The organism is Sorangium sp. So ce321, from assembly GCF_051530195.1.
Lineage (GTDB): Bacteria > Myxococcota_A > Polyangia > Polyangiales > Polyangiaceae > Sorangium.
Genome location: NZ_CP150329.1, coordinates 6,023,069 through 6,080,739, shown reverse-complemented (window position 1 = coordinate 6,080,739; position 57,671 = coordinate 6,023,069). Strand labels below are relative to the sequence as shown.

Below are 57,671 nucleotides of genomic sequence, written 5' to 3'. Positions count from 1 at the left end.
TGCAATCTGGACAGATGCGGATCTTCGTGCAAACTCTGCATGAAGAACATGTCGGTCACGTGTCGCAGTCATGTTCGCGTCTTTTCCGCTGGCGAGGTCCACTGGCAGGAGTGGTGCCCTCCCCGGAATGGCGGCGCGGACAGGCGCCCCGTGGTCCTGGTTCACGGCCTGTCCGATAGCTGTAGGACCTGGAACCGGCTCGCGCCCGCGCTCGCGGCCGGAGGGCGCCGGGTCGTCGCGCTCGACCTGCCCGGGCACGGCCACTCGGCGCGGCCCGACGCGCCCTACACGGTCGCATGGTACGCGAACGTGGCCGCGGAATGGATCCGCTCCCTCGGGTTCAGCGATTTCGATCTGGTCGGGCACTCGTTCGGCGGCAGCATTGCGATGTGCGTGGCGATCGAGAGGCCGGGGCGGGTGCACCGCCTCGGGATGGTCGCCGCCGGCGGCTTCGGGAGCGAGGTGGCGCTGCCGCTGCGCTTCGCCGCGGTGAGCGGGCTGCTGGAGCTGGCCGCGCCGGTGCTGATGGGCGTCGGCACCCACGCGGGGATGCTGGTGCTCGGCGGCAACTTCAACGCGGAAGAGCGCAAGCACCTCGCGCGGGTGAACGCCCGGCCCGGCACGGCGCGCGCCCTGTCGCGCACGCTCCGCCACGCCGTCGACCTGCGCGGGCAGCGCGAGCACCTCCTGGACATCGCGCACCGGCTCCCGGAGATCCCGCCGCTCGCCGTCTACTGGGGCGACCGCGACCCCGTGATCCCGGCGCGCCACGCGGCGGACGTCGACCTCTACCTCGAGGGCGTGACCGTGCGGCGCTACGCCAAGGCAGGGCACTACCCGCACCGGGAAGCGGTGGCCGACCTCGCCCCCGATCTGCTGCGCTTCCTCGACGAGCCGTGCCCCTCGCCGCGCCTTCGCCCCGGGGCGCGCGCGCCGCGCGCGGCGGCCGTGCCGGTCGCGCGGCAGGCGAGCCCCCGGTGGCAGCCCTGGCCGGACGCCCCGATCAGGCAGTGGGCGCAGCGCTCCCTCTCCCCGCTGCTCCGGCCGACACCGCAGCACGCCGGCGACGACTCCGCATCTCCCACCGACCTCGGCAGCCGCCCGCCGCCCGTCCCCTGCTGACGCCGCGCCGCCGCGGTCGCTGACGCCGCCGCCCCGTTCCCTGTTGACGCCGCGCCCCCCGGTGCGGTTCCCTCGGGCGCCGGTGCAACTCGAGTGTGAGACCTGCGGCGCCTCGCTGCGCGTCGAAGCGGACCAGCGGACCGCTGTGTGCCCCTATTGCGCCTCGCCGTCGGTGGTGGAGCGGCCGCCCTCGAACGACCGCCCGGACCCGCACTTCGTCCTCGGCTTCACCACGACCAGGGAGAGCGCGCAGGGCGCGGTCAAGGCGTGGCTCGGGAAGCGGAGCCTCTTCGTGCAGTCCAGCGTCAAGAAGGGGACCATCGACGCGATCCGCGGCGTCTACACGCCCGCTTACCTCTACTCGGCGATGGCGCAGACGGGCTACGCCGCCCAGATCGGCGAGGACTACCAGGAGACCGAGACCTACACGACGACCGACGAGAAGGGGAACTCCGTCACCCGCACGCGCACCGTCACCAGGACGGAGCACCGGCACCTCGAGGGCCAGCACGCCACCTACGTCATGGATGTGCTCGTCGTGGCGTCCCGCGCCGTCCCGAACGCCGAGCTCGAGGCCGTGGAGCCGTTCGACCTCCGCACGATGCGGCGCTACACGCCCGCGGTGCTCAGCGGCTGGATCGCCGAGGAGCCGACCATGACCCTGGACGAGTGCTACACCCTCGCGCGGCGGGAGGCGCTGGAGAAGATCGGCCGCGACCTCGCGGGCTTCATGCCCGGCGACAGCCACCACGGCCTCACCCACGAGACGCGCCTCGACCGCGAGACGCTCGAGCTGCTCTACGTGCCCCTCTGGGTGCTCGCGATCCGGCACGACCCGCGCAAGCCGCCGATCCGGGTCCTCATCAACGGCCAGACCGGGGCGATCCACGGCAAGGCCCCCCTCTCCTGGGTCAAGATCGCCCTCGCCGTGCTGCTCGTGCTCCTCCTCATCGCGGCGCCGTTCGTCGTGACCGCGGCGCGCGACAGCGGTCACGACGAACGGCGCGGCGTCGCGCGGCCGTCAGTCTCCGCTGCCGCGCCCGTCCGCCCCGGCGGGAGCAGGCCTGCGCCGACCGGAGGGGCGCGATGAGCCTCGGCATGGGGACGTCCACGGCCGTGGCGCGCTGCTGCGCCCGCTGCCAGGGCCCGCTCGAGCCGGGCGACCTGCGGTGCGCCGTCTGCGGCCTCGCCGCGCCTGTCGACCGCGCCCCGGCGCCGCAGCGGGTGCAGGTGCTGCGGTGCACCGAGTGCGGCGCCGCGGTCTCGTACTCGGCCGAGGCGCAGGCGCCGAAGTGTCGCTTCTGCGGGGCGGTCACGCGGCTGGAGCAGCCGGTGGATCCGGTCGACCAGGCCGACTGGCTGCTCCCCTTCGGGGTGACGCCCGAGCAGGCCGGCCAGGCGCTGCGGCAGTGGATGTCGACGCTCGGCTTCTTCCGGCCGTCGGACCTCGCGCACGCGGCCACGGTGGAAGGGCTGCGCCCGATCTGGTGGGCGGGCTGGCTGGTCAACGTGGACGCCCTGGTGAGCTGGACGGCGGACTCCAACGCGGGCGCCCGGCTGAGCGCCTGGGCGCCGCACGCCGGACAGGCCCAGCTGCCGTTCCGCGGCCTGCTCGTGTCGGCGTCGCGCGGGCTCTCGCTCGACGAGTCCCGGGAGCTCGCGCCCTCCTTCCGGCTCGACCGGATGGTGCCGGCCGCGCACCGCGCCGAGCAGCAGCTCGGACCGCCGGACGCGGTGCTGGAGCAGTTCGACGCCCAGCGCTCGGCGGCGCGGAAGGTCCTCAGCGAGGGGATCGCCGCGACGGCGGAGGACGCGCTGAAGCAGGGCGTGATCCCCGGGTCCACCTTCCGCAACGTGCACGTGGCGGTGCTCCTGCGCGCGCTGGAGACGCGGCGGGTGGCGCTGCCGTCGTATGTGCTCGCGTACCGCTACAAGGGGCGGAGCTACCGCGCCGTCGTGCACGGCCAGGACGCGGGCCGCGTCACGGGCGCCGCGCCGGTCGCGTGGGGCAAGGTGGCGCTGGTGATCGCCGGCGCGATCGCGCTCGTCGTGATCGTCGTCGCGGCGCTCGCGCTCTCCCGCGCCAGATAGGCGTCGCGCCGCGCGCATACCCGTCGCTAAGGGCGATCCGCCGGCGCGACCGCTGCATCGATGTGGCGGAATGCCTCGAATGCGCGCCCGGTGCGGCGCAGAAAGGTCGTGAGAAGGGCCCTGAGTCTCCCCTTCCCTCGCGTGGACATGCGCTGGTCCAGATCTCGCAACTGGCGGCGGAACACGAAGGAGGAGAACATGGAAAACGGATCGCGAGAGAAGCTGCTGGAGATCCTCAAGAAGTTCCGCAACGCGATGCTCGTCACGCAGGCCAGCCACGGGACGCTGCGCGCGCGTCCGATGGCCCTCGTGAAGGTGGACGACGGGACCGGAGACATCTGGTTCATGACGAGCATCGACTCGGGCAAGATCGACGAGATCGAGTCGAACCCGGAGGTGAACGTGACCCTCCAGGAGCAGCGCCGCTATCTCTCGCTCTCGGGCCGCGCCTCGATCGTGCGGAGCCGGGCGAAGATCGACGAGCTGTGGTCCGAGGAGGCGAAGGTCTACTTCCCGAAGGGCAAGGACGACCCCCACATCGCGCTCATCCACGTGAGCCCGCGCGAGGGCGAGTACTGGGACAACGAGGGCACGGCCGGCCTGAGGTTCCTTGTCGAGGCGGTCAAGGCCTACGTCAGCGGGACGACCCCGAAGACCGACGCCAGCCAGCACGCCACGGTGCCGCTCAACGGCGGGGCGCCGAGCGACAGGATGACGTCTGCGCGGTAGCGACGCCCCGCCGGCGCGCTGCGCCGGCCCGCCGCGACGCCCTGAACAGAGCGCGGCGCTGCGCCCCCACCTGCGTGGCGCGGCGCCGCATGCGACATCGCGCCGCCCGCCAGGTGCGGTGCTCCTGAGTCTGTCCCCTCACAGTCCGCTCGACGAGTCCCGTCCTACCGACGAGCCCGCGCGTAGCAGATCGCACCGCCGCGCGCAGGCTGGCCTCACGTCCGCGCTCATCAAGGGCCGCGGGCGTGTTCGCGCCACGGAGGTGGGGACGCGGCGAGCCCATGAATCCCGCGGGGGCCGCGCGTCTGCCCTCGCCACCTGGTGGGACCGGCGGGTGGCCGCGCGCGGTGGAACCAGCGGGACGGAGCTGGCGCATCCCTTGCTATCCCCGGGATGACTTGCGCGCTCCCCCTGGAAGTGGGCGTGACGCGGGAACCCGGCAAGCGAGGTTTGGTATGGCGATCTTCACGATGTCTCGTCGAGCTCAAATGGTGATGATCGCGGCGGCGTCCGTGGTGGTCATCGTGGGCTTGCGCTACGCGGAACCTTTCCTCGTGCCGGTGCTCTTCGGGATCGCGCTCGCGGCGATCTCGTCGCCGATCGCGAGCTGGGTCACCCGCCGGGGGCTCCCGCCGGCCGTCGGGGCGCTGGCCGCGCTCGTCGTCGACCTGGGGATCCTGGCCTTCGTCGGGGCGGTGGTGACGATCGCCGGGGTGGAGCTGGAGGAGAAGGTGCCGGCCTACCTGGCCCGTGCCTCCGAGATGACCGTGGCGATCGCCGCGACGCTCACGGAGCGCGGGCTGCCGGTGAACCCGGAGTTCCTGTCGAAGACGCTGCACACGGCGTCGCTGGTGCCGCTGCTCGGCGGCGCGGCGGTGACCGTCGCCAGCGCGGCGTCGAACCTCGGGGTGGTGCTCCTCGTCGTCTTCTTCGCGCTCTGCGAGTTCGCGGGCGCCGGCGCGAAGCTCCGGGCGGTCATCTCGGACCCCGGGCGCGGGCTGGAGCACGTCGACCGCATCGTGCGCGAGGTGAAGAAGTACCTCGTGGTGAAGATGCTGACGAGCCTGCTCGTGGCGGTGCTCGCCTACATCATGCTGACCCTCCTGGGCGTGGACCTGGCGCTGCTGCTGGCGTCGAGCCTGTTCGTCCTGCACTTCATCCCGAACATCGGCGCGGCGGTCGCGACGATCCCGGCCGTGCTCGCCGCGCTGGCGAGCCAGGGCCCCGGCACCGCGGCCATCGTGGCCGTCGGGTATCTCCTGGTCAACCTGCTGGTGGGCAACGTCCTGGAGCCGCGGGTGCTCGGGCGAACCCTGGGGCTGTCGCCGCTCGCCGTCCTCCTCGGGATGCTCTTCTGGGGCTGGCTGTGGGGGCCCTCGGGGGCGCTGCTGTCGGTGCCGATCATGATGGTCGCGAAGATCACGCTGGAGAACGTGGACGGGCTCTCGTGGATCGCGCGCCTGATGGCGCCCGCGCCCGAGGAGCACGAGGTGACGCCCGTCAGAGAGGACACGCCGCCGCCGCCATCGCTGCTGCGGCCGAGCGTGGCGGGGGCGCGGCGGTCCGGATAGCCCCGGGGAGCTGCGGGGGATCTCCAGTCCGTATCTACGCTTCTTCGTGACCAGCAACTCTGCTGTGACGAGCTCTTCAAAGCTCCTTCAGATTCTGCCGGGGAGCCCCTCGATGTACAGTGGCGAGCACGCCGCGCTCGACCGCCAGGTGAGCCCGGGAATCTCGAGCCCGTCAGGGCCCCGCGGCAGCCGCGATCCCGAAGACGCGCTCGTGGCGGGCGCTCACGTGACAGCCCATGCACGACGCGACGCGGCCGGCGGAGGTCACCTCGCCCTCGGGCGTGACCGTGCCGTAGACCCAGCCCGCGTCGGTGCCGGGCGTCTCCGGCGCGACCTTCAACACCACGTAGGCGCCAGCAAAGCGAGCGGCGCGGTAGGTTCGGTCGCCGTCGCGCACGTAGGGATCGAAGTGGTCCGGCGGCCTGGCAGGATCGCTCGACGGCAGGGGCTGATCCGACGGGAGCTCGGGCGCCGCCTCCACGAGCTCGGGATGATAGCTCTCCTTGACGAGGACCTGTCCCACCGGCTGAGACACGGGCGCCTCAGCCTCCACCAGGGGATAGCGGTCACGGTGCCTGGCGAACACCGAATAGAGCTTGCGGGCGTGGCCGCCGTCGTCGGCGGCGCTCATGCGGGCGCGCCCGGGCAGCGGCAGGCGGCAGAGCCAGGGTGCCCAGCGGAGCTCATCGTCGACGCGGCCCCAGGCCTTGTAGTCGCGAAAGGCCGCGGCGATGAGCGGAACGAAGCGGGCGTCGACCTCGGCGGCCGCAGCAGGCGCCGCGGAGGGGGCCGCCGCTGGAGCGGAGGGCGAGGCGGTGGACGGTGCGCCGGCCGCCCCCTCGGCGCCCGGAGAGGTGGGCTCGTCCAGGGAGTGGCTGCACGCAGACGCAAGCACGAGCAGGAGCAAGGCAGGTCGCATGAGGTCGACCGTACGATCGAATGAAATGAAAGATCTGGAGATCGTGCCCCTCGATACGAGGTCTGTAAGCGCCGTCACGCCCGGCGCGTCGCAACCGCCCGGAACGCAGCGCCGCCTCGAGTGACGGTGGGACGCCCGGCGGCCCCGGCCCGCAACGACCCGGATCACGGCGCCGGCGGCGCTGGATCGGGCGGCGGCAGGGCGGCGCGCGTCGGCTGGCAGCGCGGGCAGAAGTAGGTCGACCGCATCATCGTCCCCTGCCGGCGCATCTGGACCGCGGCGCCGCAGTCGAAACAGGCGCGCCCCTCGCGGCCGTACACGGCGACCGGCCTCCGGCCCCGGTCGAAGCCGGTGCGCGTCGTGCGTGTGTGGAGGTAATGCGCGGTGGGGCCCCGGTACGCGCCAGCAGGATCCCGCGGCTCGACGTTGGCCTGCAGGAGCCGGCGGCCGAGGTCGATCATGGCGGCGAGCTCCTCGTCCGAGTACGCCCGCACCGGGGCGAAGGGGTCGAGCCGCTTCCGGAAGAGGAGCTCGCTCTTGTAGACATTGCCGATGCCGGCGACGACGCGCTGGTCCATGATCGCGACGCCGAGGGGCACGTCGTCGAGGGCCCGGAGGCGGCGGAGCGCCTCCGCGGCGTCGAAGCCGTCGGCGAGCAGATCCGGGCCGAGGCTGCCGAGGAGCCGGTCGCCGCGCACGGCGCTCGCGCGGAGCAGGCGCACGATCGGCGCTCGAAAGCAGACGGCGACGTAGCCCGGGACCGCGAGGATCGCCGTCGCCGTCGACTCCGAGCGCTTCCAGCGCTCGCCCTCCCGGTAAAGGTGCCAGGCGCCGCTCATGCGCAGGTGCGTGTGGAGGACGGTGCCGTCATCGAAGTAGATGAGGAGGTTCTTGCCGCGCGCCTCGACGCGCTCGACCCGGCGGCCGACGAGCTGATCGCACCGCCGGTCGCTCCGGGGCAGCTCCAGCGCGAGGACGCGCGCGCCCTCCAGGGCAGGGCCGAGGGCAGCGGCGATCCGGAAGAGGGTGTCGCCTTCAGGCATGAGCGTCTCCGGATGCTCTTGGTGCAGCACGGCCGGATCGCAAGGGGTTTACAGCCCAAGGCGAGCTGGGCTCTCATGGCCGGAACCCCCGACGCTCTCGAGGCTCTCCATGGCAGCGACCATCGTCCGCGCAGCGCTCACGATCGACGGGCTCCCCACCCCCCTCGCGGTCAAGGAGCTCGCCGGGACGGAGGCGATGTCGGAGCTCTATGGCTTCGAGATCACCGTCCTCTGCGCCGATACATGCCTCGATCTCGACGCGCTCGTCGCCGAGCGGGCCGCGCTCACGCTCGAGCGCGGCGGCGCCGCGCGCCACATCCACGGCATCGTCAGCCGCTTCGAGCAGGTCCACACCGCGGCGCACGAGGCGGCCTACCGCGCCACGCTGGTGCCGGACGTCTGGCTGCTCGACCAGCGGTACGACTGCCGCGTCTTCCAGGGCGTCACCACGGCCGAGGTCATCGAGCGCGTGCTGAAGCTCGGCAGCATCCGGCGCTACGAGGTGGTGCTCCAGCGCCGCTACGAGCCGCGCGATATCTGCGTGCAGTACCGCGAGTCGGACTGGGCTTTCCTCAGCCGCCTCATGGAAGAAGACGGCATCTTCTACTACTTCGAGCACACGGAGGCCGGCTCGACGCTGATGATCTCCGACACGGCGTCGGTCCATTCCCCCATCGCGCCGGAGGAGCTGCGGTATCGCCCCGTGGCGGGGGCGCTCCACACGGGCGAAGGCATCGATTCGTGGAGCTTCGCGCAGCGGGTGCGGCCAGGGAAGGTCACGACGCGCGAGGTGCCGTTCGAGAACCCCGCGTCGGTCGTGGACAGGGCGGCCGAGAAGGGCCGCCACACGGATCTCGCCGTGTTCGCGTATCCAGCGAGCCCCGCGGCGCAGGACCGCCTCGACGCGCTCCAGGCGACCGCCGCCGTGGGACAGGGGCAGGCGTACTCGGTGCGGCTCGCCCCCGGCGCCCGGTTCCGGCTCGAGGACCACCCGCGGGAGAGCTTCAACGCGGAGTACCTCGTCACGAGGCTCCACCACGCCGTGCGCCCCGACGCCAGGGAGGGCTATCTCTGCACCTTCGAGTGCGTGCCCGCCGGCGTCGCGTTCCGCGCCCCGTGCAGGACGCCGAAGCCGCGCATCGCAGGCCCGCAGGCCGCGACCGTCGTCGGGACGCAGGGCGCCGAGATCGAGACGGACAGCGACGGGCGGGTGCGGGTCAGGCTGCACTGGGATCGCAACGGCAACGACGCGGAGAACGCGTGCTGGGTCCCCGTCGCGCAGATGACGTCGGGGGCCGGCTACGGGGCGATGCACATCCCGCGCGTCGGCAGCGCCGCGCTCGTCGAGTTCCTGGACGGCGACCCGGATCGGCCGATCGTGACCGGCCGCGTGTACACGGTCGTCAGCCCCTACCCCTACGCGCTCCCCGCCGAGAAGACCAAGTCGACCCTGAGGACCCAGTCCACCCCCGGGGGCGGCGGATACAACGAGCTGCGCTTCGAGGACCAGTCGGGGCGGGAAGAGGTCTACCTGCGCGCCCAGCGCGACCTCAGCGTCGAGGCGCGGAACGACGCGAGCCGCAGCGTCGGCGGCGACGACGCGCTGTCGGTGATGGGCGCGCGGGCCGTGACCGTGGGCGGCGCGGAGACCGTGACCGTCGCGGGCGCGCGGGCCGTGACCGTGGGCGGCGCGGAGACAAGGACGGTGGCGGCCGATCAGACGACCACGGTGGGCGCCGACAGCTGGGTCTCGGTCGCCGGCGACCACACCGTCGCGGTGACCGGCGATCGGCGGGACATCGTGGCCGGCGATCGCAGCGCGTGCGTGGGCGGGGACGCGTCGGTCAAGGTGTACGGCGATCGGACGGTCACCGTGTCGGGGAGCCAGGAGGTCACGATCCTGAGCGACGAGTCGAGGAGCGTCGCGGGCAACAGCACGCTGTCGGTCGGCGGCACGATGCAGCAGGTCGTCGACGGGCACTGCTCGCTCACCGCGAGCTCGCTGGAGTGCGGGATCACAGACGGCGCGCTCGAGGTGACGTGCAGCGGCGCGGTGCGCGTCGAGTCGGAGCAGGAGATCCAGATCGGCGGCCCGAACATCTCCCTCTTCGCCGACTCGACCATCCGGATCCGCGCGCAGGACATGATCGTCCTCGAGATCGGCAACGCGAAGGACGCCAGCACGAAGGCCGCGCGGATCGAGATCACCGCGAGCGGGGTCTACGTGACCAACGGGACGGCCACGGAGGAGCTCACCGGCGGGACGGTGCGCCTGAACTGCTGAGCGCGGGGAGCGGCGGAGAGACCCGGATCCGTGAAGCTACGCAACGAGACAAGGCACCCGGCGCTGCTCCTCAGGACGGCGTCGTCGCGCAGCGACGATCACATGCTGGGCTGCGTGATCGCGCGGCCCACGTACCGCGTCGCGGGCGGCGCGCTCGCCGCGACGCCCGACGAGCCCTGGCCGATCTCGAGCGCGCCCGCGCCCACGCCCCTCGGCCCGATGCCGGGGGACAAGCCGTTCTACATGGGCGGGATCGACGTGCTCCTCGGCGGGAAGGTGCGGCAGCCCGGCGGCGCGGCGAGGCCGCGGCTCGACGTCGAGCTCGAGGTGGGCAGGAGCTTCCGGCGGCGGATCGCCGTCCTCGGCGACCGCACCTGGGTGCCGGGCGCCGGCGGGAGCCTGGTCCCGAGCGAGCCGGAGCCGTTCGTGTCCATGGAGCTCGGCTACGAGCGCGCTTTCGGGGGGACGTGCCCCACGGACTACGGCCTCGACATGCCGTTCACGCCGAACCCCGCGGGGCGCGGGTTCTACCTCGACGCGAAGAACGCGCTCGGCAAGCCGCTGCCGAACCTGGAAGACCCGGGCCGGCTCCTCACGGCGTTCGGCGACAGCCCGGACCCCGTCGGCCTCGGGTACTACCCGGGCGCGGGCGCGCTCCGCGTGAAGGCGGCCACGAGCGCCGCCATGCCGAGCCCGAGCCGGCTCGCGCCAGGCAGGACGCCCGAGCTCACGATGCGGCACACGGACATCCTGCCGACGCTCTTCAACATGGGGCACCCCGGCATGATGATCGAGGCCGGCGGCGAGCCGAAGCCGGGCGACGGGATCCGGCTCTCGCACGGCCTGCGCGGCGGCGACCTCGCGTTCGCCATGCCGGCGCTGCGGATGCACGTCCACGTGCAGCTCGAGGAGCGGCAGTACGTGTTCCCCATGCACCTCGATCAGATCGGGATCGTCGCCGGAGAAGGCCGGGTGTTCTTCTCGCTCCGCTGCGTGTTCGAGTACCGGGTCCGCAAGGAGGAGCGGCGCTCGGTGACGCTGTACGACGGGGCGGCGCCCGGGGCGATCCCGGGGAGCTACCGCGTCGTCCACGAGGACGGCTGAGGGCGCGAGCGGAGCGCGGTGGGGCCGGTCAGGAGCGCCGGCGCGCGGCGGCGGGGTGACGGAGGAGGACCTGATGGAGATCGGATTCGAGGACATCCTGCCCTACCTCGCGAGCGCGTACCGGCGGGGCGTGCTCGCGCCGTTCATCGGCTCGGGGATGAGCAGGCCCGCGTGCACGAGCTGGCTGGACCTGCTCCGGGGGCTCGCCGACGCGGCGGGGGTCGACGTGCCCGCGCACCTCAGGGAGGCCGGACCGGACGCCAGGCTGGACACCTCGGAGCTGTACCGGCTCGCCGACAAGGCGGTGCTCGGGCTGGCCTGCCTGGACGCGGAGGCGCGCGCGGACGCGTACCGCAAGGCGCTGAGCCAGGGCGGCAAGCCCGCGGGCGCGTGCGACGTCCCGGCGCAGACGGCGGCGCTCGCGCGCTGTTACTGGCCGCTCGTCCTCACCACGAACTACGACGACCTGTACGCGGTGAGCCGGATGCGGCAGTCCCGCGCGGGCGAGATGGCCGGCGTGAGCCGGGCAGGCACGCCCTCCCGGGAAGCCAGGCGGGACGAGACCGACGTCCCCGAGGTGCTCGGGCGGAGCGTCGAGGACTGCCACAAGGTCCTCCGCTCGCTGGAATCCCCGACGCGGCCCATCCTGTGGGCGCTGCAGGGCTTCCTGGGAGGGCAGGCCGCGCGGCTCGACGTGCTCGAAGAGGAGCTCGTCCTCGACGCGCGGCGCCGCGCCGAGCTCGCGGGCCAGGTGGTGGCGGGCTACCAGCAGTACCAGCACGCCGTCAACGCGCAGCCGCACTTCCGGCGCGCGTTCGCGGAGGTCCTCTCCCGGCGATCGCTGCTGTTCCTCGGCTCCGGCCTCCTCGAGGACTACCTCATCAACCTCTTCGGAGAGATCGCCCACCACTACGGGCCAGGTCCCCACCCTCACTTCGCGCTGTTCTCCGCCGACCGCAGGGAGACCCTCGACGTGCGCTTCCTCCAGACGCGGCTGGGCATCGCCCCCGTGTTCTACAAGGACTACTCGGAGCTCCCGGAGCTGATCGGCCGGCTGACCGATGCCGTCTGGGAGCGCAGGGCGCCGGCGACGTCGGGGGGAGCGCCGGCGACGTCGGGGGCCGTGGAGGCGCCCTCGGGCGCAATGGAGGCGCCGGGGAGCGCCGTGAAGGCGCCGGGGAGCGCCGTGAAGGCGCCGGGGGCGTGGATGCCGGACGAGCTGGGGTTCAGCCTGTCCGAGGGCGCGACGTGTCCCCCTGGCGGGGCGCGGAGGCTCCGGCTCCGGTACGCGCCGCTCTCGGTGCCCGGCGCCGGGGACGGCCGCGCGTGCGTCGTCGTCAGCGTGGGCCGGACGCCCGCGGACAACCGCCCGCTCCTCGGCTCACAGGCGAAGGACTTCCTCGACATGGCGCGACAGGCCGGGCTCGTCGCGGACACGGCGCCCGGTGGCTGGCGGCCGCTGGACGGCGCGCCGTCGTACGCCTTCCGGTTCGGCGACGCGCCGATCTTCGGCGTCGCCGCCCGCGACCGCCGACCGGAGCCGCCGCGCGCCGCCGGCGACGACGGCCCGGAGGACAGCCGCGACCTCGGCGTCATCGCGGAAGCGGTCTGCGCGGCCTTGCGCGCGGTCGACGCCGCGGGGTTCCGCCGCGTGCACATCGGCCCGGTGGCCTCGGGGAAGCACCGGCTGTGGCACCCGCTCCACCCGTTCGTCCAGACGCTCGCCGGCTTTCGCGAGTTCTTCCGCGAGAACCCTGTCGCGGGCATCGAGCACCTCGAGCACCACGTGCTCTCGCCGGCGATCTGGTTCCCGGTCGTCGCCGGCAAGGTCCCGGTCGCGGAGATGCTGTCGTCCGGCATGATGAAGATCTGGGTCGACATCCGCGACGCCGGCGGCACCTCGGAGATCTTCGCGGTGACCGCCTGCGGTCCGACGCGCGTGGGCGAGATCAAGGCGCTCTGCGGGCTCGCCCCGGCGCGGTGGAGCACGGAGATCCTGCCCCGGCCGAGCAAGGTCGAGCCGTCGAGCGCGGACGATCTGCTGGTGACGCCCACCTCGATCGTCGTCTTCTCGCCCCGGCGCTAGTTCCGTGCGTCAGAAATCCCGTCAGAAAAACCGGTCGATGACGAGCGGTCGCCGGAAAAAGTAGCGACGTGCTAAGCGCTCGGAGATGGCTTCGGGAATGGGGCTATTGCGCTGCACACCGCTCGCCTTGGTCATCGCCTGCGCGGCCGAATCCTCGCGCGCGCCCGTCGACGCGGGCACCGACGCGCCGCCCGCGGGCACCGTCACCGCGCCCCCACCGCTCCCGCGTGAGGCCGCCCTCGACGCACGCTTCGTGAAGATCACGCTGCACCGCGAGTTCACCTGCGAAGGGGCGAGCTTTGCGGACTTCAATCACGACGGGGTGACGGATGTCATCGCGGGCCCGGATTGGTACGAGGGTCCGGGGTATGGCACGAGCCATCCCGTGTGGCCGAAGGAAGCCTTCGATCCGCACGGCTACTCGGATTGCTTTTTCGAGTTCCCCTACGACTTCGACCACGACGGGTTCACCGACGTCCTCGTCGTCGGCTTTCCGGGTATGCCCGCGGCCTGGTACCAGAACCCGCGCGACGGCGACGCGCTCTGGGCTCGTCACGACACGCTGCCGTGGTCGATCGACAACGAGTCGCCGCTGTTCGCCGACATCACCGGCGACGGCGTGCCCGAGCTCGTGCACATGTCGGGGGGCGTGCTCGGAACGTCGTCGCCCGGCGTGGACCCGACCGAGCCGTGGGTCTTCCGGGCGCTCACCGAGAATCGGGGGTACGGCGCGTTCACGCACGGCCTCGGTGCAGGCGACGTCAACGGGGACGGCGCAAGCGACTTGGTCGAGGCGAGCGGCTACTTCACGCGGAGCCCAGAGTCGCCCGACGGCTTGCCGTTCACGCGCGTCGAGCAGCCGTTCGGTGCCGGGGGAGCGCAGATGCCGGTGGTCGACGTGGACGGCGACGGGGACGCGGACATAGCGACCACGCTCGCCGCTCACGGCTACGGGCTCTCCTGGTTCGAGCAGGTTCCGAACGCGGCCGGCACCGCGTTCGTGGAGCACGTCGTCGTTCCGAGGACCACACCCGATGCCGCGTCGAGCGTGTTCATGCACGAGCCGCACGCGCTCGCTCACGCCGACATCGACGGTGACCAGCTCCAGGACCTCGTGAGCGGCGAGCGCTTCTGGGGTCATGTGCCTGCCGGCATGCCGGACTTCGACGCGCCGGCCCGGCTCTACTGGTTCGAGCAGGCGCGAGCGGCGGAACGCGTCGACTTCCAGCCCGTTCTCATCGATGACGATTCGGGGGTAGGCACCCAGCTCACGGTCGCGGACGGCAACGGAGACGGCCGGCCGGACATCGTCATCTCGAACAAGAAGGGCGCTTTCGTCTTCCTACAACGCTAGGGCAGGATCCTCGCGTCCATCCAAGACGGCCTCCCACCGGCGCGAAACTTGAGGACTTGCGGACTTGCGAAGCGACGGAGGCGAGCTCCTGGTCGCGGGCCCACGGAGCCGCTCCTCGGAACGCGCGCTCATGGCCGGACGCATCCGCGCTGGCCCGGCCGCTCCGCCCGAGCCCCGGTCGCGGGACGCCGGGATCACCCCGCGGGGCGCGCCTCCTCGTCCAGCACCGGCAGCGCGCAGCGGAACGTCGCCCCCTCGCCGGGGCTGTGCTCGACCCAGAGCCGGCCGCCGTGCGCCTCGACGATGGAGCGGCTGACCGCGAGGCCGACGCCGAGCCTCCCCGGCTTCGACGTGAAGAACGGCTCGAAGATCCGCTCGAGGTCCGCCGGGGGGACGCCCTCACCCGAGTCCGCCACGGAGAGCTCGACGCGGCCCCTGTCGGCGAGGCGCGTCCGCACCACCACGCGGCGCGCCGCGGGCGGACGGCAGGCGACGGCGTCGAGCGCGTTGGCGAGCAGGTGGACGAGGACCTGCTGGAGCTGGCCGCCGTCGCCCTCGACCCGCGGCAGTCCCGGCGCGAGCTCGGTCCGTACGGTCGTGCCCGCGACGAGCGCGGCGCCGGCGATGAGCCGGTCCACCTCGCGGACGAGCGCGTTCAGATCCAGCGCGGCCGCGCTGAGCTCGCCCTCGCGGAGCATCGCGCGCATCCGCTGGATGACCTGCCCGGCGCGGCGATCGTCCGCCACGATGTCCTCGAGCGCGGCCCGCACCTCGGCGATGTCCGGCGGGATCCGCCCGAGCAGCCGCTCGGCAGCCTGCGCGTTGCTCAGGATGGCGGCCAGCGGCTGGTTCAGCTCGTGCGCGAGCGAGGCCGCGAGCGCGCGCATGGCCGACATCTGGTTCCGCTGCGCGAGCCGCTCCTGGGCTCGCTGCGCCTCGCCCTCGGCGGCCTGGCCTTGCTTCATCTTCCGCTGGAGGCGCCGAATCTCCGCGCGCAGCTCCTCCGTCCGCCGCGCCACCTCGGGCTCCAGCGCGGCGTGGGCGCGCGCGAGCTCCTCGTTCATCGCCGAGAGCGCCCGCCACGCCGCGCGCGCGGCGAGCTGCGTCCGCACGCGGGCCGCGAGCTCCTCGCGCACGAGCGGCCTGGTCACCTGATCGGCCGCGCCGGCCTCGAACGCGCGCGCCCGGCTCGCCGGGTCGGCGAGCCCGGTCACGAGGAGGATCGGGATCTCGTGCGTCGCCGGATCCGCCTTCAGGCGGCGGCATACCTCGAAGCCATCCATGCCCGGCATCGCCGCGGCGAGCAGGACCAGATCAGGCCTGTCGAGCCGGACCCGCTCGAGCGCCGTCTCCCCGTCGCTGACCACCGCGAGGTCGAGAGGCTGGCTGTCGAGGGCCTGCGAGACGAGCTCGAGCGTGCCGGGATCGTCGTCCACGAGCAGGACGAGCGCAGGGCGCTCCGGCGCCAGCCTCGTGCCGGATGCGAGCGGGCTCGCTGGTGCACCCAGCGCGTCGCCGCCGCCGACCTCCTCATCAACGTGGGCGTGGAGTGAGCGTGCTGCCATGGCGGTAACCGGGCCTGTGGTGTTCCTGGCGGGACGAAGACCCGTTGGCGCTGCGTGCCCTCGAGCGGCTGCCGCGCGTGGACGTACATCGCGGTCGGGGAAGGAGAAGCTCGGTCGGGAGGCGGGGGCGGAGCGGTCGCAGGGTCCCGATCTGTGACACGCAGCCCCCACGGGCGGCAATGGGACCATGGTCCCATGCGGAGGCCCCGGGTGTGTCCGGGCGCACCGCAGGAGGTCGTTGCCGTGGCGATGTACCCCTCTGCGGTTGCGGTGCGCAGATCTCCGTCAGGACCACCTCGAGGGCCGCGTCTCCTCGTTCCAGACGGGTAGCGCGCAGCGGAACGTCGCCCCCTCGCCGGGGCAATGCTCGGCCCACAGCCGGCCGCCGTGCGCCTCGACGATGGAGCGGCTGATCGCGAGGCCGACGCCGAGCCCCTGCGGCTTCGACGTGAAGAACGGCTCGAAGACGCGCTCGAGGTCCGCCGGGCGGATGCCCTCGCCCGAGTCCGCCACGGAGAGCTCGATCTGGCCTCCGTCGGCCCGACGGGTCCGCACCACCACGAGGCGCGCCTCCGGCGGGCGGCGAGCCACGGCGTCGAGCGCGTTGACGAGCAGGTTGAGGAGCACCTGCTGGAGCTGGATGCCGTCGCCCCGGACCCGCGGCAGGCCCGGCGCGAGCTCGATCCGCACGGTCGTGCCCGCGAGCAGCGCGGCGCTGGCCATGAGCCGGACCACCTCACGGATGAGCGCGTCGAGATCCAGCGCGGCCACGCTGAGCTCGCCCTTGCGGAGCATCGCGCGCATCCGCTGGATGATCTGCCCGGCGCGGCGATCGTCCGCCATGATGTCCGCGAGCGCGGCGCGCGCCTCGGCGATGTCCGGCGGGGCGTGCGCGAGCAGCCGCTCTGCGGCCTGCGCGTTGCTCAGGATGGCGGCGAGCGGCTGGCTGAGCTCGTGCGCGAGCGAGGCCGCGAGCTCGCTCATCGCCGACACCCGGTTCAGGTGCGCGAGCTCGTCCTGGGCCTTCTGCACCTTGAGCTCCGCGGTCCGGGTCAGCTCGAGCTCGCGCGCGAGGCGCTCGTTCGCCGCGCGCAGCTCCTCCGTCCGCCGCGCCACCTCGAGCTCCAGGGAGGCCTGGGCGCGCGCGAGCTCCTCGTTCTTCTCGGAGAGCGCCCTCGCGGCAGCGTGGATCGCGAGCTGCGTGCGCACGCGGGCCACGAGCTCCTCGCGCACGAACGGCTTGCTCACGTAGTCGACCGCGCCGAGCTCGAGCCCGCGCACCCGGCTCGCCGTGTCGGCGAGCACGGTCATGAACAGGATCGGGATCTCGCGCGTCGCCGGGTCCGCCTTCAGGCGGCGGCACACCTCGAAGCCGTCCATGCCCGGCATCACGGCGTCGAGCAGGACGAGATCCGGCGCCTCGCGCCGGATCTGCCGGAGCGCCATCTCCCCGTCGATCGCCACCGCGAGCGAGAGGAGGGGCTGGCCCGCGAGGGCCTCCGAGAGCAGCCTGAGGCTGCCGGGATCGTCGTCGACGAGCAAGACGATCGCGGGGCGGTCCGGCGCCATGGTGGGAGCAGATGCCAGCGCGTCGCCGCGCGCGTCAAGGTCGCCGCGCCTGCCCGCGGTTGTTGACGTCCTTACGGAATTGGGCGTGGAATGCACAGGCTGCCATGGCGGAGACCGCACCCACGGTGTTTGTGGTGGATGACGACCCCTCGGTGCTGCGCGCCCTGGAGCGGCTGCTGCGCGCGGCGGGGCACGCGGTGGAGGCGTACGCGTCGCCCGGCGCGTTCCTGGAGCGCGCCCCCTCGGAGCGGCCGGGCTGCGCGGTGATCGACCTGCGCATGCCGGGCCTGGACGGGATCGAGCTGCAGGAGCAGCTATCGCGGCGGGGGTGTCCGCTGCCGATCGTGTTCCTGACCGGGCACGGCGACGTGCCGAGCTCGGTGCGGGCGATGAAGGCGGGCGCCATCGACTTCCTCACGAAGCCGTGCGACGACACCGACCTGCTCGCGGCGGTGGCGCGCGCGATCGAGCGCGACGCGCGGGGGCGCACGGCCCTGGGCGAGCAGCAGGCGCTCCGGACGCGCTTCGAGGCGCTCACCCCGCGCGAGCGCGAGGTGTGCCTGCGGGTCGCGCAGGGGCTGATGAACAAGCAGATCGCCGACGAGCTCGGCGCGGCGGAGAAGACGATCAAGGTGCACCGCGGCCGGGTGATGGAGAAGCTCGGGGTCGAGTCGGTGGCGGAGCTCGTGCGCCTCGTGGACCGGCTGCAAGGGCCCTGATGTGGACCCTCCGCGGGAAGGAGGGAGCGTCGGTCCGCGCGATCAGCCGCCTCGTCGGCGCAGCTCGGCCTCGAGCTCGGCGATGCGCCGCTCCGCCGACGTGCGGGCGGCCTGCTCGGCCTCCGCGCGCCGGCGCTCGGCCTCCGCGCGCCGGCGCTCGGCCTCCTCGGGGGTGAGGACGAGCTCCGCCCCGTCGGGCGTACGGGCGAGACGAAGCGCGGCCGGCTGGCCTGCGGCCGGGACGACGACCCAGTGCAGATCGAGCACGGTGCACGGGCTGCGCTCCCCCTCGACGACCCGCTCGACCAGATCGTCGTCGATGCGATCCCAGACCCGCAGCCGCTGTCCGGGCGCGGCCTCAGGGTCGAACGCGACCAGCTCCAGCACACCGAGCTCGTGGTACTTGCTGAGCTTCTCCGTCCAGGTCCGCGGATCCGCGTCGTGCTCGCTCACGATCTCGACGGCCAGCTCGGGGGCCCCGCGCTCCCACGTCTTCCAGGAACCGAACTGCGTGTCCGGGGTGCCGAGCCGGACGAAGGCGTCCGGCGCCAGGCACCGGCTCGGATCCGACGCGGACCAGTAGACGAACTGGTCCGACCCGATCGCCGCTCGATCCGCGAAGGTCTTCAGCACGACGTAGAGCAGGGTCCTGATCTCGAGGTGGCGCTTGGTCTCCGGCACGAGGGCCTCTTCCGGGAAGCGGAGCGGGGAGGGCGCGCGAACGTGACGGAGGCGACGCGCGAGCGCGGCGTGTTGCATGGGGGGAGTATACCCGTCGTGTGAGGATGTCGACCGCGGCGCGGCTCGGGCAGAGGCGAGGTCGTTCACCGCTGCCCCACGCACGCCCTTGAGCGGCACGCGGCTCGATACTCCCCGCCACGCGTCCGCCGGGGTCACCTCGCGGGGCGCCCTCGCCCCGGCCGACCTGGATCGGCGCTGCAGCCCCGAGGGCGGCCGCTCACGGCGGCTCGGCGGCTCGTTCAGAGCCCGAACTTCTTGACGATCTTGTCGCGCGACGCCAGGCCGACGAGCTGGTCCGCCTTCGCGCCGTCCTTGAAGAGGATCAAGGTGGGCACGCTCCTCACGCCGAACTTCTGGGCGATCTTCGGCGCGTTGTCGATGTCGACCGCGAACACCTTGACCTTGCCTTGATAGTCCTTCGCGATGCCCTCGACGATGGGGGCGAGCTGCCTGCACGGCCCGCACCAGGTCGCGCCGAAGTCCACCAACACCGGCTCGCCGGAGCTCTTGATCGCCTCATCGAACGTGGTGTCAGTGAGCGCAGGGATGTTTGCCATGTAGTCCTCCTTGGTTGGCGGCCGGGCCGATGAGCTCGGACTCGACGATGGGTCGACCTGCTGGAGTGCCTCTCGAGCGACGGGTCGCCATGGGACCACGGTCCTACAGCGAAGCGCCGCCCGGAGAAAGGCTGAACAGATGCCTGCCGCAATGCGCGCGCCAGCGCCGCCTCCCACGCGTCCACAGGCCCGCGCCGCTGGAGCGCCCGTCGGACCCAGGTCCCATGGCGAGGGCGCGGCCCAGGAGCTACGAAGGGATTGAAGAGAGGGATACGCGCACGACGAACAGCGATAGGGCGACGGTCACCCGGTGAGCGCCGGCGCGGTCGTCGCATGCCGAGGGGCGCGCGTCGCCCGGGGCGGAGGTGCGCGCGCGCCTCGCCGGCTCTTGCCGCCCGACCGCGCCTTCACCTACGCTCTCGCCCATGGCCAACCCGACCGCGCTCCTCGAGACGTCCCTGGGCAACATCAAGATCGAGCTCTACCTCGACAAGATGCCCATCACCGCCGGAAACTTCCTCAAGCTCGCGAAGAGCGGGTTTTACGACGGGCTGCACTTCCACCGCGTCATCGACGGCTTCATGCTCCAGTTCGGCTGTCCGAACAGCCGCGACCCGAAGAGCCCGCTGGCGGGCACCGGCGACGGGCCCGGCGGGTGCATCCAGGACGAGCACCCGGCCAACGCCAGGCTCTCGAACGAGCCCGGCACGCTCTCCATGGCCAACACCGGCGCCCCCAACAGCGGCTCGTGCCAGTTCTTCATCAACACGGTCCACAACGCCTACCTCGACTGGTTCACGGCCGGCCCCTCGAAGCACCCCGTGTTCGGCCGCGTGATCGAGGGCATGGACATCGTGACCAAGATCGAGAAGGCCCGCACCGACGGGAACGATCGGCCCCTGAGCCCGATCCGCATGAATCGCGTCGTCGTGCAGGAGTCCTGATCCGCGCTGCCGCCGTGCCGCGTCCTCCGAGGAGGGAGCCTCGCACGGGGGTCTCCGGTCGTGCACGGCGGGCCGCGCCTGAACGCAGGCCCGCCGGCTGTGGAGCAGGCTGGTCGACAGCCGGGCGGGCCGGAGGTCCCCGCCGTGACAGGAGGGGCGTCGCGCGCTGGCCGCTGGGCTGCCCGGGGGCGATCGCCTTCGGGCTCCCGGGGCAGCCAGGCTATCCGCCAGACGCGGTCCTGTCAGGGGGACAGGTGGGCGAGGAAGGTATCGAGATTGCCGGTGTCGTCGGCCTGGTTCGGCAGCCATCCTCCGCCGAAGTCCACAGAGCCCTGGAACCCTCCCAGGAGCACCACGTTGTCCGAGCTGTCCACCGCGATGGCGGTCCCCCCCTGCCATCCCCAGTCGCCGGAGCTCATGCTGTCGACGTACGCTCCCGTCGTATCCCACTGAACAAAGAAGGCGTCATCGCCGCCGGTAGGGGTAAACGTCCCCCCGCCGAAATTGACGCTGTTCCAGAAGCTCCCGGTGAGCAGCACGTCGTCGGCGCTGTTCAGCGCGAGGCCATGATACCACGTCTGGCCATTGCCAAAGTGCTTGCTCCAGAGGTCAGTCCCGCTGTCGTCAAATTTGGCGACGAAGGTAGACATGGGTGATCCCACGTTAGACAGCGTGGATGTGTTGCTGCCGAAATCGATGGATCCATGGAGGTCGCCGCTCACGATGATGTCCCCGGAGGAGTCGATGGCGACGTGACGACCCCACGACTTACCGTTTCCAAAGGAGCTGCTCCAGAGCTCATTTCCGCTGCTGTCGTACTTCGCGACCAGCGCATCGTATTGAGTGCCGCTGGTGTTGCTGGTCAGCGGGCCGCCACCGAAGTCCACGGTGGACTTGAACGCGCCCACGATCGCGATGCTGTCGTCGCTGGGATCCACGGCGATGCCGTTGCCGTAGACGCCGTTGCTGGGGTTCGAGCTCTCGAAGAACCTGGCGAAGAGGGGGACCCCCGAGCTGTTGAACTTCGCGAGGACCCCGCCGCGCCCTCCTGAGATCGAGTTGGAGTCGCTGCCGATCGTGAGGTCGCCGTAATACTGGCCGATGACGAGCACGTTGTCCGAGGAGTCCACCGCGATCTCCTGGCCGGCCGCAGAGGTCCCATTGCCGAAGCTGCTGCTCCAGAGATGGGTGCCTGAAGAGTCAAATTTCGCGACGAACATGCTGTAGCCCAGGCTGCTGCTGTTCGTCACCGTACCGCCGCCGAAGTCGGTGTCATCGTGCATCGTCCCCGTGATGATCACGTTGTCCGAGCTGTCCACGGCGACACTGAAGATCGACAGGGAGTCGATGCTCTTGCTCCAGAGGTGGCTGCCCGCGCCGCTGAACGCCGCCACGAAGCCGGCGGCAAAGGAGCTCGTGGTGAGCGTGCTGCCGCCGAAGTCCGCCGAGACGCCGTAATACCCGGCCATGATGACGTTGCCGGATCCGTCGACCGCGACCTGCTGGGGATCCTGATAGCTGAAGGGCTCGCGGAACGATGCGCTCCAGTTATGGGAGAGGGCTTGCGCGGATGACGCGACGGGCTCCAGAGCTGCGTCGACGTCGCTCTCGGAGGGCGCGTCGCACGCGGCGATCGCGGAGAGCAGAGACAAAAGGAGGGTGCCGACGGGCAGCTTGATCTTGTGCATGGGGATGGCTTCCTTCTCTCGCGGCGCCAAGGCGCTGGTATTCTCTTCTACGAATGAACGTGTCGAGATGGCGGTGCGAGGCAAGGCGAGCGAGCGATGCGGCATGCTCGCGCGCGAAGGCCGGGACGGCGCCGTTGCCAGGCGGCCACCGCTGCCGGCCACGCCTCGATGGCAGCGCGCGGGCACCGTAGGCCAGCGCGTCACCGTCGCCGCGGCCATTGCAGACGGCATGCCACCGCGTCAGCACGGTGCCAGGGGTGTGGGCGCGGCGCGCGGCGCGGCGTTCTTCCCATCGGCCGCGCGGCTCGGGCGAGGCCGGCGTCAGGAGGCACAAACGCGTGGACGCTGGTGTGTCACTCGCCTGCCGGGGCCAGCGTGCCAGCGTGCCAGGTGCCAGCGTGCCAGGTGCCAGCGTGCCAGGTGCCACATGGCCGCGAACACCGACGCCATGAGCGCATAGAGGTGATGGCCGAGCTCCTCGAGGCGCCGCACCGCGGCGAGGTGGGCGGTCGTCGAAACAGCGCGCCGCCCGGCGCGGACCCTGGCGCGCTTGCCGCATGTGCCGCTACGGGTTCACGATGGACCCCTCGAACGCGCTCGTGGCGCTCTCGTGCCTCCACTGGATGCGCGCCTTGTCGTTGGCCTGAAGGAACGCATCGCACCCGGCAGAGGGCGTCTCCCCGGGAGAGTCCGACGCGCACTCGTCCACGAGCGCGCTGAAGTCGTCGCGCGTCTTCCAGAGGCTCTCGCCGGCGAGGAAGGCGTGCTCCAGGCTGGTCCTGGCGATCTTCTTGATCTGCGGATACGTCAGCCCCTGCTCCTCGACGGCGCGGGCGTACTCGTGGGTGATGTCGATGCGCAGGATGCCTTGATCGTCCGTCGACAGCGCCACCGGCACGTTCTTCGCCATGTACTGCTTCAGCGGGTGCTCGCGGCCCTCGACGTCGAGCAGGGCGTCGTTCGACGTCAAGCAGATCTCCACCATGACGCCCATCCTGGCCATGTCGGACAGCAGATCGTCCGCGCCGCCGCCGGCCATCTCGCCGAGCGCGTCGACCCCGTGGCCGATGCGCTCTGCATGCGCGATCTCCACGGCGTTCCGGATGTGATAGTCGAGCTCCATCTGCCCCTCGGGCGTCATCGGGAGCACCTCGGGGATGAGCTCTCCCGCGTGCAGCCCGACGTGCACCGGCTTCCGGGTGGCGTCCTCCTCGTTGAAGCGATCGAGCACGCTCAGCGCCATCATCTCGTCGTTGTAGTAACGCAGGGAGTTCGCGTTCTCCTCGGGCGAGACGAGGTTTACGCCCACGATCTGCGGGGCGACCTGGGCGAGCTCGAAGGCGAACACCCATTGACCGAAGACGTGCGCGCGCGTCCGCGTCCGGTTGGCGGCGACGAGGAAGCGCACGTCGACGTTGCACCCCGGGTCGGCCGTCGGGGTGCCGCAGTCGAGCAGCACGTCCGAGCCCGAGAGCGCGCTCTCGATGCTCGCCTTCGCGGCGTCGATGGCCGCCTCGAACCCGGGATCCTCGAGGATCTCGGCGCGCTTCTCCAGGAGGTAGGGCCCGTCCCAGACGTCGTCCTCCAGCATCGCGGCCTCCGCGATGCTGCCCACCGTGCCGGAGCCGAAGCCCTGCATGAGCTCGACGTAGACCTGGTTGTTCTTCCCGGCCGTGGAGCGGACCTGCGCCACCATGTCGTCGCCGCGCGACTCGATGAGGACACCCCCGAACTTGCCGAAGGAGTCGAAGAAGTGCTGGTGGCCTTCGAGGAGCGTGCCCATGAAATCTTCCATGGACCACGCCTGAACGATGCTGTCGTACAGGGCCTGATCCTCGAGAGCATCCGCGATGGGCACGGCGCCGGACGCGCAGGGCCCCGACGAGGCCACGAACGTGGTCGTGTCGATGCAGGCGCCATCGGCGGCGCCCCACGCGATCATGCTCTCGGGGGTGACGGCGCCCGAGGTGTGGCTGTGGAGATCGCCCCCCTTGGGCATCCCCAGCACGAACGATTGAACGGCGTCGTGATCGTCGCGTATCTCCTCGAGCCTCTCGGCCACCTGCTCCTCGACCGTTCTGTCCGAGCCGCCGGTGCCGCCGTCACCGGCGGTGCCGCCGTCACCGGCGGTGCCGCCGTCACCGCCGGTGCCGCCGCTGCCGCCGCTGCCGCCGCCGGCGCCGCTGCCGCCGGTGCCCGTGTCCGAGTCATCCGCGCAGGCGGGGACCGCGAGGAGAAGGCCAAAGAGAAGTGGAACGAGGTGTCGGTGTTGCATGTCAGGTCCTCCGAGGCGTTTGAAAGGTAAACAAGCCGCGCGTGAGATCGATCTCGGCGCCCTGGATCGGCCTCGAGGGCGTCTGACCTTCCGGCGCCGCCCCCGGACAACGAACCGGGCCCCTTCGAGCCGAGGGACGTACCCCCGACGAGGCGGCGCCGCCTATGGGACCTTGGTCCCATGGCGTCGTGGATGTCGCCGACGGTCATCCCCTCGCGAGGCCACGCGTAGGACCAAGGTCCCATGGCAGACCTTCAGCTGCCCGGGCATCGTCGGCGCGTCCGCTGGTGCAGCTCGCGCGCATGTCGGATCAGGAGCGGCTTGGTCCCCAGCTGAACGCGGGTGGCCTTGCACGATCGGCAGCTACACGGTGCTGGAGAAGGAAGACGACGCCGACTACAGAGACAGCGCGCGCGAGCTCAAGCTGTCGTCGTCAGCCCCGGCGCGGGGAGCCTCGTCCTGTTCGTCCACAGCCGGGGGACGCAAGGGGAGCTCCACGACGAAAGTCGCGCCGGCGTTCGGCTTGCTCTCCACCCGGACCGTTCCGCCATGCGAGGCCACGATCCAGCGCACCAGATAGAGCCCGAGGCCGAGGCCGCCAAAATTCCGCACCGACACCGCGCGCTCGAAGCGATCGAAGATCCTGGCCTGATCCTCCTCTGCGATCCCGATCCCGTGATCTCGGACGATGATCAACGCCGAGTCCGCCTGCCTGCGCACACCCACGTGAACCGGCTGATGCATGCCGTATTTCATCGCGTTCGACAGGAGATTGAGCACGACCTGCTCCAGGCGGGACCTGTCCCAGTGCCCCACCAGCGGCTCGTCGTCCTCGAGCTCGATCTCTGTCCGGCAGCCGGCCGCCGCGAGCTGCGGGGCCATCCGCTCGACGGTCTCGCGGATCAGGGAGGAGAGCTCGACTGGCTCGCATGCGAGCGTCATCCGTCCGGTGTGCAGCCTCGAGACATCCAGCAGCTCGTTCATCAGGTGCCCGAGCCGCGCGATCTGCCGATTCACGACCTGGAGCATGGTGTCGGTCCGCGCCGGGGTGAGGTTCGCGGCCGGGTCGCGGCGCAAGACCCGCTCGACCATCTGAAGCTGCATTTGCAACGACGTGAGCGGGGTCTTGAGCTCATGGGAAGCGATCATGAGGAACTCGTCCCGCCGCCCGATCGCCTCCTGGGCTATCGTATATAGCCGGGCATTGTCGAGCGCGAGCGCCATGCGGCGCCCCAGCTCCTCGGCCAGCGCCAGGTCAGCGGGCCCATAACGACGCTGCGGCGACGTCGCCAGCAGGAACATGACCCCGAGGCATCGATCGCGCGCGCGGATGGGAACGCGAAGGTAGGCGTGGACGCTGAGCTGCCCCATGAGGGGCATGGCGCGGGGGTCCCCGATCTCGGGCTCGGTCGGCATCGCCGCCGCGGTGGAGGTCAGCGCCTCACGCAGCGCGTCGAGCTCTTCGAGGGGCACGCCCGAGGCGGCGATGCCGAAGACCGCGTTGTCCTCGGGGGCGACGCTGACGACGCACTGGTCGCAGAGCTCGGGCACGGCGAGCTCGGCCACGCTCTCGAGCGTGGCGTCGTAGCCCAGCGCCATCAGCTTGCGGCTCGCCTCGGCCAGGAAGCGCTGGGCCCGCTCCGCATGCTTGCGCTCGGTGATGTCGGTCGAGATGCCGCAGAGCGCGCGCGGCGCGGTGCCCTCGCCGAGAGGAAACTTGACCGACAGGAAGGTGTGCGGCCCATCGGAGAGCGGCAGCTCCTCCTCCCATTCCATGGGCGCCCCCGCCGCGAGCACCTTCCGGTCGTGGTCACGAATGGCCTCCGCGATCGGAGCGGGGAGGATCTCCGCGTCGGTCTTTCCGATGATATGCTGGCACGGCAGGCGCAACAGGTCGCACACGCGCCGATTGGCGACCAGGAAGCGACCTTCGCGGTCCTTGAGGTAGATGGCCGCCGCCGAGTTGTCGACGATGGCCTGGAGGATCTCTTGATTGGCCTTGAGCGCCTGCTCCGCGCGGCGCCGCTCGGTGTTCTCCTCCTCGAGTTCGGAGTATAACATGGCGTTCTCCAGCGAGATCGCCGTCTGGGAGGCGAGCAGCTCGAGCACGTTGAGCCGCCCGGGGGTGAACACCCCACTGACCAGCTGGTTCTCCAGGTAGAGGATGCCGAGCAGCCGGCTCTGGCGCGCGACGGGGAGGCATAGCAGAGACCTCGGCCGCCTCCGCGTGAAGTACTCGTCCTCCTGGAACGGGTGCGGCGCGGTGGCGTCGTCGAGCAGCACGCGCTCGCGGCTCCGGCGAACATAGTTGAGGATCGACCGCGGGAGCGTCACCGTCGAGTCCTCGCCCAGATCCAGCAATCGCACCGATCGTCCGCTCGCCTCGATCGTGGCCGCGGTCGACAGACGCTCGCCCCGGGCGAGGAGCACATACCCATCATCGGCGCCTGCGTGCTCGACCACGATGCGCAGCAACGTCTCGAGCAGGCGCGACAGCTTGAGCTCCCCGGAGATGCTCTGCGAGGCCTTGACCACCGACAGGACGTCGAACTGCTCCGCCCGCAGCGCGAAGGTGACGGTGGGGGCGATCGGCCTGCGCTCCACGAGGTAAGGATAACGCTGGTCGAGCTGCTCCACCTTGGCGTGGGCGCCCCAGCGGAAGTAGCCGGCGCGGGCCTTTTGCATGTGGGCGTCGGCGGCGATCGAGAGGCCGCGCGCGCGGTAAAACCCCGCGGCGAGCTCGCATGCAAGGGCCTCGTGCTGGACGAAGCCGTGCTCCCGCGCCGACGAGATGGCCTGCTCGTAGAGCCGGCTCGCCTCGGATTCGTGCCCCAGGAGCCGGGCGATCTCGGCGCGCACGAGGGCGTGTTTGTGGAGGAAGTTCTCGTGGCAGTTCTCCGCCCATACGCCGAGCTGCCTCTCGCCCGCCAGGAGGCCGTCGGGGAGCTCCCGCGGCGACGACGGCGACCCATCGCAGACGGCGGCGAGCGCGAGCGTGCGATGGAACACGAAGTTGACGATCAGCGGGCCCATCCCGAACCGCCAGGCTTGCTCGGCGCTCGCGATGGCCGTCGCCGCGACCGCCTCCCCGGGGGAGCCGAGCAAGAACAGCGCCTGTGCTTTCAAGATATAGTAGAAGCAGTGAGCGCCCTCCAGGTCCTTCGGATCCAGCCGCTCCTCGAAGGCCTCCTGATCCAGCACCGATCCATCCAGCATCGAGAAGCGGACCGGTCTCCCTCGCAGCGTCTGGATCAGACCATGGATGCCGAGGAGGATGTCATGAGAGAAAGCGTGACGGGCCTTGCGCACGAAGCCAAGCCGATCCTCGACCTCGTGAAGGACGTTCTCCAGCGGCTCACCGCAGGCGAGCGGGAACAACGGGGCAAACTGGCAATTGCTGCATGCCAGATGCAGATCGCCGGACTCGATCGCGGCATCGAAGCCGATGCGCGTATAAAAAGGGGCCTCTCGGTAGTGCCGCCGCCAGAAGGCGAGGTGGCTCCCCAGGATGGTGAATACGTACGATTTGGTGATGAGGAGGCCGCTCCCCTCCGCCAGGCCGCAGGCGAGCTCGCCGAAGCGGTAAGCCTCCTTGTATCTCCAGTACCTCCGGGCGATCTCCACCGCGAAGCTGCTGTACGCGTGGGCGGAGCTCTCGGCGTTGCCGTGGCGCAGGCTGAGCTCGATCGTGCGCACGGCGACGAGGTACATCAGGTTCGGGTCGACAAAATAAGCGGCGAGGCCCACGCCTCGCAGGACGCCCATCGCGACCTTGAACTCCGGGTGCGTCATGGAGGGCAGATGGATCAGGTCCTCGATCGCCCGGTCCCCCAGCAGCTGCCACACGCGCTCGGTCTCCTCTTCGACCTCGGCGTCCGTGGGATGGAGCGGCAGATCGACGCCGAAGGCGCGGAGGCACCGGAGGCCGAGCTCCAGCGCGCGGGCGCTGTGCCTGCACGTCACATGGAAGCCGACCGCGAGCTCGACGACCGCCGCCCTCTCGAGATCGGTCCGCGCTCGAGACATCAGCTCGTCGAAGAGCGGCTCAGCTTCCTCGAAGCTGCCGGTGACGTACGCGGCGTACGCGCGCTCGAAGGTCAGATGGTACGTCAGCTCGTACTGTGTCTCCCAGCGGTCCGGCGCGAGCAGCGCCAGGCCCGCGGCGAAGAGCGCAGCCGCGCCGTGGAACGCCGCCGCAGCCCTGGCCTTTCTGCCGGCGCGGAGGTTCAGCGCGGCGAGCTCGTCCCGCTCCGCCTGGGAACGGACGAGCGGCGTGGCGCGGTTGAGGTGACCGACGACGTCGAAGATCGTCTCGTCGCGCTCCTCCGCGCGCAGCCGCTGCAAGAGCAGCCAGCCGATCTGCAGGTGCACCTCGGCCAGCTGCTCCGCGGGGATCAACGCGTAGGCGGCTTGCTGCACCCGGTCGTGGAGGAACCGATAGGCCCCGCCCTGGCACACGATCAGCCCTTCCTGGACGGCCTCTTCGAGCGCCCCGCGGAGCTCTGCCGCCGGACGCTTCGCGACCACCGCGAGGGGGTCGAGGTCCAGGCGGCTGCCGAGGCACGCGGCGAGCTTGAGCGCGTCCAGCGCCGGGGCCGAGAGCCGCTTCAGCTTCCCCGTCATCAGCTCGACGACGTTATCGGTGAAGCCCTTGTCGCGGATCGCGGCGATGTCCCACCGCCACACGCCGGCCTCCGCGTCGAGGGCGACGAGCCCCTCTTGATGCAGCGCGATCAAGAACTGGCGCACGAAGAAGGGGTTGCCGCCGGTCTTCTCGTAGACCAGCCGCGCGAGGGGCTCGACCTCCTCCGCGCTGGCGTGCACCGCCTCGGCCACGAGCGCTCCGACATCAGCAGCCGAGAGCGGCGCGAGGGCGATGTCGTCGACGACGGCGCCGTGCTTCTTCGCCTCGGCCACCGCGCGCAGGAGCGGGTGCGCGGGGCCGACCTCGTTGTCGCGGTAGGCGCCGAGCAGGAGCAGGTACGCGGCCTCGGTGTACGTCACGAGCTGCTCGACGAGCTGTAAGCTGGCCGCGTCGGCCCATTGCAGATCGTCGAGGAAGAGCACCACGGGGTGCTCTTGCTGGGCAATCGCCGCGACGAAGCGCTGGACCGCCGCGTGCAACCGGCTCTGGGCCTCGGTGGCCGGAAGCTCGGGCATCGGGTCCTGCGGGCCCACCAGCTGCTCGATCTCGGGCAGCACGTCGGCGAGCAGCCGGCCGTTCGGGCCAAGGGCCGCCCGCAGACGCTGCCGGAAGCGCTCGACCTGGTCTTCGCTCGCGGAGAGGATCTCCTGCAAGACGCCCCGGAACGCCTGGAGGAAAGGAAGGTACGGGACGTCCCTGTTATATTGATCGCATTTGCCGGAGAGGAAATAGCCCCGCTCGCGCACCACCGGGCTGTGCAGCTCGGCGACGAGCGACGATTTGCCGATGCCCGAGTAGCCCGACACGAGCACGAGCTCCGGCCGGCCCTGCGCGACCACCCGGTCGAAAGCGGCGCGCAGCGCGTCGACCTCGCGCTCACGTCCATAGAGCCGCTGCGGGACCTGAAAGCGGTCGGAGAGGTCACGTTGCCCGAGCGCGAAGGCTTGGACGATGCCGCTCTCCCGCCACCGGGCAAGGCACGCTTCCAGGTCGTACCGCAGGCCGATCGCGCTCTGGTAACGCTCCTCGGGGGCCTTGGCCAGCAGCTTGAGCACGAGCGCGGACAGCTGCGGGGGAACGGAGGGCACGAGCGCGTGGGGCGGGAGCGGCGTCTGGGCGATATGGCAATACACCCATTCCAGGGGGTCGTGCGCCTCGAAGGGCAGGCGGCCCGTGAGCATCTGGTAGAACGTGACGCCGAGGGAGTACAGGTCGGTCCGCTCGTCGATCCAGCGGTTCATCCGGCCCGTCTGCTCCGGGGCCATGTAGGCGAGCGTCCCCTCGATGAGGCCGGGGTGGGTGAGGTTCTGGGCCTCGCGCGGTGCTCGGGAGGCGATCCCGAAATCGGTGATCTTGAGCTCGTCGGTATCAGGGTTGTAGAGCAAGTTTTGAGGCTTGATGTCCTTGTGGATGACGTGATGCCGATGCAGCTCGGCGACCGCTGCGGTGATGCGGAGGGCGAGCGGGAAGAAACGCTCGAGCGGCATCGGCTCGTCGAGGCGATGATCGAGCGAGCGGCCCCCGAAGTCCTCGAGGATCAGCGCCGACTGGCCGTTGAGCGCTTCGATCGCATAGGGCCTGACGACGGACGAGGCGGCCAGCGCACCGGCGATGGCCAACTCGTGGCACAGCCGCCCGGGAGCGCGGGGATCGGTGTGGTCGCGTCGCAGGACCTTGAGCACCACCGGCCGGCCGTCCTCTTTGCGACGTGCTCGGAAGACGAGGGTATCTGCCCCTTCGTGAAGAATCTCGAGACTGGTATAGCGCGGATCCGTGGTCATGTCAGAGCCTCTGGAGACAATCGGGCCGGTTCAGCGCGGCGTGCATCAGGTTTGTCTATAGAGTTCGTGGGGACGTTTGCACATCGCGCGCGGGTGCCGCATCGTCTCCCCCGCTCCCGCGGACAGCCTCATCACGCCGCGAACGCGGTCACATGGGCCTTCGATCCGAGCTCGGTCGGGCTCATGTGGCCAAGCCCTGAGGTGCGGTCACCGCCGCGCAGAGCGCGCTCGTCGCCGCGCGGATGACAGCTGCTGGTGGACGACGATCCTTCGGTGCTGCGCGCCATGGACGTCGCAGCCTGAGGGCGGTCGTTCGCGTCGGCTCGCTAAGAAGCCGCGAGCCGACGGACGGCCTCGGCTCGCGTGGGCTCGAAAGAAGCTCAGGCAGAGGCTGAGAGCCCCGGGCGCGACGTCGAGATCAGCGCGATCTTCAGGCGCGGGCCGGAGACCCGAGGAACGTCTGCATGCGTGGATCGCTCACTGGGGAGCGGCCTTGTCTCCGCGCTGCTCCACGTACTCCTGGCAGCAGCAGAACTCCGTGGTGGTGACTCGCGGGTCCGTCTTGCTGCCGCAGATCACCTTCTCGAGCATCGCCTCGAAGGCGGTCAGGCTGTCCTGCGAGGCGAAGAACTGGCCGCTCGTCTCCCCGGCCACGCGCGCGTACTCCGCTTCGATCGCCTTGCGTGTCCTCTCGTGCTTGGCGGCGTCGCTGCTGTACTTTCCCGTGCCCATGTACGTATGCACGCGGGTCCCGGTCTGCTTGGCGACCTCGATGGCGCGGTTCGCGGCCTCGATGTCTTCCTGATCCTGACCCGTCGACGAGAGAGCGAGAGAGAGGCCGCCCTCGAGCGGCTCGTCGCCCAGGAAGAAGATGTTGCGGACCGCGCCGGGCCGCCAGTCGAAGTGGGTGGAGATGTCCTCGATGGTGCGTGCCGCGTCCTCCTTGCTCTGGTCGTCGGTGGCCTGCGCCGCAGTGCGCCCCTTGAGGAGCGAGCCGTCGACCTTGACCGTCTGCGTCAGGTAATTGCGCACCGTCGTCGTGAACACCGTCTTGGCGAACGTGCCTTCGATGCCCAGGTACGTGGTCCGGAGGTTCGACGGGCACTTCGTCTTGGTGGCTTCGATGGCGCTGCCGACCACCTTGCTGAGCGTGTCGGCCTCGTCCCTCATCGAGCCGCTGGCGTCGATGACCACCACCAGATCGACCGTCGGGATGACCGTCTGGCCCTCCTCGACGACCGTGGTCGCCTCGGCGAGCTTCGGGAACTCCAGCTTCCTGCCCTGGCAGCTCAGCTCACCGCCATTCCCGCGGTGCGCGGACGCCGCCCCGAGCTGCCCCGGCGAGGCCGTGCCCGCGGTGATGCCATGCGTGCTCTCCGGGACGTTCCATGCGTTGATGGCGAAGCGGGAGCTGGCCTGGTCGCCCTGGGTGAAGTTGAAGGAGAGGAGGTTCTTGAGGCTCAGGGTCCCGACGACGCTGTCATGATACCAGAAGGCGGTCAGCTTGGGCCCGCGGCTCCCCTGTGCGCCGCCGAGCAGGTACGCGATGTCGACATCGCCCGGCGGGCCATCGTACGTGAAGCACCCCTTGCCGAAGACGGAGCCGTCGGTGTCGAGGACGCGGAATGTGTAGCTCGTGCTCATAAGATCATTCTCCTGGATGCTCACTGCATGTTTGTCATGGCGGACAGGCAAGCTGGCCCGCGGAGCCACGGCGTCGAGTCGCCGCACGAGCGCGGGGTGAAACATGCCGGAGAGCGACACGCGGGTGCCGCCCTCGGCCTGCTCCGCGCCTTAACCGGAGGCCTTCACGTCCAGCCAGTAGTTCTGGCCGTAGCGGCTATCCCAGCTCGAGCCGCCCGTGTGATCGGTGTTGTGGAACCACAGCTCGATCCGGCTGGTGTTCGCGGGCACGTCCACCTCGCACGCTCCCGAGGAGACGTCGCCCGCTCCCTCCTTCCCGCTCGGATGAAACCGGAGGTGGGCGAGGATGCTCCACGCCCTCTGCCCGTAGCGCTCCGCCCGGCAATGAGGCAACCGCTCCGTGTCGTAGTCGATCCGGAAGGGCTCCCCCGCTCGAAGCTCGCCGCTCTGCTGATGAGACCAGTCGGACGAGAAGCTCACCGTGGTCATTGTCTCTCCTTTCAGCGCTTTCAGGGACACCTGCGGCCCGCTCAGGGCTTCGGCCTGCTGCCGCAGATCACCTCTTCCAGGACGGACTGGAAGCCGCTCTGCGCGTCCGCCGACGTGAAGGACTTGCCGCCGGTCTCCTGGGCCACACGAGCGTACTCCCCCTGGATCTCCTTGACGATCCGCGCGTGTTTCCGGGCGTCGCTGCTGAACTTCGACGTGCCCAGGTACGTATGGACGCGCGTGCCGGCCTTCTTGGCGGCCTCGATGGCGCGGCTCGCGGCCTCGATGTCTTCCTGATCCTGCCCTTGGACGGAGACGCCGCCCTCGAGCGCCTCGTCGCCCAGGAAGAAGACGCTGCGGGCCGCGCCGGGCCGCCAGTCGAAATGCGTGGCGATGTCCTCGATCGCCCGCGCTCCGTCCTCCCTCGGGTCGAACACCTTCTTCTGCTCCGCCGTGAGGCTCGCGCCGTCCTGGCTGGTGCGCCCCTTGAGCGACGCGGCGTCGACCTTCGCCGTCTGGGTCAGGTAGTCTCTGACCGTGCTGTCGAAGCGCGTCTTCTTGAACGTCCCTTCGATGCCCAGGTACGTGACGCGCAGGTCCGAGGGGCACTTGGTCTTGGCCGCCGCGATGGCCGCCTCGATCGTCTGGCTCAGCGCGTCCGCCTCGTCCTTCATCGAGACGCTCGTGTCGATGACCACGACGAGATCGACCAGGGGCGGCTTGGCGGGCTCGGGCGGCTGGGCAGGCTTGCGAGGGAAGGCGGAAGCGACGTACAGACCCGAATTGTCGATGCGCGTCGTCCACCTGCCGCCCCCCACCGGGTAGAGGTCGTGACGCAAGTGCAGGGTCTTGTAGCCGGCCGCGTCGAGCCGCACCAGACCCAGCACTGTATCGATCGAATTGGCCTGGCCGCCGGGAGCCGGCGTGCTCGTGCCCTGCAGAACGCCGTTGACGAGGCTCAGCTGCGCGCTGGGCTGATTGCCCCCGGCGGTGTTCGGCGCGACCCCTCCATTGACCAGCTTCCAGCCTGCCGGGCTGGCGGCGCTGCCGTCGGCGAGCGTGCCGGTGACGGTGACCGTCGTCTTGGCGTAGGTCAGTCCCGCGTAGATGTCGCTCACGCCGATGAACGTGTTCGCCCCCGCGACGCCGTCCTTGCCTCCGACCTTCGAGCCCTTGTAGCGGGAGAAGTCGAGCTCGATCGTGAAGTTGTTGTGGGCTTGGGCGAACGTCTTGGGCGCACACATGCGGACCGCGTTGACGCTGGTCGATGACAGGTTCACCTGCTCGTTTTTCCCGAACGAGGCAGCGCCGGTGCCGTCATTGATCGAGCCGTGCGGGGCCACGCCCCAGTTGAAGGTGCCGAAGCCGGAGCTGACGCCGAATCGGATGCCGATCTCGCCGCCCAGCCCGTCGGGGATATAGCGCCACTGGTTCCAGTCGCTGGCGTTCCACTTGTACGCCGACGTGTCCCAGAACACGAGGTCGAGCGCTTCGACAGATTGGGTATTGGTCTGTGACATGGAGTAGATCCTTTCGCGAGAGCGAGCTCGCTGCTACAGCAGACGAGAGCCGTGGTCTCAGCCTTGGTGGCCGTGTTGCACCACGATGCGCTCCCCGCCGTCTTCTCCCCCTTACCTAGACTGCGCCGTGGGTACCGTCTATAGGACCTTGGTCCCATGGTGACCGGGGCGGGCGGGATCTACGACGGCCCTGCCGGGGCCTTCCTCGGGAGGGACGCAGGCATGGCCAACATCGCGGCAGCCGAAGTCCACGCGGCGCGCCGCGACGGAGGCGCTGGCCGCGCCTCGCCTGGGCCGCCGCGCTGGCGGGCATCGTCTTCCGCAATTCGGGCGTCCGCCTGCCGCATCGCGTACTGTAGAATCCATGACCGGGACAGACGCCCAGAAGAGCGGGGAGCGCGCGGAAGAGGCGCCCCCCACGCGCGACCGCTTCCGCCATTTCATCGTCGTGCCGACGCGCTGGATGGACAACGACGTCTACGGGCACGTCAACAACGTCGTCTACTACGCGTATTTCGACACGGTGATCAACCGCTTCCTCATCGGCGAGGGCGGGCTCGACATCGCGGCGGGGCCGGTGATCGGCGTCGCGGCCGAGTCGCACTGCCGTTATCGCCGCGCCGTCGCGTTCCCGGCCGACCTCGACGCGGGGCTCTCGGTGGGCAAGCTCGGCCGCTCGAGCGTGCGCTACGAGATCGGGCTCTTCCCGCGGGGCGAAGAGGAGGTGGCGGCCGAGGGCTGGTTCGTCCACGTCTTCGTCGACCGCGCGACGCGGCGGCCGGCGCCGATCCCGGGGGGACTGCGCGCCGCGCTCGAGCGGCTCACGATCGGCTGATCCCGGCCAGCCCGCGATCGCCGGTTCACGCCAAAGAGGCAGGCATGAGCGATCCGGGCACCACCCCGCGTGGGCTCCAAACAAGCTCAGGCAGAGGCTGAAAGCCCCCGGGCGCGGCGTCGAGCTCGGCGAGGCCGTGCCCTCGGTGAGACCAGCTTGCAGCGCGAGCGCGTGCGCGTGGAGGGTTCAGATCTGCCCTGGAGGTGCGAGCGTTTTCAGGACACCTGCGGCCCGCTCAGGGCTTCGGCCTGCTGCCGCAGATCACCTCTTCCAGGACGGACTGGAAGCCGCTCTGCGCGTCCGCCGACGTGAAGGACTTGCCGCCGGTCTCCTGCGCCACACGAGCGAACTCCCCCTGGATCTCCTTGTAGATCCGGTCGTGCTTCTTGGCGTCGCTGCTGAACTTCGACGTGCCCAGGTACGTATGGACGCGCGTCCCGGCCTTCTTGGCGACCTCGATGGCGCGGGTCGCGGCCTCGATGTCTTCCTGATCCTGCCCGGTGACGGAGACGCCGCCTTCGAGCGCCTCGTCGCCAAGGAAGAAGATGCTGCGGGCCGCGCCGGGCCGCCAGTCGTAGTGCGTGGCGACGTCCTCGATCGCCCGCGCGCCGTCCTCCCTCGGGTCGAACACCTTCTTCTGCTCCTCCGTGAGCTTCGCGGCGTCCGCGCTTGTGCGCCCCCTGAGCGACGAGGCGTCGACCTTCGCCGTCTGGGTCAGGTAGTCTCTGACCGTGGCGTCGAAGCGCGTCTTCTTGAACGTCCCTTCGATGCCCAGGTACGTGACGCGCAGGTCCGAGGGGCACTTGGTCTTGGCCGCCGCGATGGCCGCTTCGATCGTCTGGCTCAGCGCGTCCGCCTCGTCCCTCATCGAGACGCTCGTGTCGATGACCACGACCAGATCGACCAGCGGCGGCTTGGCGGGCTCGGGCGGCTGGGCGGGCTTGCGCGGGAACGCGGAAGCGACGTACAGCGCCGAGTTGTCGATCCGCTTCGCCCCCCGGTTGTCCGCCGCCGGGAAGATGTCGTAACGCAGGTGCAGGGTCTTGTAGCCGGCCGCGTCGAGCCGCATCAGACCCATCACGCAATTGGTCGGCTTGGCTTTGCCGCCGGGGGCCGACTTGTTGGTGCCCTGCAGGACGCCGTTGACGAGGCTCATCTCCGCGCTGGGAGCATCGAAAGAGGCCTTGCTCGCCGGCGCGACTCCGCCGTTGACCAGCTTCCAGCCTGCCGGGCTGGCGGCGCTGCCGTCGGCGAGCGTGCCGGTGATGGTGATCGTCGTCTTGCCGTGGGTCTGGCCCGCGTAGATGTCGCTCACGCCGATGAAGGTGTTCGCCCCCGCGACGCCGTCCTCGCCCCCGACCTTCGAGCCCTTGTAGCGGGAGAAATCGAGATCGATCGTGAAGTTGTTCTGGGCGTCGTCGAACTCCATGGTCCCCTGCATGCGGACCGCGTTGACGCCGGTCGATGACATGCCCGCCTGCTCGTGCTTCCCGAACGAGGCAGTGCCGGTCGGGTCCTTGACCGAGCCGAAAGGGGCCACGCCCCCCTTGTTCCAGGCGGAGGGCTTGAAGCCGGGGCTGACGCCGTATCGGATGCCGATCTCGCCGCCCAGCCCGTCGGGGATGTAGCGCCACTTGTTCCAGTCGCCGGAGATCCACTTGTACGCCGACGTGTCCCAGAACACGAGATCGAGCTCTTCGACAGACGAGGATTGGGTGTTAGTGGGTTGTGACATGACATGATCCTTTCGAGAGAGCCAGCTCGCTGCTACAGCGTACGGGAGCCGCGTTGTCAGCATTGGCGGCTGTGTTGCGCCACGACGCGCTCCCCGCCGTCTTCCGTCGCCCACCTTACGGCGCCCGTGGTCGCCGGCCATAGGACCTTGGTCCCATGGCGACCGGGGCGGGCGGGGTGCGATCCACCCCTCGCCATGGGACCATGGTCCCATGGCGGCACGCGCCGCCCGCGCGTCAGGATCAGAGCTCCTGGAGCTGGTCCATGAGTCGCGGCGCTCCACGACCGACGCGACGCCGAGCTTCTCCATCACCTGGCCGCGATGAACACTGATCGACCTCTCCTCCGCGCCGCGCTCCTCGGCCGTCTGCTCGTTCACGAGCCCCCGCGCTTGTCGTGAGCACGTCAACAGCGGAGCGGCACGGCGGCACCGGCGCGATCGACGCGATCGCCGCGATCGACGCGATCGACGCGATCGACGCGATCGACGCGATCGACGCGATCGCCGCGATCGCCGCGATCGACGCGATCGACGCGATCGACGCGATCGACGCGATCGACGCGATCGACGCGATCGACGGCGCGCTGGCCTCTGCTTCTCCCATGGCGCGGGACCGCACCGCGCGCGCGCCGCGCTGGAGCCCCAGGTGAGGCGGCGCCCGGCGGCGCTCCGCGCGGAGAGCCGGCGCCTCGCGCGCAGGCTCAAGCGAGACCGCGCCGCCGAGCTCAAGGCGCTCGACGCCTTCGAGCTGGCGCACCTGAACCAGGTGTCGGCGATGCGAGAGCTCGCTTCCTCGATCGCGCACGAGCTGAACCAGCCGCTGGCCGCCATCCTGAGCAACGCGCAGGCGGCGCTGCGCCTCCTCGAGCACATCCCGCCGGACATCGCCGAGGCGCGCGCCGCGCTCGAGGACATCGTGGCGGACGACCGCCGCGCGGGGAAGGTCATCCAGCGGCTGCGCGCGGCGCTCCCCAGGGCCGCGGTCAGGGTGGCCGCGCAGGACGTCAACGAGCTCGCCCGCGAGGTGGTCCGGCTCGTGTCGGGCGCCGCGCTGCACGCGGGCGCGACCGTGCGGGCGGAGCTCGCGCCGGGCCTGCCGCGCGTCCGGGGCGACGGCCTCCGGCTCCAGCAAGCGATCCTCCACCTGCTCGGCAACGCGCTCGACGCCGTCGCCCGCCGCCCCCCGGGCGCCCGCCTCGTGGTGGTGCGGACGCGCGCGGCCGACGGAGGCCGCGTCGAGCTATCCGTTTCGGACTCGGGCGAGGGCGTCCCGCCGGAGGACCTCGAGCGGATCTTCGAGCCCTTCTTCACGACGAAGGCCCGGGGGCTCGGCGTGGGCCTCTCGATCAGCCGCTCGATCGTCGAGGCGCACGGAGGCCGGCTGTGGGCGGAGCGCAGCCCGGGCGAGGGGGCGACGCTCCGCTGCGCGCTGCCGGTCTGGGACGAGGGCGCGCGCCGCGCGGAGTGATGCCCGCATGCACGCCCGCGTGCATGGCCTTCACCTCGGGTGAGGCCAAGCACCACGTGGAGGGGTCAAGCCTCGTCTGGTCGCGCTCCGGGCGCCGGATCGACCCGCGCATCCTGCGTGCTGCCGTCGAGCGCGCTCTCGATCATCGCCAGGCAGGTGAACAGGCTGTCTTGCGCGGCGAAGAGCTGGCCGCCCGTCTCGACGGCCACGCGCTCGTACTCCGCCTCGATGCGCTCGCGCCACCCCCCAGGGGCCTCCGTGTCGGGACAGGAAGGGCCGGCGTCCGCCAGGCCCATGTGCACGCGGGCTCCGCGCCGCCTCGCGAGCTCGACGATACGGCTCGTCACGTCCACGTCCGGCTCCCCCGCTGTCGGATGGCAGCGGAGCCCGTCGAGCGGCCGGCGGCCCAGGAACAAGACATTGCGGGCGGATCCGGGTCGCCAGTCGAAGTGGGTGAGGATGTCCACGAGGGCGTTCCCCGCGTTCCCCTTCCCATCGGCGGACGCCTCCTCCTGCCGTCCAGTCCGCTGCGACCGGGGGCGGCAGCTGAGCGACGCTTCATCGACCTTGCACACCATGGTGAGATAGCCGCGCACCGTGACCATGAAGACGCTGTAGGGGAACACGCCGTCGATGCCCAGGTACGTGACACGGGGGGCCGCTATGCCCCTCGTCCTGGCGACTCCGATGGCCGTGCCGACCACCTTGCTGAACGTGTCTGCCAGGCCCTTCATCGCATCGCCGGAGTCGATGAGCACGACGAGATCGACCGCCCGGATTGCTGCCTCGGAGCTCGGCGGGCGTGGGCGCTTCCTGATTGCCGAGGAGGCGAGATCGTCGTCCTCCTCCTGGAGCCGCGTCGCGGGGGTCATGGCCTGTAGTGTGGGGTCGTCGCGGCCCCCGCGCTATGAGACCTTGGTCGTAAGCAGATCTCTCGGGCGGCGCCGTCATGCGCGCGCGTACCCCGATCAGGACCGCCCGTATGGCTCGCCGGATGGGACCGTGACCTCGCAGGGCTTCATGAGCGTCACGGGTCGGGCGTTGACAGCCGCGGGGAACTGTCGATTGTCCGGGTGACCATCTGCAGGAGCGACGGATCGTACGTGAAGCACGCGTCGAAGAGGTTCAAGAACGCATGCTTCTCCCGGACGAGCCGGGAGCACACGTCAGGACCCAGATCGGTGGGCACGCCGCCACGCAGGAGCTGGAGGTTGAGGTCGGCGCTCGGCTTGGTCTCGTCGCGGCTCGGCGCGGGCGCGACATGACGGGTTGACAGCGGCGTCGGCGAGGGGCTCTCATCGATGATGGATTCATGACGACGAGCAGCCCGCCGCGTGCCAGCGTGACGCCCATCGGCGCTGCGACCGCCGCCGCCGTGAGCTGGCGGTTCAAGGGCGAGCTCCGGGTGACCGCGATCGTGAAAGCCACCTTCGCGTTCGCCAACGACACGGCGATGCCGCGCGTCGCGCCGCAGGAGATCATCCGGGCGGAGATCCAGCACGGCGCCATGCACGTGCGGAGCGTCCGGTTCACGACTGACCTGGCTCCTCGCCTGCTCCAGGCCGACGTGCTCTGGACCGGCCATGCGCACGCGCCGCACGGCCGCCCTGTCGACACGTTGCCTGTCCGGCTCGGGCTCTTCTCGTCGAGCGGATGGACGCTGCTGGACAAGACGCTGATGGTCCGGAAGCGGGGCGGCTTCGTGCGGCTCCCTGTCGATCTCGAGCACGCGTACGGCGGGTTCGGCTTCCCGGGGAACCCGTTCGGTATCGGCTACGCGGAGGGCGAGCCGAACATCCTGGATCCGCGCGACGCGAAGCGCGTGGCCGGCTTCGGCCCGATCTCACAGGCCATGCCGGCCCGCAGGCGGCTCCTCGGCGCGACCCCGCGCGCCCTGCTCGAGCGCGAGATCGCCGAGATCCCCGACGATCTCTGCTGGGAGTACTTCCAGGCGGCGCCGCCCGACCAGCGCACGCCCTTCCTGCGCGGCGACGAGTGGATCGTGATGGACGGCCTGCACCCGAGCGCCCCGCGCGTACGCATGCGCCTGCCCGGCGCGCGCGGCTTCGCGCGCGTCCACGGCCTCTCGGACCTCGGCGTGGACGAGCGCGAGGCGCTCCCGCTCAGCGCCGACACGCTGCGCATCGACGGCGACGAGCAGCGCTGCACGGTGACGTGGCGCGGCAGCTTTCCTGTGCCCGCCGAGGGCGCGCTCTCTCGGATGCGCATCCTGGCCGGCGTCGAGCTCCCGGGCGAGCCGATCGCGTGGCCCGCCCCGGGCGCCGCGATCCACAGCGCCGCAGCGGCGGGCACGGGGCTCGCGCCCGGATCCGGCGCGGACGACGCGGACGATGCCGCCCTGAAGTCGACCCTCGCGATGTCCCGCGAGGCGAGCCAGACGGGCAGCAAGCGGCTCGACGGGACGGTCGACCTCGCGGACAGGGCGGTCGCGCAGCTGCCGGCCGCGTCGACGCTGCCGTTTCAACCGGCGCCCGCGGGCGCCTCGCCGCTGGCGCGACCCGCGCCGCTGCCGCCCGAGGTGCCGCTCCGCAGGTCGGCGACCGCGTCCCTGCCGAAGGACGTCATCGACCACGCCGCGCGCCAGCCGGCGACCCCCTTCGCCTCCGCGCCGTCCCCCGCCCCGCCGGCCGCGCCGTCCCCCGCCCCGCCGGCCGCGCCGTCCCCCGCCCCGCCGGCCGCGCCGTCCCCCGCCCCGCCGGCCGCGCCGTCCCCCGTCCCGCCGGCCGCGCCGTCCCCCGCCCCGCCGGCCGCGGGGCGCGCCTTCACCTGGTCCACGCCGCCTCCCGAGCCGCCGCCCCCCGGGCCGTCCGCCAGTCCGCCGAAGCGCCCCGCGAAGCTCGACGTGAACGCCCTTTTGTACGGCACCGGCAAGAGGCGGAGCTGACGCGCCGAGGCGCGCGAGGACCGGGAATGGACGGGAATGAACCACAGCGGCGCAGGAGCCCATCGCGGATGTCGAGGTCGACCCCGCGCCCTCGGGGCACACACGCGCCGCCGCCCGCGAGGCGCTCGCACGCGATCGGCGCTCCAGGCCCGACCTGCAGTGAAGCGGAGGACAAGCGATGAAGGAAGCCCCGGAGACGCTGGACGTTCGCATCGAGTCGGAGCGGGGGTCGTGGGACCACGTCCAGGTCCGTGAGCTCTCCGGGCGAGAGGCGATCTCGCAGCCCTTCTCGTTCGGTCTCGACGTCGTGATCGACGAGGGCCACGAACTCCCGGCCGACGCCGCGCCCGGCGCCGAGGTCAGCCTCGTCTTCGAGTCCGACGGCGAGGAGATCCGCCGCGTCTCGGGCATGCTCGGCCCCATCCGGGACCGCCTCGAGCCGCTGGCCGAGCGGTCCACTTGTCGCCTGCGCCTCGTGCCGCGCGCGTTCCGGCTCACCCTCGTCGAGACGCAGGAGATCTTCCTGGACCGCAGCGTTCCGGACATCCTCCGGAGCAAGCTCGAGCGGCACGGCCTCGGCGCCGAGGACGTCGAGCTGCGGCTGATCGAGAGCTACCCGGAACGCGAGTTCGTCGTGCAGTACGGCGAGAGCGACCTCGCGTTCATCAGCCGCCTGGCCGAGCACGTCGGGATCAGCTTCTTCTTCGAGCACGAGGACGGCCGCGACAGGCTGGTCTTCACCGACCATCCGTCCGGGTTCCGCCCCGCCGCGGGCGCGGCGACGGTGCCTTTCCGCGCCCGCGGCGAGGCGGCGGGCGTCTCCGCCCTCGAGGTGACGACCGATCTGGTGCCCACCAACTACGTCGTGCAGGACTACAACTACCGCGCTCCGCAGCTCGACCTGGCGGCGTACGCCGGCCTTCCCTCGGGCGACGGCGGCGGCGTCGTCGAGTACGGCAGCCACGTCAAGACGCCCGAGGAGGCCCGGCGGCTCGCGCAGATCCGGGCCGAGGAGCGGCTCTCGCGGCAACGCGTGTACGAGGGCAAGGCCAGCCGCGCGGCGCTGTCCGCCGGGCGGCGCGTGAAGCTGATCGAACACCCGCGCCTCCCGGGCCCGGAGGAGCTGCTCCTCGTCGAGGTGGAGCACGAGGCACGCTTCCCCGTGTTCAAGGACGCCGGCGAGCAGAGCCCCTACTACAGGAACGCCTTCCGCGCGATCCCGGCCCACGTCGCCTACCGGCCGCCGCGCCGGACGCCGAGGCCGCGCATCTCCGGCGTGGTGACCGGGATCATACAGCCGGGGCGCGGGGGGACGACGAACGGGATCGCGCAGCTCGACGCCGAGGGGCGCTACACGGTCCAGCTCCATTTCGACACGGCGCAGCCGGGCGAGCAGAAGGCCTCGCGCCCGATCCGGATGGCGCAGCCCTTCAGCGGCGCGGGGCACGGGATGCACTTCCCCCTGCGCCCGGGCACCGAGGTCCTCGTGGGGTTCGCCAACGGCGACCCGGACCGCCCGGTGATCCTCGGGGCCATGTCCAACCCGCTCGCGCCCTCGTCCGTGACGGCGCGCAACGCCAACCAGAGCCGCATCACCATGGCCTCAGGCGCCATGCTCGAGATCTCGGAGAAGCAATGACGAAGCCGACGACGGTCGGGATCCACTTCCGCTCCGAGGCCGCCCCGGCCGGGGGGTTCACCGTGCTGGCGCTCCGGGGCGAGGAGGCGCTGTCGCGCCCGTACCGCTTCGAGATCGATCTCGCGTCGCCCGATCCCGCGCTGCCGCTCGACGACATCGCCGGCGCGGCCGGCGAGCTCGACCTCGCCGGCCGCGCGATCCCGGGGGTCGTGGTCGAGGTGGAGCAAGGCGGCGCGCTCGGCGACGGCCGGTACGCCTACCGGGTCGCGCTCGCGCCGCGCGTCGCGCTGCTCGGCCTCGCGCGGCAGACGCGGATCTACCAGCGGCTCAGCGTGCCCGACCTGGTGGAGGCGGTGGTCGCCGAGAGCGGCCTCGCGATCGAGGTGGAGCGGCGGCTCGAAGGGGCGTACCCGCCGCGCGAGCACGCCGTGCAGTACCAGGAGAGCGCGCTCGACTTCGTCTCGCGGCAGCTCGAGCAGGCGGGCATCAGCTACTTCATCGAGCCGCGGGGCGGGGCGGAGCGGCTCGTCCTCTGCGACCATCCGGGCGGCTTCCGGGGAGCGGTCGAGGCCTCCATGGGCGAGGGGGAGGCCGCCCAGGTGCGCGCGCTGCGCTGCCGGCGCAGGCTGTCGCCGCGCGCGGTCGTGCTGCTCGACTACAACGAGCGCACGCCGGAGGTGCCGCTGCAGGCCGAGGCCGAGGTCGACGGCCGCGGCTTCGGGCTGCTCGTCGACGAGGGCGGGCCGTTCGCGACGCCCGAGCAGGGCGCCGCGCTCGCCGCCGCGCGCGCCGAGGAGCTGCGCTGCCGCGCGGCCGTGTACGACGGCGCGATCGGCGCGCCGCTCGCCGCGGGCGCGCGCCTCGGGCTCTCCGGCCACTTCCGGGCCGACTGGAACCGCGATTACCTGGTGACGCGCGCCGTGCACCGCGCCGAGGCGGGCGATGGGCCGCGCTACGCCTGCGAGTTCGAGGCGATCCCGGCCTCGACGCGGTATCGCCCGCCGCGCACGACGCCGAGGCCGCGCCTCGAGGGCGCGATGGTCGCGCACGTCGACGCGCGCGGCCCGGAGGGCACCGCGGCGGTCGACGCCGAGGGCCGCTACCGCGTGGTGATGCCGTTCGACCTGAGCGGCGCGGCCGAGGCGCAGGCCTCGGTGCCGATGCGCCTGGCGACGCCCTACGGCGGCGCCGACGAGGGCATGCACTTCACGCTGCGCAAGGGCGCCGAGGTGCTGTGGACCGGCGTTGGCGGGGACCCCGAGCGGCCGGTGATCACCGGGGTCGTGCCGAACGCGAAGAGCCGCGTGGTGACGAGCGCCGACGAGGGGCGCGGCCGCATCCGGATGCCGAACGGGGCCATGGTCGAGATGGGCGGCGGCTCGGGGCGCCCGCGGGCCCGAGGCGCTGGCGGCGCGCCGCCGCAGGCCTCGCGGGGCGGCGCCGAGGGCGCGCCGGAGGCCTCGCCGGGCGGCGCCGACGGCGCGCTGCCGCTGGAGCAGCAGCTCGGCCAGGACGACATGACGACGACCGCGAGCGCCGCGGAGGACTGGATCCGCATCGCGGTCCCGCACAGCGACGGGAAGTACAGCTACCTGCGGTACGGCGAGCGCGCGACCGCGGCGGCCGGCACGTTCACCGAGTCCGCGCGGCTCGATCCGGCGGACGGGTTCGGCGACGGCGGCTGGACGTGGTCGAACCTCGACACCGGCTACGACAGCAGCTCGGCGGCCAGCGACAAGGGGAGCGCCGCGCACTTCGGCTGGGCCGCGAGCGACGGGGTCTACGATCACACGGACGGCAACCGCACGGTGGTGACCCAGGGGGACTACCAGTCGGTCACCGGGGGCAACCGCACCGACGTCGTCCTCGGGAACTACCGGCTCGTGATCCCCAACCGGACGCTCGGCATCTACGACGTCGACTTCTACTCGATGACGTTCAGCAACGACTGGCAGGGCTGGCGCAAGACCCAGCGCAGCCACGTCTCGTCGGTCAACCTCACGTACGGCGACAACTCGAGCTTCTTCACCGGCATCAACTTCGGGATGAGCCTCGGCGGGAGCTACAACATCGCGGCCGGCGTGAACGGCAACGTCTTCCTCGGGCTCAACACCGGGATCACGGCCGGGATGGTCTGCAACATCGCGTACGGCCCGGTGCTCGAGTTCGGCAGCACGAAGAAGCTCACCACGGCCGACGAGCAGGACATCAAGGCGCGCTCCAAGGTGCACCTGCGCGTGCGGGCCACCGACACGCCGGCGGTCGAGGCCGCGAAGCCGTGGGTCGCCGCGGTCGCGGCGGGCGCCGCGGGCGCGGTGTTCGGCGCGGGCGGCGCGGCCGCGGGCAAGGACGACCTCGACAAGGGCGGCGGGCTCACGGGCATGACGTGGGGCATCGCGACGCTCGGGGCGCTGGTCGGGTCGTACCTGGTCCACAAGCTCGCGCACGCGAGCCCGCTGAACGACGCAGAGCTGATCATCGAGCCGACCCAGATCCTGCTGCGCTGCGGCGGGCCGGCCGGCGCGACGATCAAGATCGAGCCCGCCACGATCGAGCTCGCCTGCGGCACGAGCAGCCTCAAGATCGATACAACCAGCGTCGTGGCCACATCAGGGGCCTCCGTCCTGGAGCTGAGCGGCCCGAACGGGGCCTCCAACCTGAAGTTCGGCGGCAACATGGTCGTGGTCGACGCCGTGGGAGCCCTGATCCAGGGGCAGCAGCTTCAGTTCTTCTAGAGAGGAGAGGCCCGCGCCGCGAGCACGCGCGCGGCCCCGCGCGGCCCCGCATCGATCGAGAGCTGTCATGAAGATCGTCAACCCCACCCCCACGACGTTCGCCGCCATCTCCTGGCAGCTCCGGCCTCCGCAGTGGGCCCTGTGCCTCATCGCGAAGGGCACCTACCGCCTCTCGCCCGGCGAGCCGGCGATCCCGGCGGACGCCCCGGAGCCGCCGCTCGGCGACCTGTACGACGAGGACGACCCGCGCCGGGCCCTCCGCCGCGCATCCGACTTCGCGCCCTTCAAGCCCAAGGCGGATCTCCTGCTGTCAGGCAAGGCGTACGCGCCCGGCCGCCGGCCCGTCACGTCGCTGCCGGTCAGCTTCGCCGTCGGCAAGACCTCGCTCGCGCTGGTGGTGACCGGGGACCGCCACTGGACCGATCCGGCTGCCGGCAAGCGCGCCGATCCGCAGCCGTTCGTCGAGATGCCGCTCGGCTACGATCGCGCCTTCGGCGGCCCTGGCTTCGCGGCCAACCCCGTCGGCCGCGGCGCCTTCGACCCGGGCGAGCGCGACCCGCGGCGGCGGCCGCTGCCGAACGTCGAGGATCCGCGCGCGCCGGTCGACTCGCCGGCGGCGAGGCCGCCGCCCGCGGGCTTCGGGCCGCTCTCCGCCGCGTGGGCGACGCGCGCGAGCCAGCTCGGGACCTACGACGCGCGCTGGCTGAAGCAGCGCTGGCCGTTCTTCCCCGAGGATTTCGACTGGAGCCACTTCAACGCGGCCGTGCCGGCGCTCCAGGCCGAGTACCTGCGCGGCGACGAGGAGATCGTCTGCCTCAACCTGCACCGCGAGCGGCGCGAGTACCGCGCGTGGCTCCCCGGCGTCCGGATCCGCTGCTTCCTCGACGAGCTCGCGGGCGGCGCCGACCGCTTCCGCGAGGTGCAGATGAACCTCGACACGGTCCACGTCGACCTGGAGGCGGGGTCGCTGTGCCTCGTGTGGCGCGGCCACGCGCCCGTCTCCGCCGAGGACCACCCCGAGGTGCGGCACGTGCTCCTCGCGAGCGAGCCGCTCGGCGAGGGCCGCCTCGCCGCCGCGCACTACCGCGAGCGGCTCGCGCTCGCGCTGCTGGAGGCGCGCCCCGAGGCGGGGGCGCGCCCCGAGGCGGGGGCGCGCCCCGAGGCGGGGGCGCCGCCCGGCAACGACAACGACGGCGCGCCTCCCCTGGCCGGCGTCGACGACGCCGAGCTCCTCTCGCACATCCGCGCGACGCTCGAGAAGGGCGGCGCCCCGGCGGCGCTCGTCGCCGCCCTCGGCACGCCCGACGGCGACGCGGCGCTCGAGGCGTGGCTCGACGCCCTCGCCGGAGATCCGGCGCAGCTCGAGGAGGTCCAGCGCAAGACGCGCGAGCAGGTCAAGAAGGCGCTCGAGGCGCAGGGGCACGACCCGGCGAAGCTCGACGAGCTCGAGGCGCTCGACCGCGCGGACGGGGCCCGGGTCGAGGCGGCCCGGGCGGCCGCGGCGCCGTGGACGCGCGAGCGCGTCGAGCTCTGCCTGTCGATCCAGGAGAGCATGGCCGGCGCCGACCTCTCGGGGCTCGACCTGTCGAAGCTCGACTTCGGCGAGGCGCGGCTCGCGCGCGCCCTGCTCGTGGGCGCCGACCTGACCGGCGCCCGCTTCGACGCCGCCGACCTCGAGGGCGCGACGCTCGCGCGCGCCAGGATGGCGGGCGCGCGGCTCCCGTCGGCCAGGCTGAGCGACGCGGACCTCTCCGGGGCCGACCTCACCGGCGCCGATCTGACCGGCGCGACCCTCGACAAGGCGCGCCTGGACGGCGCGGCGCTGCGCGGGGCGGACCTGACCGGCGCCGGCGCGGCCGGCGCTTCGTTCCTCGAGGCCGACCTCACCGGGGCGCGGCTCGATGGCGCGCAGCTCGCCGGCGCCCGCCTCGCGCGCGCGGCGCTCGACCGCGCCTCGCTCCGCGGCGCGGCGCTCGAGGAAGCGAGCCTCGAGGGGGCGCACGGCGAGGCGGTCGACCTGCGCGGCGCCGACCTGCGCGGGCTGCGCGCCTCGGAGCATACCCGCCTGCCCCGCGCCCAGGCGCGCGGCGCCCGCGCCGACGGCTCGCGCTGGATGGACGCCGACCTGACCGGCGCCGACCTCGCGCTGGCGAGCCTGCGCCGCGCGGATCTCGGCCGGGCGGAGCTCGGCGGCGCCGACCTCCGCGGCGCCGACATGGCGGGCGCCGACCTGACGCGGGCGCGGCTCGGAGGCGCCCGCCTCGAGCGGGCGAACCTGCACGGCGCCCGCCTCGAGGCCGCCGACCTGCGCGGCGCCGATCTGCGCGGCGCGGGGCTCTACGAGGCCGCCCTGTGGCAGGCGCGGCTCGACGGCGCCGACCTGCGGGGCGCGCAGCTCGCGGCCACCCTGCTCACCAGCGATCGAGGCGCGACATGACCGGGACCCCCGCCGCCGGGTTCGCGCGCGACAGGGACGATCTCCTGGCGCGCCTCGACGCCGGGCCGCTCGACCCGCCGATGGTCGTCGGCCTCGACCTGCGCGGCGCCGACCTCTCGGGCCGCGATCTCTCGGGCGTGCTCTTCAACGGCGTCGATCTGAGCGACGCGCGCCTCGCCGGGGCGACGCTCACCGGCGCCGTCTTCCTCGCGGTCGCGCTCCGCGGCGCCGACCTGTCGGGCGCGCGCCTCGAGGGCGCGGTGCTCGCGCGAAACGCGCAGCTCACCCGCGACGCCGCGGCCGCGGCGCTGCCGCTCGAGGCCGACCGCGACCTCGGCCCCGAGGTCGTCGAGGCCCTGCGCGCCGCGGGGTACGCGGGGTACCAGGCCGGGTCCACGTCGCTCGCCGGCGCCTCGCTCCGCGGCGCCGATCTGTCGCGCGCCCGGCTCGAGGGCGTCGATCTCACCGGCGCCGATCTCTCGGCCGCCACGCTGGCCGGCGCCGGGCTCGCGGAGTGCGCCCTCGACGGCGCGCGCCTCGACCGCGCGACGCTCCGCGAGGCCGAGCTCGACCGCTGCACCCTCGCGGGGGCGAGCTTCGTCGACGCCGAGCTCGCCGCGGTGACGCTCATCGGGGTCGAGCTCGCCGCGCTCGATCTGTCCCGCGCCCGCCTCGTCCGCGGGCTCCGCGCCCCGAACCAGGATCTCCGCCGCGCGGCGCTCCCGCGCGACCTCGCGGGCGGCGATCTCACGGGCGCGAACCTCGCCGGCAAGGACCTGTCGGGCTTCGACCTGCGCGGCTGCAAGCTCGACGCGGCCGATCTCGACGGCGCCCAGCTCCCGTCCGCGGAGCTCGGCGGCGCCTCGCTCCGCGGCGCCTCGCTCCGCGGCGCGCGCCTCGCCGGCGCCGTGCTGAGCGGGGCCGACCTCGAGGGCGCCGCGCTCGAGCGCGCGAACCTCGACGGCGCCCGGCTCGACGGCGCCGGCCTCGAGCGGGCCGACCTCACCGGCGCGAACCTGTCGGGCTGCGATCTCTCGCGCGCCCGCCTTCGCGACGCCCGCCTGCGCGGCGCGCTGCTCGCGGCCGCCACGCTGCGCGGGACCGAGCTGACGGGGGCCGATCTCGCCGAGGCGTCGCTGCTCGACGCCACGCTCGACGGGGCGGATCTGCGCCGCGCGGATCTCTCGGGCGCCCGCCTCGCCCGCGCCGCGCTCGCCGGCGTCGATCTCTCGCGCGCCGTCCTCGCGGGCGCCGATCTCGCCGGGGCGCGCATCGCGGGCGGGCGCCTCCGCGGCGCGGACCTGTCCGGCGCGAGCCTCCGCGGCGCGGCGCTCCAGCGCGCGCAGCTCGCCGGCGCCACCGTCGCCGGCGCGGACCTCTCCGGGGCCTCGATCGAGCAGACCTCGCTGCTCGGGCTCGACCTGCGGGGCGTGCGCCTGACCGGCGCGCGGCTCGCGAGGAGCTCGCTCGTCGAGGCGCGGCTCGCCGGGATGGACCTCTCGAACGCGGAGCTGCGCGACTGCGATCTGTCGCGCGCCGATCTCCGGGACGCGAAGCTCGACGGGGCCGATCTGACGCAGGCGAGCCTCGCCGGCGCGGACCTGGGCGGCGCCTCGCTCGTCTCGGCGCGCCTCGGGGTCGCGAACCTGACGGGCGCCAGCCTCAGGGGCGCGCGGCTCACGGGCGCGGACCTCTCCCGGGCGTGCCTCGACGGCGCCGCGCTCGCGCGCGCCGATCTCGGCGGCGCGCGGCTCGACGAGGCGCTGGTGCGCAAGGCGGATCTGAGCGGCGCCCGGCTCGAAGGCGCCTCGCTCGTCCACGCCGATCTGTCGCACGCCGACCTGTCCGGCGCCGACCTGTCCGGCGCCGACTGCCGCGCCGCGAACTTGCACCGCGCGATCACCGCGCGCGCGCGGTGGGACGACGCGAAGCTCGATGGCGCCCGCGCGACCGATCCGGAGCGCGCCCGCGCCGAGGACTGGCGCCCGCCCACGTCGTTATGAGCCGCCGAAGACCGCCACGAAGCCCTGATCCGAGGACCACCGCCATGCCCACCGCCGCCCTCCCTTCCCTCCCCGCCGAGCCCCCGCCCGCCGAGGCGCGCCGCGACGGCGCCCCTCCGGGGGAGCGCCCGCTGCGCATCGTGGCGCGCGCGGGCGCCTCGGCGTCGATCGTCGAGCGCGACGGCCACGAGGTCGTCGCGGTGCACGACCCGGCCGGCCGGCTGCTCTTCGAGTACGACGCGGAGACCGGCCGGGGCAGCCTCGTCGCGGCGGGCGGCCTGTCGCTCGCGGCGCCCGGGGGCGACATCGATCTCGTGGCGGGGGGCGCCATCCGCTGCTGGGCGGCCGGCGAGATCACTATCTCGAGCAGGAGCGGCGCGACCCTCGGCGCGCGCGCCGGGGGGCTGGGGGCGACGGTGCGGGTCGCGCCCGAGCGCGTCACCGTGGCCGGGGGGGCGCTCGCCGCCGTGGCCGAGCGCGGCGACGTGCGCATCGATGAGGCGCGCTACGAGGGGCGAGCGCTCACCGCCGTGCTGGAGCGCGCGCACACCACGGTGGGCAAGCTCGAGTCGATCGCGGGGCGGGTGATCGCGCGCGCGGAGGACCTCTTCCAGGAGGTGCGCGAGCTGCACCAGCTCCGCGCCGGGCGGCTGCGCGCGCTGGTGGAGGACGTGATCGAGCTTCGCGGGCGCGAGGTGTCGGTGGACGCGCGCGAGGACGTGAGCCTCGATGGCCAGCGGATCAACCTCGGGTAGGAGGGGCGGCGATGTTTCCTGTGACCACGATGCAGGCCGGGATCTGTCAGGCGATGCCGGACACGTGCAAGACCCCGGCGCCGCCTGGCCCGCCGGTTCCGCTGCCGTACCCGAACGTGGCGATGTGCAACCAGGCCGTGCCGAGCACCTGCTCCCTGAAGGTGCTTCTGGCGGGCAAGCCGGTGCTCACGAAGCAGAGCGAGATCCCGATGTCTACCGGCGACGAGGCGGGCTCTGCTGGCGGGGTCGTGAGCGGCAAGATCAAGGGAGAGGCGATGTACCGCACGTTCTCGATGAAGGTGAAGGCCGAGGGCAACCCGGTCGTGTTCCACACCTGCTCGGTGGCGCAGAACGGCAAGAGCCCGAACATGCCGATGGGGGTGCAGGTCGCGCCGTCGCAGGCGAAGGTCGTGGTGAGCGGCTGAGGGGCCGCGGGGCCGAGGGGCTGGCCGGGCGGGGTGCCGTCGTGGCGGGGTGTCGCCACCGCGTGGTGCACCGCAGCCGGTACGAGCTCGGGGCCGCGGGCGCGGTCGCGTGCCGGCTGGAGGTGCACCTCACCCCGCGCGCGCTGCCCCACCAGACGGTCGAGTTTCACCAGCTCGTGGTGCGGCCCTTGCCGACCTCGCGGCGGCTCGAGGAGGACGCCTTCGGCAACCGCTGCGCGCGCGTCGAGATCGGGGGGCGCTTCGGCGCCGTCGAGGTGACGGCGCTCAGCGTGGTGCGCCTGGGCGAAGAGGAGGCGGGCGGCGACGGCGATCTCGGGCACGACTGGCGGGCGGCGACGGAGCGCACGGCGGCCGCCGCATCGGAGGATCCGGCGCTGCGCGCGTTCGTCGAGGGCACGGCGCGCGCGCCGCGGAGCGCCGCGATGGCGGAGTACGCGCGGGGGAGCTTCCAGGAGGGCCGCCCGCTCGGCGCGGCGCTGGAGGGGCTGGTCGCCCGGATCCGGCGGGATTTCGCCTTCGATCCTGGGGCCACCACCGCGGACACCGGCCTCGCTGCCTTCTGCGAGCTCCGGCGCGGTGTCTGCCAGGACTTCGCGCACCTGGCCGTGGCGTGCCTGCGATCGGTGGGCCTCGCGGCGCGTTACGTGAGCGGCTATGTGGCCGGCTCCGCCGCGGCGCCGTCGCGCGCCTCGCATGCGTGGGCGTCGGTGTGGTTGCCGTCGGGCGGCTGGCACGACCTCGATCCGACGGAGGGGCGCCTGGGCGCGACCGGGCACATCGTGCTGGGCTACGGGCGCGACTACGAGGACGTCGCGCCGATCCGGGGCACGGCCGAGGGGGCGCGGGGCGTCCGGCTGCGGACGGCGATCACGGTGGCGCCAGCGGGGAGCGATTGAGGCCTCCCCGCTCGCCTCACGATCCAGACATCGATGGTCAAGGAGCTTCAGCGTGACGCCGGCCGGCGAGTCAGCCGCCTCGCCGACGCAGCTCGGCCTCGAGCTCGGCGATGCGTCGCTCCGCCAACACGCGTCGCCACGGGCGTGACGTGAATCCGTTCCTGAGCCGGCGTGCCCCCCAGGAAGGAAACGTCGATGAAGAACGACGCAGCGGTCACGGCCCCGATCACACCCCCCGTGATGACCAGGGCAGTCCCCACGCCGGCGGACACGTTGCGGGCGTCTCGCAGGCGGAGCAGGTCAGCGCAGGATTGGCCTCGAGTGGTCGGCCGACAGCCCCGTGCTCGGCAAGGTCACCATCCGCCGCGCGGATATCGACGTCACGCCGCTCAGCCTGCTCGAGATCATCGGCGATAATCCTCCGAGGTACCGCAACACCATGTTCCTGGACTTCACCGTCACGATCGAGCGGCCGCCGGGCGGCGGCCCGCCCCTGGTGCTGTCGAACACGAAGACGGCCAGGCTGTTGAACGACAATCTCACCGTGTATCCGCCGCAGGGGCACGTCTACCAGCTTCAGGAGCCGGTCGACCTGGCGCCTGTCGGCGCGCCAAACCAGGTCGTCGCTGCGCTCCTCCAGCTCCCGCTGACCGTCTCGCACAACCCGTGACGCTCAGGCACCCCGGCGACGGCGAGGTCCCAGCCACCGCGGCCTGAGCCCGGCGCGAGGACGCGCTCCTCGCCGGGCGTCCTCGGCATTCCAGGCCAGGGCAGCGGCCTTCGCGCCCGTCACCTGCCGCCCCGTGGCGCTGGCGTGCTCTGGGCGGGAGCGCCGGGCGAGGCATGCTCCGGCGAGGCTGTCTCACGAGGCGAAGCTCAGGACACCTCGCGCGGCTCGAGGCGCGCGCGCCGGAGCATCACGAGCCCGAGCAGGACCCCGCCAGCCACGATGGCGATGTCGGCGACGTTGAACACCGGCCAACGGTGAAGGTGGATGAAGTCGACGACGTAACCGCGGACGGCGCGATCGATCGCGTTCCCGATCGCGCCGGCGACGATGAGCGCGTACGCGACCTGCTCGGCGGCCGAGGCGCGGCGGCTGTGCCACCAGACCAGGATCACCGCGCCGAGGACGATGATCGAGAACGCAAAGAGGATAGCCACCTTCGCCGGCGAGTGGATGCCCCGGAGCAGGCTGAAGGCCATGTCGCGGTTCTCGGCGTAGCGGAGATCGAGCAGCCCCGGCACGATCGACAAGGGCGCTCGCCGCTCGAGCGTGGCCTGCGCGACCGCCTTGGTCACATGGTCGCACCCCACCAGGGCCATCGTGAACAGGATCAGGAGCCAGCTCATCACACGCCGCGCCATGGCCGGTGAAACGCGGGGCCGCGTTTGTGTGTTCCCGCCTAGAGTGCGGTCCGCATGAACCGTCGGTTCTCCTTCCCCCGGGACCGCCTGCGCCTCGCCCTCGCGCTCGGGCTCGCCGCGACGCTCGCGCCCGCCCCGGCCGCGGGCGACACGCCCGCCCCCGCGGGCAACGCTCCCGCCCCAGGCGACCTCCGGGCGCGCGGCGTGCCGTCGATGCGCGTCTTCGACGCGGAGGACGGCATCCCCCAGATCACCATCAACTCCATCGCCTTCGAGCCCGGCGGCCGCCTGTGGATCGGCACCCAGAACGGCGCGGCTTCGTACGACGGGCGCCGCTTCACCCCCCTCCCCCTGCCCACCGGCGGGGGGTCGAGCTGGGTGCAGGGGGTCGCCGTGGGGCAGGACGGCGCCGTCTGGTTCGGGATGATGACCGGCCAGATCCTCCGCTTCGCGGAGGGGCGCTTCACGCGCTTCGGGGCCGCCGAGGGGCTCACGGGCGAAAAACCGATCCGGACGCTGATCGAGGCGCCCACGGGAGCAGGGCGCGCGCTCTGGGTCGGGACGACCGACGGCCTCTACCGCCTCGATGGCGAACGGTGGACACGGGTCGACCTGGGGCCCGGCTTCGAGCACCCGGACGTGCGCGCGCTGCACGCGACGACGCTCCCGGGCGGCGAGCCGGCGCTCTGGGTCGGCTCGGGCGACGGCCTCTTTCGCTGCGACGATCGGGGCTGCGCCCGCTTCGCGACGACCGCGGACGGGCTGCCCAGCAACGTGGTCATGGCCCTGCTCGAGACCTCCGGGGAGGCGGGGAGCCGCGTGCTCTGGGCAGGCACGAGGGGCGGCGTCGCCCGGCTCGCGGATGGGAGGTGGGAGAGCTTCACCCCCGCGAGCGCGCCGGCGCTGGCGCACCCCGTGCGGGCGCTCGCCGAGACCGTGAGCGGCACCGGCGCGCGGACGCTCTGGGCCGCCACCTACGGCGGCGGCCTCGCCCGGCTCGCGGGCGGGACCTGGACGGCGCTGACCAAGGCGAGCTCCACCCTGCCCGACGACCACGTGATGGCGCTCGCGGCGACCGGCGAGGCGCACGGCGGGCGCACGCTCTGGATCGGCACCAACGCCGGCGGCCTCGCGCGGCTGCGGCACGACGGGTGGGTGGGGTTCACGCAGCGGAACGCGGGCCTGTCCGGCACCATCAGCTCCATCGCCGAGGTGCGCGCGCCGGGAGGGCAAGCTGGCCCGCCCGAGCTCTGGGTGGCCGTGAACGACACGGTGGTGCGATCGTCGGAGCAGGGCTTCGCGCCGCTCGACGCCCCCGAGCTCGCCGGCAAGCTCGGCACCCTGGTGACCTTCCTCCTGCCGTCTTCGCGTGAGCCCGGGGTGGTCTGGATCGGCAGCGACATCGCCGGGATCCATCGCTGGGCAGGCGGGCAGCTCACCACGTACACGAAGCAGAGCTCCCCCCTCCCCGGCTCCGGCGGCCTGGCGCTCTCGGAGTCGCTGGACGGCCGCGCGCTCTGGATCGCGACGGACACCGGGGCCGCGCGCCTGGACGCGCACGGCGCGTGGCAGGTCTTCACGAAGGCGCAGGTGCCCCTCGCGGACGACCACTTGACCAGCATCCTCGAGACCGCAGCGCCGGGCGGGGAGGTCTCCACCTGGTTCGGCACCATGAGGGGGCTCTCGCGGCGCACGGGCGGGCAGTGGCGGAGCTACACGGCCGCGGACGCGCCGCTCGCCTCGAACGCGGTCGCCGCGCTCACCGAGATCCGGGACAGGCGCGGCGCGCGGGTGCTCTGGATCGGCACCCAGGGCGGGATCTCGCGCTACGACCTCGACGCGGAGGCGTGGCTCGAGCCGCTGAACGAGCGGAGCCAGCCGTCGCTGCCGGACAGCATCGTCTACGGCGTGCGCGCGGATGCGCAGGGCCGGATCTACGCCTTCACCGACCGCGGCGTCACCCGCTTCACCCCGCGCGCCCCCACGCCGGACGACCCCGCCGAGCTCGCGGCCTACACCTTCACCACCGAGGATGGGCTGCCGAGCAACGAGTGCAACCAGAACGGCTCGTTCATCGACAGCCGGGGCCGCGTCTGGGCGGGCACCACCGGCGGGGTGGCGGTGCTCGATCCGGCCGAGGAGGTGCCGGACGTCGCGCCCCGGCCGCTCGCCCTCACCGCGCGCGCTCAACGTGCGCGCGGCGCGCTCGCCCTCGCGCCCGGCGCGTCGCTCGGCTGGGACGAGAACACCGTCTCATTCGAGTACACGCTCCTGAGCCTCTTCCACGAGCGCAGCACGCGCTACAGCTCCCAGCTCGCCGGCTTCGACGCGGCGCCGAGCGCGTGGAGCGCCGACGCGAGCGCGCGCTACACGAACCTCGCGCCCGGCCCGTACACCTTCCAGGTCTGGGGCCGCGATCACGCCGGCAACGTCGCCGGCCCGGCGACCATCGCCTTCCGCGTCCGGCCCGCGCCGTGGCGCACCGCCTGGGCCTACCTCGGGTACGCGGCGGCGCTGGGCGGGCTCGTCTACGGCGGCGTGCGCCTGCGGCTCCGGGCGCTCAGGCGGCGGACGCGCGAGCTGGAGCTGCTCGTCGAGCAGCGCACCGCCGAGCTCACGGCCGCCAGGGACGCCGCCGACGCCGCGAACCAGGCGAAGACCACCTTCCTCGCCAGCATGAGCCACGAGCTGCGCACGCCGCTCAACGGCATCCTCGGCTACGCGCAGCTCCTCCAGCGCTCGCCGCGGCTCGCCCCGGAGGACCGGCCCAGCGTGGACGTGGTGCGCCGGTCGGGCGAGCACCTGCTCACCCTGATCGACGACGTCCTCGATCTCGCCCGCATCGAGGCCGGCCGGATGGACCTCGCGCCGGGCGACGTCCACCTGCCGTCGCTCGCGCGCACGGTCGCGGAGCTGTGCAAGGTGCGCGCGGCGCAGAAGGGGCTCGCGTTCGAGCACGAGGTCGCGGCGGGCACGCCGGCGTGGGTGCGGGCCGACGAGAAGCGGCTCACGCAGGTGCTCCTCAACCTGCTCGGCAACGCCATCAAGTTCACCCGCGCGGGGCGGGTGACCTTCCGGGTCGCGGGGGGCGAGCGAGAGGGGCGCGGCGGCGTCGTCTTCCGCGTCGAGGACACCGGCCCCGGCATCGCGCCGGCGGATCTCGCCCGCATCTTCGAGCCGTTCGAGCAGGCCGGCGACGAGCGCGCGCGCGTGGAGGGCGCGGGCCTCGGGCTCGCGATCACCCGGCGCATCGTCGACCAGATGGGCGGCCGCATCGACGTGGAGAGCGCGCCCGGCGAGGGCAGCGCCTTCACCGTGGCCCTCGACCTGCCCGCCCTCGCCGGCGCGTCGCCGGCGCCGTCCGGCACGCGGCGCGGGGCCGCGGCGATCACCGGGTACGAGGGCGCGCGCCGGACGATCCTCGTGGTGGACGACCACGAGGACAACCGCGCCTTCCTGCGGGACGCGCTCGCCCCGCTCGGCTTCGAGGTCGAGGAGGCCGACGGCGGCGAGGCGGCCGTCGTGGTGGCGGAGGCGTGCAGGCCGGACCTCGTGCTGATGGACCTCCGCATGCCCGATCTCGGCGGCGACGAGGCCGCGCGCCGCATCCGCCAGCTCCCGGGGCTCGCCGGCCTGCCGATCCTCGCCACGTCGGCGAGCGTGGAGGAGCCCGAGCGGGCGCGCAGCGCGGCCGCCGGCTGCGACGGCTTCCTCCCGAAGCCCATCGACCTCGGCGCCCTGCTCGCGCTCCTGGAGCGCCGCCTCGCCCTCACCTGGGTCCGCGCGGCGCCCGCGAGCGCGCGTGGCGGCGCGGGCGCGGAAGGCGACGGCGGCGAGGCGCCGCTGCGCGGGCCGGTCGTGCCGCCGCCCGCGGAAGAGCTGGCGCGGCTCGCGGAGCTCGTCGAGCGGGGACGCATCCAGGACGTCGTGCAGCGGCTCGCCGCGCTCGAGGCGGAGGACCCGCGGCTCGCGCCGTGGCTCCGCGAGGTGCGCGGGCTGGCCGAGGAGT

The 57,671-nt window shown here is 72.3% G+C and carries 41 protein-coding genes (1 of these 41 cut by a window edge); 24 read left to right on the top strand and 17 right to left on the bottom strand.

Annotated features, from left to right (window positions below; translation table 11 throughout):
* Positions 1 to 150: 150 nt before the first annotated feature.
* From WME89_RS22345 to WME89_RS22325, 5 genes are all read left to right on the top strand, one after another.
* On the top strand, positions 151 to 1,122 hold the full coding sequence (locus tag WME89_RS22345) for an alpha/beta fold hydrolase (protein ID WP_438011151.1): 972 nt from the start codon (positions 151 to 153) through the stop codon (positions 1,120 to 1,122).
* 43 nt (positions 1,123 to 1,165) lie between these two features.
* Positions 1,166 to 2,212, top strand: coding sequence for a hypothetical protein (locus WME89_RS22340; RefSeq protein WP_438011150.1), 1,047 nt, complete (start codon positions 1,166 to 1,168; stop codon positions 2,210 to 2,212).
* 8 nt (positions 2,213 to 2,220) lie between these two features.
* A complete protein-coding gene (locus tag WME89_RS22335; protein ID WP_438011149.1) occupies positions 2,221 to 3,213 on the top strand; it encodes a zinc ribbon domain-containing protein in 993 nt (330 codons plus the stop codon).
* Between the two features lie 198 nt (positions 3,214 to 3,411).
* Complete coding sequence (locus WME89_RS22330; protein WP_438011148.1) at positions 3,412 to 3,942, top strand: pyridoxamine 5'-phosphate oxidase family protein; 531 nt, start codon at positions 3,412 to 3,414, stop codon at positions 3,940 to 3,942.
* Between the two features lie 488 nt (positions 3,943 to 4,430).
* Entirely contained in the window at positions 4,431 to 5,513 is a 1,083-nt protein-coding gene (locus WME89_RS22325) for an AI-2E family transporter (protein ID WP_438011147.1), read from the top strand.
* Positions 5,514 to 5,685: 172 nt separating this feature from the next.
* Here the strand turns inward: WME89_RS22325 and WME89_RS22320 are convergent, their stop codons facing one another.
* Together WME89_RS22320 and WME89_RS22315 are read right to left on the bottom strand one after the other, a co-directional pair.
* Positions 5,686 to 6,432, bottom strand: coding sequence for a hypothetical protein (locus WME89_RS22320; protein WP_438011146.1), 747 nt, complete (start codon positions 6,430 to 6,432; stop codon positions 5,686 to 5,688).
* Between the two features lie 164 nt (positions 6,433 to 6,596).
* Entirely contained in the window at positions 6,597 to 7,475 is an 879-nt protein-coding gene (locus tag WME89_RS22315; RefSeq protein WP_438011145.1) for an Fpg/Nei family DNA glycosylase, read from the bottom strand.
* 109 nt (positions 7,476 to 7,584) lie between these two features.
* Between WME89_RS22315 and WME89_RS22310 the strand changes: the two genes are divergently transcribed.
* The 3 genes from WME89_RS22310 (at position 7,585) to WME89_RS22300 (ending at position 12,949) form a co-directional block, all read left to right on the top strand.
* Positions 7,585 to 9,759 carry a type VI secretion system Vgr family protein gene (locus WME89_RS22310; protein WP_438011144.1) on the top strand — a complete coding sequence of 725 codons (2,175 nt, stop codon included), beginning with the start codon at positions 7,585 to 7,587 and terminating at the stop codon, positions 9,757 to 9,759.
* 30 nt (positions 9,760 to 9,789) lie between these two features.
* Entirely contained in the window at positions 9,790 to 10,863 is a 1,074-nt protein-coding gene (locus WME89_RS22305) for a DUF2169 domain-containing protein (RefSeq protein WP_438011143.1), read from the top strand.
* 73 nt (positions 10,864 to 10,936) lie between these two features.
* Positions 10,937 to 12,949, top strand: coding sequence for an SIR2 family protein (locus WME89_RS22300; RefSeq protein WP_438011142.1), 2,013 nt, complete (start codon positions 10,937 to 10,939; stop codon positions 12,947 to 12,949).
* Between the two features lie 21 nt (positions 12,950 to 12,970).
* On the opposite strand, the gene WME89_RS22295 is transcribed toward WME89_RS22300, so the two are convergent.
* Positions 12,971 to 13,156: a hypothetical protein gene (locus tag WME89_RS22295; RefSeq protein WP_438011141.1), complete on the bottom strand. Its 186-nt coding sequence runs from the start codon at positions 13,154 to 13,156 to the stop codon at positions 12,971 to 12,973.
* Between the two features lie 46 nt (positions 13,157 to 13,202).
* Between WME89_RS22295 and WME89_RS22290 the strand changes: the two genes are divergently transcribed.
* Positions 13,203 to 14,303, top strand: coding sequence for an FG-GAP repeat domain-containing protein (locus WME89_RS22290; RefSeq protein ID WP_438011140.1), 1,101 nt, complete (start codon positions 13,203 to 13,205; stop codon positions 14,301 to 14,303).
* 194 nt (positions 14,304 to 14,497) lie between these two features.
* Here the strand turns inward: WME89_RS22290 and WME89_RS22285 are convergent, their stop codons facing one another.
* Complete coding sequence (locus tag WME89_RS22285; protein ID WP_438011139.1) at positions 14,498 to 15,868, bottom strand: hybrid sensor histidine kinase/response regulator; 1,371 nt, start codon at positions 15,866 to 15,868, stop codon at positions 14,498 to 14,500.
* Between the two features lie 285 nt (positions 15,869 to 16,153).
* Positions 16,154 to 17,437 carry a hybrid sensor histidine kinase/response regulator gene (locus WME89_RS22280; protein WP_438011138.1) on the bottom strand — a complete coding sequence of 428 codons (1,284 nt, stop codon included), beginning with the start codon at positions 17,435 to 17,437 and terminating at the stop codon, positions 16,154 to 16,156.
* 104 nt (positions 17,438 to 17,541) lie between these two features.
* On the opposite strand from WME89_RS22280, the gene WME89_RS22275 reads away from it, so the two are divergent.
* Positions 17,542 to 18,156: a response regulator transcription factor gene (locus WME89_RS22275; RefSeq protein WP_438011137.1), complete on the top strand. Its 615-nt coding sequence runs from the start codon at positions 17,542 to 17,544 to the stop codon at positions 18,154 to 18,156.
* 42 nt (positions 18,157 to 18,198) lie between these two features.
* Here WME89_RS22275 and WME89_RS22270 read toward each other — a convergent pair whose 3' ends face one another.
* Both WME89_RS22270 and trxA read right to left on the bottom strand, forming a co-directional pair.
* Positions 18,199 to 18,837: a Uma2 family endonuclease gene (locus tag WME89_RS22270; RefSeq protein ID WP_438011136.1), complete on the bottom strand. Its 639-nt coding sequence runs from the start codon at positions 18,835 to 18,837 to the stop codon at positions 18,199 to 18,201.
* Between the two features lie 299 nt (positions 18,838 to 19,136).
* A complete protein-coding gene (trxA, locus tag WME89_RS22265) occupies positions 19,137 to 19,454 on the bottom strand; it encodes a thioredoxin (RefSeq protein WP_437664452.1) in 318 nt (105 codons plus the stop codon).
* A gap of 425 nt (positions 19,455 to 19,879) precedes the next feature.
* Here trxA and WME89_RS22260 point away from each other — a divergent pair, with 425 nt between their 5' ends.
* The gene (locus tag WME89_RS22260) at positions 19,880 to 20,398 is read left to right on the top strand and encodes a peptidylprolyl isomerase (protein ID WP_438011135.1); all 519 of its coding nucleotides are present in this window, start codon (positions 19,880 to 19,882) and stop codon (positions 20,396 to 20,398) included.
* A gap of 242 nt (positions 20,399 to 20,640) precedes the next feature.
* Here WME89_RS22260 and WME89_RS22255 read toward each other — a convergent pair whose 3' ends face one another.
* The 6 genes from WME89_RS22255 to WME89_RS22230 form a co-directional block, all read right to left on the bottom strand.
* Complete coding sequence (locus WME89_RS22255; protein ID WP_438011134.1) at positions 20,641 to 22,086, bottom strand: hypothetical protein; 1,446 nt, start codon at positions 22,084 to 22,086, stop codon at positions 20,641 to 20,643.
* 565 nt (positions 22,087 to 22,651) lie between these two features.
* Positions 22,652 to 24,361, bottom strand: a complete 1,710-nt coding sequence (locus WME89_RS22250; protein WP_438011133.1) for an adenosine deaminase — start codon at positions 24,359 to 24,361, stop codon at positions 22,652 to 22,654.
* A 396-nt stretch (positions 24,362 to 24,757) separates the two neighbouring features.
* Entirely contained in the window at positions 24,758 to 30,787 is a 6,030-nt protein-coding gene (locus WME89_RS22245; protein WP_438011132.1) for an AAA family ATPase, read from the bottom strand.
* A 477-nt stretch (positions 30,788 to 31,264) separates the two neighbouring features.
* The gene (locus WME89_RS22240) at positions 31,265 to 32,431 is read right to left on the bottom strand and encodes a hypothetical protein (protein ID WP_438011131.1); all 1,167 of its coding nucleotides are present in this window, start codon (positions 32,429 to 32,431) and stop codon (positions 31,265 to 31,267) included.
* Positions 32,432 to 32,581: 150 nt separating this feature from the next.
* Entirely contained in the window at positions 32,582 to 32,920 is a 339-nt protein-coding gene (locus WME89_RS22235; protein ID WP_438011130.1) for a DUF6209 family protein, read from the bottom strand.
* 41 nt (positions 32,921 to 32,961) lie between these two features.
* Entirely contained in the window at positions 32,962 to 34,440 is a 1,479-nt protein-coding gene (locus tag WME89_RS22230; RefSeq protein WP_438011129.1) for a vWA domain-containing protein, read from the bottom strand.
* 364 nt (positions 34,441 to 34,804) lie between these two features.
* On the opposite strand from WME89_RS22230, the gene WME89_RS22225 reads away from it, so the two are divergent.
* On the top strand, positions 34,805 to 35,275 hold the full coding sequence (locus WME89_RS22225) for an acyl-CoA thioesterase (protein ID WP_438011128.1): 471 nt from the start codon (positions 34,805 to 34,807) through the stop codon (positions 35,273 to 35,275).
* Between the two features lie 235 nt (positions 35,276 to 35,510).
* On the opposite strand, the gene WME89_RS22220 is transcribed toward WME89_RS22225, so the two are convergent.
* Positions 35,511 to 37,010: a vWA domain-containing protein gene (locus tag WME89_RS22220; protein ID WP_438011127.1), complete on the bottom strand. Its 1,500-nt coding sequence runs from the start codon at positions 37,008 to 37,010 to the stop codon at positions 35,511 to 35,513.
* Positions 37,011 to 37,405: 395 nt separating this feature from the next.
* Between WME89_RS22220 and WME89_RS22215 the strand changes: the two genes are divergently transcribed.
* A complete protein-coding gene (locus tag WME89_RS22215) occupies positions 37,406 to 37,660 on the top strand; it encodes a hypothetical protein (RefSeq protein ID WP_438011126.1) in 255 nt (84 codons plus the stop codon).
* On the top strand, positions 37,657 to 38,478 hold the full coding sequence (locus WME89_RS22210) for a sensor histidine kinase (RefSeq protein WP_438011125.1): 822 nt from the start codon (positions 37,657 to 37,659) through the stop codon (positions 38,476 to 38,478). The genes WME89_RS22215 and WME89_RS22210 overlap by 4 nt, the downstream gene beginning before the upstream one ends.
* 65 nt (positions 38,479 to 38,543) lie before the next feature.
* Here the strand turns inward: WME89_RS22210 and WME89_RS22205 are convergent, their stop codons facing one another.
* A complete protein-coding gene (locus tag WME89_RS22205; protein ID WP_438011124.1) occupies positions 38,544 to 39,350 on the bottom strand; it encodes a hypothetical protein in 807 nt (268 codons plus the stop codon).
* A 155-nt stretch (positions 39,351 to 39,505) separates the two neighbouring features.
* Positions 39,506 to 39,667, bottom strand: coding sequence for a hypothetical protein (locus tag WME89_RS22200; protein WP_438011123.1), 162 nt, complete (start codon positions 39,665 to 39,667; stop codon positions 39,506 to 39,508).
* Positions 39,668 to 39,790: 123 nt separating this feature from the next.
* Between WME89_RS22200 and WME89_RS22195 the strand changes: the two genes are divergently transcribed.
* The 9 genes from WME89_RS22195 to WME89_RS22155 all read left to right on the top strand — a co-directional run bounded on the left by WME89_RS22195 (position 39,791) and on the right by WME89_RS22155 (position 52,964).
* Positions 39,791 to 41,383 carry a DUF2169 family type VI secretion system accessory protein gene (locus WME89_RS22195; RefSeq protein ID WP_438011122.1) on the top strand — a complete coding sequence of 531 codons (1,593 nt, stop codon included), beginning with the start codon at positions 39,791 to 39,793 and terminating at the stop codon, positions 41,381 to 41,383.
* A 178-nt stretch (positions 41,384 to 41,561) separates the two neighbouring features.
* Entirely contained in the window at positions 41,562 to 43,022 is a 1,461-nt protein-coding gene (locus WME89_RS22190; RefSeq protein ID WP_438011121.1) for a type VI secretion system Vgr family protein, read from the top strand.
* Positions 43,019 to 45,757 carry a type VI secretion system Vgr family protein gene (locus WME89_RS22185; RefSeq protein WP_438011120.1) on the top strand — a complete coding sequence of 913 codons (2,739 nt, stop codon included), beginning with the start codon at positions 43,019 to 43,021 and terminating at the stop codon, positions 45,755 to 45,757. Before WME89_RS22190 ends, WME89_RS22185 begins: the two co-directional genes overlap by 4 nt.
* Positions 45,758 to 45,824: 67 nt before the next feature.
* The gene (locus tag WME89_RS22180) at positions 45,825 to 48,194 is read left to right on the top strand and encodes a DUF2169 domain-containing protein (RefSeq protein ID WP_438011119.1); all 2,370 of its coding nucleotides are present in this window, start codon (positions 45,825 to 45,827) and stop codon (positions 48,192 to 48,194) included.
* Positions 48,191 to 50,197, top strand: a complete 2,007-nt coding sequence (locus tag WME89_RS22175) for a pentapeptide repeat-containing protein (RefSeq protein WP_438011118.1) — start codon at positions 48,191 to 48,193, stop codon at positions 50,195 to 50,197. Before WME89_RS22180 ends, WME89_RS22175 begins: the two co-directional genes overlap by 4 nt.
* A gap of 44 nt (positions 50,198 to 50,241) precedes the next feature.
* The gene (locus WME89_RS22170) at positions 50,242 to 50,952 is read left to right on the top strand and encodes a DUF3540 domain-containing protein (protein ID WP_438011117.1); all 711 of its coding nucleotides are present in this window, start codon (positions 50,242 to 50,244) and stop codon (positions 50,950 to 50,952) included.
* Positions 50,953 to 50,963: 11 nt separating this feature from the next.
* Positions 50,964 to 51,377, top strand: a complete 414-nt coding sequence (locus WME89_RS22165; RefSeq protein ID WP_437627194.1) for a DUF4150 domain-containing protein — start codon at positions 50,964 to 50,966, stop codon at positions 51,375 to 51,377.
* Between the two features lie 41 nt (positions 51,378 to 51,418).
* Positions 51,419 to 52,294: a transglutaminase family protein gene (locus tag WME89_RS22160; protein WP_438011116.1), complete on the top strand. Its 876-nt coding sequence runs from the start codon at positions 51,419 to 51,421 to the stop codon at positions 52,292 to 52,294.
* Between the two features lie 340 nt (positions 52,295 to 52,634).
* Positions 52,635 to 52,964 (top strand): hypothetical protein, encoded by a 330-nt coding sequence (locus WME89_RS22155; protein ID WP_438011115.1) that lies wholly within the window; start codon positions 52,635 to 52,637, stop codon positions 52,962 to 52,964.
* Positions 52,965 to 53,170: 206 nt separating this feature from the next.
* Here the strand turns inward: WME89_RS22155 and lspA are convergent, their stop codons facing one another.
* Positions 53,171 to 53,647 (bottom strand): signal peptidase II, encoded by a 477-nt coding sequence (gene lspA, locus WME89_RS22150; RefSeq protein ID WP_438011114.1) that lies wholly within the window; start codon positions 53,645 to 53,647, stop codon positions 53,171 to 53,173.
* A gap of 69 nt (positions 53,648 to 53,716) precedes the next feature.
* Between lspA and WME89_RS22145 the strand changes: the two genes are divergently transcribed.
* On the top strand, positions 53,717 to 57,671 hold the 5' portion of the coding sequence (locus tag WME89_RS22145) for an ATP-binding protein (RefSeq protein ID WP_438011113.1). The gene runs 62 nt beyond the window's last position; the window shows 3,955 of its 4,017 coding nt (coding positions 1–3,955); it begins with the start codon at positions 53,717 to 53,719; its stop codon lies off the right edge, out of view.

Coding starts and splice junctions, on each gene's coding strand:
- WME89_RS22335 (WP_438011149.1), top strand. CDS start 2,221: ATGGGGACGTCCACGGCCGTGGCGCGCTGCTGCGCCCGCTGCCAGGGC.
- WME89_RS22330 (WP_438011148.1), top strand. CDS start 3,412: ATGGAAAACGGATCGCGAGAGAAGCTGCTGGAGATCCTCAAGAAGTTC.
- WME89_RS22325 (WP_438011147.1), top strand. CDS start 4,431: ATGGTGATGATCGCGGCGGCGTCCGTGGTGGTCATCGTGGGCTTGCGC.
- WME89_RS22320 (WP_438011146.1), bottom strand. CDS start 6,432: ATGCGACCTGCCTTGCTCCTGCTCGTGCTTGCGTCTGCGTGCAGCCAC.
- WME89_RS22315 (WP_438011145.1), bottom strand. CDS start 7,475: ATGCCTGAAGGCGACACCCTCTTCCGGATCGCCGCTGCCCTCGGCCCT.
- WME89_RS22310 (WP_438011144.1), top strand. CDS start 7,585: ATGGCAGCGACCATCGTCCGCGCAGCGCTCACGATCGACGGGCTCCCC.
- WME89_RS22300 (WP_438011142.1), top strand. CDS start 10,937: ATGGAGATCGGATTCGAGGACATCCTGCCCTACCTCGCGAGCGCGTAC.
- WME89_RS22285 (WP_438011139.1), bottom strand. CDS start 15,868: ATGGCAGCACGCTCACTCCACGCCCACGTTGATGAGGAGGTCGGCGGC.
- WME89_RS22280 (WP_438011138.1), bottom strand. CDS start 17,437: ATGGCGCCGGACCGCCCCGCGATCGTCTTGCTCGTCGACGACGATCCC.
- WME89_RS22275 (WP_438011137.1), top strand. CDS start 17,542: ATGGCGGAGACCGCACCCACGGTGTTTGTGGTGGATGACGACCCCTCG.
- trxA (WP_437664452.1), bottom strand. CDS start 19,454: ATGGCAAACATCCCTGCGCTCACTGACACCACGTTCGATGAGGCGATC.
- WME89_RS22260 (WP_438011135.1), top strand. CDS start 19,880: ATGGCCAACCCGACCGCGCTCCTCGAGACGTCCCTGGGCAACATCAAG.
- WME89_RS22255 (WP_438011134.1), bottom strand. CDS start 22,086: ATGCACAAGATCAAGCTGCCCGTCGGCACCCTCCTTTTGTCTCTGCTC.
- WME89_RS22250 (WP_438011133.1), bottom strand. CDS start 24,361: ATGCAACACCGACACCTCGTTCCACTTCTCTTTGGCCTTCTCCTCGCG.
- WME89_RS22245 (WP_438011132.1), bottom strand. CDS start 30,787: ATGACCACGGATCCGCGCTATACCAGTCTCGAGATTCTTCACGAAGGG.
- WME89_RS22240 (WP_438011131.1), bottom strand. CDS start 32,431: ATGAGCACGAGCTACACATTCCGCGTCCTCGACACCGACGGCTCCGTC.
- WME89_RS22235 (WP_438011130.1), bottom strand. CDS start 32,920: ATGACCACGGTGAGCTTCTCGTCCGACTGGTCTCATCAGCAGAGCGGC.
- WME89_RS22230 (WP_438011129.1), bottom strand. CDS start 34,440: ATGTCACAGACCAATACCCAATCTGTCGAAGCGCTCGACCTCGTGTTC.
- WME89_RS22225 (WP_438011128.1), top strand. CDS start 34,805: ATGACCGGGACAGACGCCCAGAAGAGCGGGGAGCGCGCGGAAGAGGCG.
- WME89_RS22220 (WP_438011127.1), bottom strand. CDS start 37,010: ATGTCACAACCCACTAACACCCAATCCTCGTCTGTCGAAGAGCTCGAT.
- WME89_RS22205 (WP_438011124.1), bottom strand. CDS start 39,350: ATGACCCCCGCGACGCGGCTCCAGGAGGAGGACGACGATCTCGCCTCC.
- WME89_RS22195 (WP_438011122.1), top strand. CDS start 39,791: ATGACGACGAGCAGCCCGCCGCGTGCCAGCGTGACGCCCATCGGCGCT.
- WME89_RS22190 (WP_438011121.1), top strand. CDS start 41,562: ATGAAGGAAGCCCCGGAGACGCTGGACGTTCGCATCGAGTCGGAGCGG.
- WME89_RS22185 (WP_438011120.1), top strand. CDS start 43,019: ATGACGAAGCCGACGACGGTCGGGATCCACTTCCGCTCCGAGGCCGCC.
- WME89_RS22180 (WP_438011119.1), top strand. CDS start 45,825: ATGAAGATCGTCAACCCCACCCCCACGACGTTCGCCGCCATCTCCTGG.
- WME89_RS22175 (WP_438011118.1), top strand. CDS start 48,191: ATGACCGGGACCCCCGCCGCCGGGTTCGCGCGCGACAGGGACGATCTC.
- WME89_RS22170 (WP_438011117.1), top strand. CDS start 50,242: ATGCCCACCGCCGCCCTCCCTTCCCTCCCCGCCGAGCCCCCGCCCGCC.
- WME89_RS22165 (WP_437627194.1), top strand. CDS start 50,964: ATGTTTCCTGTGACCACGATGCAGGCCGGGATCTGTCAGGCGATGCCG.
- lspA (WP_438011114.1), bottom strand. CDS start 53,647: ATGAGCTGGCTCCTGATCCTGTTCACGATGGCCCTGGTGGGGTGCGAC.